Annotated in this window: 64 protein-coding genes and 1 other annotated feature (2 of these 65 cut by a window edge); of the genes, 54 read left to right on the forward strand and 10 right to left on the reverse strand. The window is 41.5% G+C overall.

The genetic code is table 11. The features are described 5' to 3' along the window. From hrcA to mtaB, 7 genes are all read left to right on the forward strand, one after another. Window positions 1-207 carry the final stretch of a heat-inducible transcriptional repressor HrcA gene (gene hrcA / locus GPA07_RS08095; protein WP_008356229.1) on the forward strand. The gene continues 825 nt to the left of window position 1, outside the view, so the window shows 207 of its 1,032 coding nt (coding positions 826-1,032); its start codon lies beyond the left edge, outside the window; it ends in the stop codon at window positions 205-207. Between the two features lie 63 nt (window positions 208-270). Next, window positions 271-828, forward strand: coding sequence for a nucleotide exchange factor GrpE (gene grpE / locus GPA07_RS08100; RefSeq protein ID WP_008356231.1), 558 nt, complete (start codon window positions 271-273; stop codon window positions 826-828). Between the two features lie 24 nt (window positions 829-852). Further along, window positions 853-2,691 (forward strand): molecular chaperone DnaK, encoded by a 1,839-nt coding sequence (gene dnaK, locus GPA07_RS08105; protein ID WP_071168906.1) that lies wholly within the window; start codon window positions 853-855, stop codon window positions 2,689-2,691. A 165-nt stretch (window positions 2,692-2,856) separates the two neighbouring features. Then, window positions 2,857-3,990, forward strand: coding sequence for a molecular chaperone DnaJ (dnaJ, locus tag GPA07_RS08110; protein WP_071168907.1), 1,134 nt, complete (start codon window positions 2,857-2,859; stop codon window positions 3,988-3,990). A 22-nt stretch (window positions 3,991-4,012) separates the two neighbouring features. Further along, a complete protein-coding gene (prmA, locus tag GPA07_RS08115) occupies window positions 4,013-4,948 on the forward strand; it encodes a 50S ribosomal protein L11 methyltransferase (protein WP_071168908.1) in 936 nt (311 codons plus the stop codon). A 23-nt stretch (window positions 4,949-4,971) separates the two neighbouring features. Continuing rightward, a complete protein-coding gene (locus GPA07_RS08120; RefSeq protein WP_008356238.1) occupies window positions 4,972-5,742 on the forward strand; it encodes a 16S rRNA (uracil(1498)-N(3))-methyltransferase in 771 nt (256 codons plus the stop codon). Further along, entirely contained in the window at window positions 5,742-7,100 is a 1,359-nt protein-coding gene (gene mtaB / locus GPA07_RS08125; RefSeq protein ID WP_008356240.1) for a tRNA (N(6)-L-threonylcarbamoyladenosine(37)-C(2))-methylthiotransferase MtaB, read from the forward strand. Before GPA07_RS08120 ends, mtaB begins: the two co-directional genes overlap by 1 nt. Before the next feature lie 42 nt (window positions 7,101-7,142). Here the strand turns inward: mtaB and GPA07_RS08130 are convergent, their stop codons facing one another. Then, window positions 7,143-8,072, reverse strand: coding sequence for a Na/Pi symporter (locus tag GPA07_RS08130; protein WP_157292318.1), 930 nt, complete (start codon window positions 8,070-8,072; stop codon window positions 7,143-7,145). A gap of 181 nt (window positions 8,073-8,253) precedes the next feature. On the opposite strand from GPA07_RS08130, the gene rpsU reads away from it, so the two are divergent. The 25 genes from rpsU to GPA07_RS08255 all read left to right on the forward strand — a co-directional run bounded on the left by rpsU (window position 8,254) and on the right by GPA07_RS08255 (window position 31,738). After that, on the forward strand, window positions 8,254-8,427 hold the full coding sequence (gene rpsU, locus GPA07_RS08135; protein WP_003152957.1) for a 30S ribosomal protein S21: 174 nt from the start codon (window positions 8,254-8,256) through the stop codon (window positions 8,425-8,427). A 14-nt stretch (window positions 8,428-8,441) separates the two neighbouring features. Continuing rightward, window positions 8,442-8,891, forward strand: a complete 450-nt coding sequence (locus GPA07_RS08140) for a GatB/YqeY domain-containing protein (protein WP_008356243.1) — start codon at window positions 8,442-8,444, stop codon at window positions 8,889-8,891. Between the two features lie 141 nt (window positions 8,892-9,032). Then, window positions 9,033-10,346, forward strand: a complete 1,314-nt coding sequence (locus GPA07_RS08145; RefSeq protein ID WP_157292319.1) for an NfeD family protein — start codon at window positions 9,033-9,035, stop codon at window positions 10,344-10,346. A gap of 27 nt (window positions 10,347-10,373) precedes the next feature. Next, window positions 10,374-11,366 carry a flotillin-like protein FloA gene (gene floA, locus GPA07_RS08150; RefSeq protein WP_007501317.1) on the forward strand — a complete coding sequence of 331 codons (993 nt, stop codon included), beginning with the start codon at window positions 10,374-10,376 and terminating at the stop codon, window positions 11,364-11,366. A gap of 31 nt (window positions 11,367-11,397) precedes the next feature. Then, window positions 11,398-11,895: a hypothetical protein gene (locus GPA07_RS08155; RefSeq protein WP_071168911.1), complete on the forward strand. Its 498-nt coding sequence runs from the start codon at window positions 11,398-11,400 to the stop codon at window positions 11,893-11,895. A 337-nt stretch (window positions 11,896-12,232) separates the two neighbouring features. Beyond that, the gene (gene yqfC / locus GPA07_RS08160; RefSeq protein WP_008356251.1) at window positions 12,233-12,514 is read left to right on the forward strand and encodes a sporulation protein YqfC; all 282 of its coding nucleotides are present in this window, start codon (window positions 12,233-12,235) and stop codon (window positions 12,512-12,514) included. A gap of 18 nt (window positions 12,515-12,532) precedes the next feature. Then, the gene (gene yqfD, locus GPA07_RS08165) at window positions 12,533-13,723 is read left to right on the forward strand and encodes a sporulation protein YqfD (RefSeq protein ID WP_157292320.1); all 1,191 of its coding nucleotides are present in this window, start codon (window positions 12,533-12,535) and stop codon (window positions 13,721-13,723) included. A gap of 3 nt (window positions 13,724-13,726) precedes the next feature. Further along, window positions 13,727-14,686: a PhoH family protein gene (locus GPA07_RS08170; protein ID WP_157292321.1), complete on the forward strand. Its 960-nt coding sequence runs from the start codon at window positions 13,727-13,729 to the stop codon at window positions 14,684-14,686. A gap of 114 nt (window positions 14,687-14,800) precedes the next feature. Beyond that, the gene (locus tag GPA07_RS08175; protein WP_406566827.1) at window positions 14,801-16,915 is read left to right on the forward strand and encodes an HD family phosphohydrolase; all 2,115 of its coding nucleotides are present in this window, start codon (window positions 14,801-14,803) and stop codon (window positions 16,913-16,915) included. Continuing rightward, window positions 16,916-17,395 carry an rRNA maturation RNase YbeY gene (gene ybeY / locus GPA07_RS08180; RefSeq protein ID WP_008356260.1) on the forward strand — a complete coding sequence of 160 codons (480 nt, stop codon included), beginning with the start codon at window positions 16,916-16,918 and terminating at the stop codon, window positions 17,393-17,395. Then, entirely contained in the window at window positions 17,373-17,759 is a 387-nt protein-coding gene (locus GPA07_RS08185) for a diacylglycerol kinase family protein (protein WP_157292322.1), read from the forward strand. The genes ybeY and GPA07_RS08185 overlap by 23 nt, the downstream gene beginning before the upstream one ends. Before the next feature lie 112 nt (window positions 17,760-17,871). Beyond that, window positions 17,872-18,270: a cytidine deaminase gene (locus tag GPA07_RS08190; RefSeq protein WP_008356263.1), complete on the forward strand. Its 399-nt coding sequence runs from the start codon at window positions 17,872-17,874 to the stop codon at window positions 18,268-18,270. Beyond that, window positions 18,263-19,168: a GTPase Era gene (gene era / locus GPA07_RS08195; RefSeq protein ID WP_007501305.1), complete on the forward strand. Its 906-nt coding sequence runs from the start codon at window positions 18,263-18,265 to the stop codon at window positions 19,166-19,168. Before GPA07_RS08190 ends, era begins: the two co-directional genes overlap by 8 nt. A 147-nt stretch (window positions 19,169-19,315) precedes the next feature. Continuing rightward, the gene (locus GPA07_RS08200) at window positions 19,316-19,462 is read left to right on the forward strand and encodes a YqzL family protein (protein ID WP_008356266.1); all 147 of its coding nucleotides are present in this window, start codon (window positions 19,316-19,318) and stop codon (window positions 19,460-19,462) included. Window positions 19,463-19,497: 35 nt separating this feature from the next. After that, complete coding sequence (recO, locus tag GPA07_RS08205) at window positions 19,498-20,268, forward strand: DNA repair protein RecO (RefSeq protein WP_157292323.1); 771 nt, start codon at window positions 19,498-19,500, stop codon at window positions 20,266-20,268. Between the two features lie 39 nt (window positions 20,269-20,307). Beyond that, window positions 20,308-20,485, forward strand: a binding site (T-box leader). A gap of 113 nt (window positions 20,486-20,598) precedes the next feature. Beyond that, window positions 20,599-21,486 (forward strand): glycine--tRNA ligase subunit alpha, encoded by an 888-nt coding sequence (gene glyQ, locus GPA07_RS08210; protein WP_142155518.1) that lies wholly within the window; start codon window positions 20,599-20,601, stop codon window positions 21,484-21,486. After that, window positions 21,479-23,524, forward strand: a complete 2,046-nt coding sequence (glyS, locus tag GPA07_RS08215; RefSeq protein ID WP_157292324.1) for a glycine--tRNA ligase subunit beta — start codon at window positions 21,479-21,481, stop codon at window positions 23,522-23,524. The genes glyQ and glyS overlap by 8 nt, the downstream gene beginning before the upstream one ends. 165 nt (window positions 23,525-23,689) lie before the next feature. Then, complete coding sequence (locus GPA07_RS08220; protein WP_024423017.1) at window positions 23,690-24,328, forward strand: transcriptional regulator CcpN; 639 nt, start codon at window positions 23,690-23,692, stop codon at window positions 24,326-24,328. A gap of 25 nt (window positions 24,329-24,353) precedes the next feature. After that, the gene (locus GPA07_RS08225; protein ID WP_008356274.1) at window positions 24,354-25,175 is read left to right on the forward strand and encodes a pyruvate, water dikinase regulatory protein; all 822 of its coding nucleotides are present in this window, start codon (window positions 24,354-24,356) and stop codon (window positions 25,173-25,175) included. Between the two features lie 261 nt (window positions 25,176-25,436). Next, window positions 25,437-25,937, forward strand: a complete 501-nt coding sequence (locus GPA07_RS08230; protein WP_008356275.1) for a YaiI/YqxD family protein — start codon at window positions 25,437-25,439, stop codon at window positions 25,935-25,937. A 33-nt stretch (window positions 25,938-25,970) separates the two neighbouring features. Then, window positions 25,971-27,800 (forward strand): DNA primase, encoded by a 1,830-nt coding sequence (gene dnaG, locus GPA07_RS08235; RefSeq protein WP_008356277.1) that lies wholly within the window; start codon window positions 25,971-25,973, stop codon window positions 27,798-27,800. Between the two features lie 202 nt (window positions 27,801-28,002). Beyond that, window positions 28,003-29,124 (forward strand): RNA polymerase sigma factor RpoD, encoded by a 1,122-nt coding sequence (gene rpoD / locus GPA07_RS08240; protein ID WP_008342392.1) that lies wholly within the window; start codon window positions 28,003-28,005, stop codon window positions 29,122-29,124. 303 nt (window positions 29,125-29,427) lie between these two features. Further along, window positions 29,428-29,787: a cytochrome c550 gene (cccA, locus tag GPA07_RS08245; RefSeq protein ID WP_008356279.1), complete on the forward strand. Its 360-nt coding sequence runs from the start codon at window positions 29,428-29,430 to the stop codon at window positions 29,785-29,787. Between the two features lie 120 nt (window positions 29,788-29,907). Beyond that, window positions 29,908-30,624 (forward strand): tRNA (adenine(22)-N(1))-methyltransferase, encoded by a 717-nt coding sequence (locus GPA07_RS08250; RefSeq protein ID WP_008356281.1) that lies wholly within the window; start codon window positions 29,908-29,910, stop codon window positions 30,622-30,624. Beyond that, on the forward strand, window positions 30,617-31,738 hold the full coding sequence (locus tag GPA07_RS08255) for a Nif3-like dinuclear metal center hexameric protein (RefSeq protein WP_157292326.1): 1,122 nt from the start codon (window positions 30,617-30,619) through the stop codon (window positions 31,736-31,738). The genes GPA07_RS08250 and GPA07_RS08255 overlap by 8 nt, the downstream gene beginning before the upstream one ends. A gap of 37 nt (window positions 31,739-31,775) precedes the next feature. Here GPA07_RS08255 and GPA07_RS08260 read toward each other — a convergent pair whose 3' ends face one another. Then, on the reverse strand, window positions 31,776-32,720 hold the full coding sequence (locus tag GPA07_RS08260; RefSeq protein WP_071168917.1) for a 4-hydroxy-3-methylbut-2-enyl diphosphate reductase: 945 nt from the start codon (window positions 32,718-32,720) through the stop codon (window positions 31,776-31,778). Between the two features lie 157 nt (window positions 32,721-32,877). Then, complete coding sequence (gene vrrA, locus GPA07_RS08265; protein WP_157292327.1) at window positions 32,878-33,594, reverse strand: VrrA/YqfQ family protein; 717 nt, start codon at window positions 33,592-33,594, stop codon at window positions 32,878-32,880. Between the two features lie 155 nt (window positions 33,595-33,749). Here vrrA and GPA07_RS08270 point away from each other — a divergent pair, with 155 nt between their 5' ends. Continuing rightward, window positions 33,750-35,069, forward strand: a complete 1,320-nt coding sequence (locus tag GPA07_RS08270) for a DEAD/DEAH box helicase (RefSeq protein WP_008356288.1) — start codon at window positions 33,750-33,752, stop codon at window positions 35,067-35,069. A gap of 9 nt (window positions 35,070-35,078) precedes the next feature. After that, complete coding sequence (locus tag GPA07_RS08275) at window positions 35,079-35,972, forward strand: deoxyribonuclease IV (protein WP_008356291.1); 894 nt, start codon at window positions 35,079-35,081, stop codon at window positions 35,970-35,972. Between the two features lie 48 nt (window positions 35,973-36,020). On the opposite strand, the gene GPA07_RS08280 is transcribed toward GPA07_RS08275, so the two are convergent. Further along, entirely contained in the window at window positions 36,021-36,275 is a 255-nt protein-coding gene (locus GPA07_RS08280) for a DUF2624 domain-containing protein (RefSeq protein WP_071168919.1), read from the reverse strand. Between the two features lie 140 nt (window positions 36,276-36,415). Between GPA07_RS08280 and GPA07_RS08285 the strand changes: the two genes are divergently transcribed. From GPA07_RS08285 to GPA07_RS08305, 5 genes are all read left to right on the forward strand, one after another. Beyond that, entirely contained in the window at window positions 36,416-37,297 is an 882-nt protein-coding gene (locus GPA07_RS08285; protein ID WP_008342375.1) for a YitT family protein, read from the forward strand. Between the two features lie 136 nt (window positions 37,298-37,433). After that, window positions 37,434-38,210 carry a metal ABC transporter ATP-binding protein gene (locus tag GPA07_RS08290; protein ID WP_008356294.1) on the forward strand — a complete coding sequence of 259 codons (777 nt, stop codon included), beginning with the start codon at window positions 37,434-37,436 and terminating at the stop codon, window positions 38,208-38,210. Next, window positions 38,210-39,070 (forward strand): metal ABC transporter permease, encoded by an 861-nt coding sequence (locus tag GPA07_RS08295; RefSeq protein ID WP_008356296.1) that lies wholly within the window; start codon window positions 38,210-38,212, stop codon window positions 39,068-39,070. The genes GPA07_RS08290 and GPA07_RS08295 overlap by 1 nt, the downstream gene beginning before the upstream one ends. Next, complete coding sequence (locus GPA07_RS08300; protein ID WP_012010595.1) at window positions 39,048-39,476, forward strand: zinc uptake transcriptional repressor Zur; 429 nt, start codon at window positions 39,048-39,050, stop codon at window positions 39,474-39,476. Before GPA07_RS08295 ends, GPA07_RS08300 begins: the two co-directional genes overlap by 23 nt. Window positions 39,477-39,812: 336 nt before the next feature. Continuing rightward, window positions 39,813-40,730: an ROK family protein gene (locus GPA07_RS08305; RefSeq protein ID WP_157292329.1), complete on the forward strand. Its 918-nt coding sequence runs from the start codon at window positions 39,813-39,815 to the stop codon at window positions 40,728-40,730. Between the two features lie 28 nt (window positions 40,731-40,758). Here GPA07_RS08305 and GPA07_RS08310 read toward each other — a convergent pair whose 3' ends face one another. Then, complete coding sequence (locus tag GPA07_RS08310) at window positions 40,759-41,337, reverse strand: 5' nucleotidase, NT5C type (protein ID WP_008360031.1); 579 nt, start codon at window positions 41,335-41,337, stop codon at window positions 40,759-40,761. A 139-nt stretch (window positions 41,338-41,476) separates the two neighbouring features. On the opposite strand from GPA07_RS08310, the gene GPA07_RS08315 reads away from it, so the two are divergent. Next, window positions 41,477-41,839 (forward strand): cell division protein CrgA, encoded by a 363-nt coding sequence (locus tag GPA07_RS08315; RefSeq protein WP_157292330.1) that lies wholly within the window; start codon window positions 41,477-41,479, stop codon window positions 41,837-41,839. 44 nt (window positions 41,840-41,883) lie between these two features. On the opposite strand, the gene ispG is transcribed toward GPA07_RS08315, so the two are convergent. From ispG to GPA07_RS08330, 3 genes are all read right to left on the reverse strand, one after another. Then, a complete protein-coding gene (ispG, locus tag GPA07_RS08320) occupies window positions 41,884-42,999 on the reverse strand; it encodes a flavodoxin-dependent (E)-4-hydroxy-3-methylbut-2-enyl-diphosphate synthase (RefSeq protein WP_008360034.1) in 1,116 nt (371 codons plus the stop codon). 106 nt (window positions 43,000-43,105) lie between these two features. Further along, window positions 43,106-43,408: a LysM peptidoglycan-binding domain-containing protein gene (locus tag GPA07_RS08325; RefSeq protein ID WP_157292332.1), complete on the reverse strand. Its 303-nt coding sequence runs from the start codon at window positions 43,406-43,408 to the stop codon at window positions 43,106-43,108. A gap of 213 nt (window positions 43,409-43,621) precedes the next feature. After that, complete coding sequence (locus tag GPA07_RS08330; protein WP_232532125.1) at window positions 43,622-44,383, reverse strand: DUF1189 domain-containing protein; 762 nt, start codon at window positions 44,381-44,383, stop codon at window positions 43,622-43,624. Window positions 44,384-44,517: 134 nt separating this feature from the next. Here GPA07_RS08330 and GPA07_RS08335 point away from each other — a divergent pair, with 134 nt between their 5' ends. The 9 genes from GPA07_RS08335 to pstB (GPA07_RS08375) all read left to right on the forward strand — a co-directional run bounded on the left by GPA07_RS08335 (window position 44,518) and on the right by pstB (GPA07_RS08375) (window position 54,115). Then, entirely contained in the window at window positions 44,518-45,003 is a 486-nt protein-coding gene (locus GPA07_RS08335) for a DUF456 domain-containing protein (RefSeq protein WP_008360040.1), read from the forward strand. Window positions 45,004-45,186: 183 nt separating this feature from the next. Then, window positions 45,187-45,795 carry a superoxide dismutase SodA gene (gene sodA, locus GPA07_RS08340; RefSeq protein WP_007501264.1) on the forward strand — a complete coding sequence of 203 codons (609 nt, stop codon included), beginning with the start codon at window positions 45,187-45,189 and terminating at the stop codon, window positions 45,793-45,795. Between the two features lie 123 nt (window positions 45,796-45,918). Continuing rightward, the gene (locus GPA07_RS08345) at window positions 45,919-47,205 is read left to right on the forward strand and encodes an MFS transporter (RefSeq protein ID WP_008360042.1); all 1,287 of its coding nucleotides are present in this window, start codon (window positions 45,919-45,921) and stop codon (window positions 47,203-47,205) included. A gap of 121 nt (window positions 47,206-47,326) precedes the next feature. Further along, on the forward strand, window positions 47,327-49,462 hold the full coding sequence (locus GPA07_RS08350) for a peptidoglycan D,D-transpeptidase FtsI family protein (protein ID WP_157292333.1): 2,136 nt from the start codon (window positions 47,327-47,329) through the stop codon (window positions 49,460-49,462). A gap of 214 nt (window positions 49,463-49,676) precedes the next feature. Next, a complete protein-coding gene (locus GPA07_RS08355) occupies window positions 49,677-50,594 on the forward strand; it encodes a phosphate ABC transporter substrate-binding protein (protein WP_157292335.1) in 918 nt (305 codons plus the stop codon). Between the two features lie 79 nt (window positions 50,595-50,673). Next, on the forward strand, window positions 50,674-51,600 hold the full coding sequence (pstC, locus tag GPA07_RS08360) for a phosphate ABC transporter permease subunit PstC (RefSeq protein WP_157292337.1): 927 nt from the start codon (window positions 50,674-50,676) through the stop codon (window positions 51,598-51,600). Then, the gene (gene pstA, locus GPA07_RS08365) at window positions 51,600-52,484 is read left to right on the forward strand and encodes a phosphate ABC transporter permease PstA (protein WP_071168925.1); all 885 of its coding nucleotides are present in this window, start codon (window positions 51,600-51,602) and stop codon (window positions 52,482-52,484) included. The genes pstC and pstA overlap by 1 nt, the downstream gene beginning before the upstream one ends. A 23-nt stretch (window positions 52,485-52,507) precedes the next feature. After that, entirely contained in the window at window positions 52,508-53,320 is an 813-nt protein-coding gene (gene pstB, locus GPA07_RS08370; RefSeq protein ID WP_008360052.1) for a phosphate ABC transporter ATP-binding protein PstB, read from the forward strand. Between the two features lie 15 nt (window positions 53,321-53,335). Continuing rightward, entirely contained in the window at window positions 53,336-54,115 is a 780-nt protein-coding gene (gene pstB / locus GPA07_RS08375; protein ID WP_008360054.1) for a phosphate ABC transporter ATP-binding protein PstB, read from the forward strand. A gap of 44 nt (window positions 54,116-54,159) precedes the next feature. Here pstB (GPA07_RS08375) and GPA07_RS08380 read toward each other — a convergent pair whose 3' ends face one another. Continuing rightward, window positions 54,160-54,660 (reverse strand): endolytic transglycosylase MltG, encoded by a 501-nt coding sequence (locus tag GPA07_RS08380; RefSeq protein ID WP_071168927.1) that lies wholly within the window; start codon window positions 54,658-54,660, stop codon window positions 54,160-54,162. After that, window positions 54,657-55,004: a hypothetical protein gene (locus GPA07_RS08385; RefSeq protein WP_008360059.1), complete on the reverse strand. Its 348-nt coding sequence runs from the start codon at window positions 55,002-55,004 to the stop codon at window positions 54,657-54,659. Before GPA07_RS08385 ends, GPA07_RS08380 begins: the two co-directional genes overlap by 4 nt. A 452-nt stretch (window positions 55,005-55,456) precedes the next feature. Here GPA07_RS08385 and rpmG point away from each other — a divergent pair, with 452 nt between their 5' ends. The 5 genes from rpmG to GPA07_RS08405 all read left to right on the forward strand — a co-directional run. Then, on the forward strand, window positions 55,457-55,606 hold the full coding sequence (rpmG, locus tag GPA07_RS08390; RefSeq protein WP_008360061.1) for a 50S ribosomal protein L33: 150 nt from the start codon (window positions 55,457-55,459) through the stop codon (window positions 55,604-55,606). A 48-nt stretch (window positions 55,607-55,654) separates the two neighbouring features. Further along, window positions 55,655-56,215, forward strand: a complete 561-nt coding sequence (locus tag GPA07_RS08395) for a 5-formyltetrahydrofolate cyclo-ligase (protein WP_157292338.1) — start codon at window positions 55,655-55,657, stop codon at window positions 56,213-56,215. Between the two features lie 186 nt (window positions 56,216-56,401). Further along, window positions 56,402-56,881 (forward strand): hypothetical protein, encoded by a 480-nt coding sequence (locus tag GPA07_RS08400; protein ID WP_008360064.1) that lies wholly within the window; start codon window positions 56,402-56,404, stop codon window positions 56,879-56,881. Window positions 56,882-56,960: 79 nt separating this feature from the next. Then, window positions 56,961-57,134, forward strand: a complete 174-nt coding sequence (locus GPA07_RS18625; RefSeq protein WP_008360066.1) for a hypothetical protein — start codon at window positions 56,961-56,963, stop codon at window positions 57,132-57,134. An 86-nt stretch (window positions 57,135-57,220) separates the two neighbouring features. After that, window positions 57,221-57,671, forward strand: the start of a protein-coding gene (locus tag GPA07_RS08405) for a rhomboid family protein (RefSeq protein WP_157292340.1). 1,088 nt of this gene lie beyond the right edge of the window; the window shows 451 of its 1,539 coding nt (coding positions 1-451); it begins with the start codon at window positions 57,221-57,223; the stop codon falls past the right edge of the window.

Below are 57,671 nucleotides of genomic sequence, written 5' to 3' on the forward strand. Positions count from 1 at the left end.
ATCACCATTAAAATCGGTTCAGAAAACAATTTGGAAGCAATGGAGAATTGCAGTTTAATCACGGCAACTTATTCAATCGATCAAAAACCACTTGGCTCCATTGCTGTCATCGGTCCTACCCGCATGGATTATGGCCGGGTCGTCAGTCTTTTGCATCATGTATCAAAAGACTTGTCAAACGCACTTTCCAATTTGTATGATGATTAGGGTGATAAAAGGCGGGGGCGCAGCCCCTTCGTATTCTTGAATCTTTTGAGGGAGGTGAACACAATGTCAGAAGAAAAACAGACACCTGAGCAAGAAGCAGAAGTTGAAGCACAAGAAGAAGCAGTTCAAGCAGATACTGAGGAAGTAAAGCATGATGAACAGTCTGCCTTCCAAGAGAAAATTGATGAATTGCAGCAGCTTCTAGATGAAAAAGAAAACAAAATTCTGCGTGTTCAAGCAGATTTCGAAAACTATAAACGCCGTACTCGAACTGAAATGGAGACCGTGCAAAAATATCGATCTCAACATGTTGTCAGTGATCTTCTCCCGGCTCTTGACAACTTTGAAAGAGCGCTTGGAATTGATCCAGACAATGAGCAAACGAAAAGTTTGTTAGAAGGGATGAAAATGGTTTACCGCCAGCTGGTAGAAGCGCTGAAAAACGAAGGCGTTGAACCAATTGAAGCTGTCGGCAAAGAGTTCGATCCAAACCTTCATCAAGCCGTCATGCAAGTTGAAGATGAAAACTACGATTCAAATATCGTTGTAGAAGAATTGCAAAAGGGCTATAAACTCAAAGACCGAGTCATTCGTCCATCAATGGTAAAAGTAAATCAATAACTACATAATGGGAGGTCATTGAATATGAGTAAAATCATTGGGATTGACTTAGGAACAACAAACTCATGTGTTGCAGTACTTGAAGGCGGCGAGCCAAAAGTGATAGCAAACGCTGAAGGAGCACGTACAACACCATCTGTTGTCGCTTTTAAAAATGGAGAGCGCCAAGTAGGTGAAGTAGCAAAACGTCAATCAATTACAAACCCGAACACGATCATGTCTATTAAAAGACATATGGGTACAGATTATAAAGTAGAAGTTGAAGGCAAGAAATATACACCGCAGGAAATCTCTGCCATCATTCTTCAACACCTTAAATCTTACGCTGAAGCCTATCTTGGCGAAGAAGTAACAAAAGCTGTTATCACAGTTCCTGCTTACTTCAACGATGCAGAACGCCAAGCAACAAAAGATGCTGGTAAAATTGCGGGTCTTGAAGTAGAACGTATCATCAACGAACCAACAGCAGCTGCACTTGCTTATGGATTAGATAAAACAGAAGAAGATCAAACGATTCTTGTATACGACCTTGGCGGCGGTACATTTGACGTGTCAATCCTTGAGCTTGGAGACGGCGTCTTTGAAGTACGCTCAACTGCTGGGGACAACCGTCTAGGTGGAGACGATTTTGACCAAGTCATCATTGATCACCTAGTCGCTGAATTCAAAAAAGAGAATGGCATTGACCTTTCTAAAGATAAAATGGCGCTTCAGCGTCTAAAAGATGCTGCTGAAAAAGCGAAAAAAGATCTTTCAGGTGTATCATCTACACAAATTTCACTGCCATTTATCACAGCAGGAGAAGCAGGGCCTCTTCACCTTGAATTAACGTTAACTCGTGCTAAATTCGAAGAGCTTTCTTCTGAACTAGTTGAACGCACAATGACACCTGTACGTCAAGCACTTAAAGATGCTGGTCTGTCTGCTAGCGAGATTGATAAAGTCATCCTTGTTGGTGGATCAACTCGTATCCCGGCAGTACAAGAAGCGATCAAAAAAGAAACAGGCAAAGAGCCTCATAAAGGCGTAAACCCTGATGAAGTGGTTGCACTTGGTGCGGCAATTCAAGGTGGAGTCATCACAGGAGATGTCAAAGACGTTGTCCTTCTTGACGTAACACCACTTTCTCTAGGAATTGAAACAATGGGCGGCGTCTTCACGAAGCTGATTGAACGGAATACAACCATTCCAACAAGTAAATCTCAGGTGTTCTCAACTGCTGCTGACAACCAAACAGCTGTAGACATTCACGTCCTGCAAGGTGAGCGTCCAATGGCAGCTGATAACAAAACATTAGGTCGTTTCCAATTGACTGATATTCCGCCAGCACCACGCGGCGTACCACAAATCGAAGTATCATTTGATATCGACAAAAACGGTATCGTAAACGTACGTGCAAAAGATATGGGTACTGGAAAAGAACAAAACATTACCATCAAATCTTCTTCAGGTCTTTCTGATGAAGAGATCGAAAAAATGATCAAAGAAGCAGAAGAAAATGCTGAAGCAGATGCAAAGAAAAAAGAAGAAATCGAAGTGCGCAATGAAGCAGATCAATTAGTGTTTACGACAGAAAAAACATTAAAAGATCTTGAAGGCAAAATCGATGAAGAGCAAGTCAAAAAAGCAAATGATGCAAAAGATGCGCTGAAAGCTGCGATTGAAAAAGGCGAGCTAGAAGACATCAAAGCGAAGAAAGATGAGCTGCAAACAATCGTTCAAGAATTAACGACAAAGCTCTATGAAGAAGCTGCAAAACAAGCACAAGCTCAGCAAGAAGGCGCTGAAGGTGCTCAAAAAGCAGATGACAATGTAGTGGATGCAGAATACGAAGAAGTAAACGACGATCAAGAGAAAAAATAATCACCTTTACTTTTGAATAAGACTGCTGAAACGTACTCGTCAGAAAGTCAAAGTCAGGATCTCTTGGCTTTGACTTTTTTCTTTTCAACGATGAAAATGAATTGAAAAAGGTCAAATCAAAATGATACAATCGTATTTATGTGAGAAAATCGGGAGTGTGAAGAGATGAGTAAGCGTGATTACTATGAAGTGCTTGGCGTGAGTAAGAGCGCCTCAAAGGACGAAATCAAAAAGGCATACCGCAAGCTTTCAAAAAAGTATCACCCTGATATTAATAAAGAAGCTGGCTCAGATGAGAAATTCAAAGAAGTAAAAGAAGCCTATGAAACCCTTTCTGACGACCAAAAACGTGCGCAATATGACCAGTTCGGTCATACCGATCCAAACCAAGGCTTTGGAGGTGGCGGCTTTGGCGGCGGTGGAGACTTTGGCGGCTTCGGTGGTTTTGATGATATCTTCTCTAGTATTTTTGGCGGCGGAGCCAGAAGAAGAGATCCGAATGCACCGCGTCAAGGAGCGGATCTTCAATATACAATGACCCTTTCATTTGAAGAAGCGGCATTTGGAAAAGAAGCAACGATCGAAATTCCTCGTGAAGAAACGTGTGAAACCTGTCATGGATCAGGTGCAAAACCTGGAACAGAGGCGAAGACATGCTCACATTGCGGCGGATCAGGTCAACTAAATGTTGAGCAATCCACTCCATTTGGTAAAGTAGTCAACCGCAGAGTATGTAACTACTGTAGCGGAACTGGAAAACAAATTGATCATAAGTGTTCAACATGCGGCGGGTCAGGTAAAGTACGTAAGCGTAAGAAGATTAACGTGACAATCCCGGCAGGTGTTGATGATGGTCAGCAGCTTAGAGTATCTGGTCAAGGTGAACCAGGTGTAAATGGAGGACCTCCAGGCGATCTATTTGTTGTGTTCCATGTACGGACGCATGAATTCTTCGAGCGTGATGGAGACGACATCTACTGCGAAATGCCGCTCACCTTTGCGCAGGCCGCACTAGGTGACGAAATTGAAGTGCCGACATTACACGGAAAAGTAAAATTAAAAGTTCCTGCTGGTACTCAAACGGGTACAAAGTTTAGACTAAAAGGAAAAGGTGTAAAAAATGTACGCGGCTATGGTCAAGGTGATCAGCATATTGTTGTACGCGTCGTTACACCGACGAATTTAACTGAAAATCAAAAAGATATCTTGAGAAAATTTGCTGAAGTGAGCGGAAATAAACCGGACGAACAAGAAATGAGCTTCTTCGATAAGGTGAAACGCGCATTTAAAGGCGAGTAAGACGGATAAGGAGTTGGTAGTATTGAAGTGGTCAGAAATTAGCGTCCATACAACAAATGAAGCGGTGGAACCAATCACCAATATTTTGCATGAAGCAGGTGCAAGTGGTGTCGTGATTGAGGACCCGCTTGATTTAGTCAAGGAACGTGAAAATGTATACGGTGAGATCTACCAGCTCGATCCGAATGATTATCCTGACGAAGGAGTCATTGTGAAAGCCTATCTTCCGATGAATAGCTTTTTGATGGAAACGGTAGATGAGATCAAAGAAGCCATCAACAACCTTCTTCTATACGATATCGACCTTGGACGAAACACGCTGTCTACTTGTGAAGTAAACGAGGAAGAATGGGCGACTGCATGGAAGAAATACTATCATCCTGTGAAAATCTCTGAAAAGTTCACCATCGTTCCAACGTGGGAAGAGTATACACCCGTTCATTCTGATGAATTGATTATTGAAATGGACCCTGGTATGGCATTTGGAACAGGTACACATCCGACAACAGTCCTTTGCATTCAGGCGCTGGAACGCTATGTAAAGGAAAACGATACCGTGATTGATGTTGGAACAGGATCGGGCATTTTAAGTGTTGCCGCAGCGATGCTTGGTGCAAAGGACATTTATGCATTTGATCTCGACACCGTTGCAGTGGAAAGTGCAAAGCAAAACATTGCATTAAATGGTGTGAGTGAGCAAGTAACGGTGAAACAAAACAACTTACTTGATGGCATTTCAGGTGAACGTGATGTGATCGTTGCCAACATTCTTGCAGAAGTCATCTTGCGCTTTACAGATCAAGCGTACGACCTATTGAAGAAAGATGGTTACTTCATTACATCAGGCATCATCGGACAAAAGAAATTACAAGTCAAGACGGCTTTAGAAGAAGCAGGTTTTGAGATTGTTGAAGTGCTGTCCATGGAAGATTGGGTCAGCATCATTGCGAAAAAATAAAGCGAGTAGGTGTCAGGACACGTATGCAACGATATTTTATCGACCTCACGAAAGAAGAAGTGATGACAAAGGGAGCCATCGTCATAAAAGGTGAAGATGTACATCACCTTGCGAACGTCATGCGGATGAAAGCAGGAGAGGATATCCTTTGTTTAACGACAGACGGCTTTGAAGCGCTCAGTAAAATTGATACAATAACAAAGGAAGAAGTCATTTGTCACCTTGAAGACTGGACGAATCAGAATAGAGAACTTCCGGTCAGGGTGACGATTGCAAGTGGTCTCCCGAAAGGAGATAAGCTTGAGCTGATTATCCAAAAAGGTACAGAGCTTGGTGCAAGTGCTTTTATTCCATTCCAAGCAGCGCGTTCGATTACAAAGCTTGATCAAAAAAAGTCGCGTAAAAAACGAGAGCGCTGGGAGAAAATTGCGAAAGAAGCAGCCGAGCAGTCCTACCGAAATCTCATTCCTCATGTTCACCCAGTATCAACGTTTAAAGAGCTGATTCAACTGGCGGGTGAATTCGATAAATGTGTCGTTGCATACGAAGAATCATCGAAAGAAGGAGAGCAAAGCCGATTTCAATCTGTGCTCCAACAGATGAAAGGCGGACAAACCTTATTAGTGGTTTTTGGTCCAGAAGGCGGTTTAGCAGAAAAGGAGATTGAAGAACTTGAAGCGATTGGTGCAGTCATTTGCGGGCTCGGACCACGCATTTTAAGAACAGAAACAGCTCCTTTATATGCGCTTTCTGCTATATCTTATCAAACAGAGTTATTAAGAGGTGAATCATGATGGGAACAGTAGCGTTCCATACACTTGGCTGTAAGGTCAATCACTATGAAACAGAAGCCATCTGGCAGCTGTTTAAAGAAGCTGGCTATGAAAGAAAAGATTATGAATCAAAGGCAGACGTATATGTCATTAATACATGTACCGTCACGAATACAGGCGATAAGAAAAGCCGCCAAGTCATTAGAAGAGCCATCCGTCATAACCCAGATGGTGTCATTTGTGTCACAGGCTGTTATGCGCAAACATCTCCAGCAGAAATCATGGCGATTCCTGGTGTTGATATTGTGGTTGGAACACAAGACAGACATAAATTATTAGGGTATATTGAAGAATACCGTAGAGAAAGACAGCCGATTAATGGGGTTGGTAATATTATGAAAGCACGAGTGTTTGAAGAACTAGATGTTCCTGCCTTTACGGACAGAACGCGTGCTTCATTAAAAATCCAAGAAGGCTGCAACAATTTCTGTACATTCTGCATCATCCCTTGGGCGCGCGGACTTCTTCGTTCTCGTGATCCTGAAGAAGTCATCAATCAAGCGCAGCAGCTTGTAGATGCCGGCTATAAAGAAATTGTGTTAACTGGCATTCATACTGGCGGATACGGAGAAGATCTAAAGGATTATAACTTTGCTAAGCTTCTAAAAGAATTAGACGAACGTGTCGCCGGTTTAAAACGAATCCGTATTTCATCCATTGAAGCAAGTCAAATTACAGACGAAGTGATTGAAGTGCTAGATCAGTCAGATAAAATTGTCAGACACCTGCACATTCCACTTCAATCTGGCTCTAATACGGTCCTGAAAAGAATGCGCCGTAAATACACGATGGAATTCTTTGCAGAGCGTTTAACCAAGCTCAAAAAAGCACTGCCAGGTCTTGCTGTCACTTCAGATGTGATCGTTGGATTCCCTGGAGAAACAGAAGAAGAATTTATGGAAACATACAATTTTGTCAAAGACCATCAATTCTCTGAACTTCACGTGTTCCCTTACAGCAAACGTACAGGTACGCCAGCTGCAAGAATGGAAGATCAAGTGGATGAAAATGTGAAAAACGAACGCGTTCACCGCTTAATCGCTCTATCTGACCAGCTTGCAAAAGAGTATGCGTCGGCTTATGAAGGAGACGTCTTAGAAATCATTCCAGAAGAATCCTTCAAAGAACAAGACGGAAAGCACAATCTTTATGTAGGTTATACTGATAACTACATGAAGGTCGTATTTGAAGGCACAGAGGATATGATCGGCCGTTTGGTGAAAGTGAAAATTACGAAAGCGGGCTATCCTTATAACGAAGGACAATTCGTCCGCATCAGTGATGACGTGCAGACAGATCAAGTCAGAATGACCTCATAATAGATGAAAAACCGGCAGCCGTTAGGCAAGCCGGTTTCTTTTTTATGTTGACCGGGCAGGCAAAAGGAACAAAATCAGGGCGTGAAAAGGACGGATGAACGGGAAGAAAAGGAGAGAACTTGCGACATTAAACAGCAGACTAAAGTGTGCAATCTGCTGTGATGGAGAGCTCGCCAGAAGGGCAACGAACTCTGTGATAAGGGCGAGAAACGGGAGACATAATAGAACCCCAAGCACATTAAACACGACGTGGGCATAGGCAGTTTGGCGTGCCGCATAGCCGCCAGATATTGCAGCCATCACAGCAGTAATACATGTCCCAATATTCGACCCTAACACAAAGCTGATGCCTTCCTTTAGAGCTACAGTCCCTTCATTCATAAACCCCATCAAAATACCAATGCAAACCGAGCTTGAATGAACAATGGCTGTGAACACCGTACCAGAAAGGAGCGCTGTCCAGTCAGAGTGCTGCATCATTTCAAGAAAACGCAATGTTTCTGGCTGGCTGGTCATCATACCTGCAATTTTTGAAAAGCCTTGAATGCAAAAGAAGATCATTCCAAGGCCAAATAGACTTTTTCCTGCATACTGAAAGGGTCTTCGGCCAAAAATAATACATACAAGACCGGCTGCAATCAAAACCCACATGAACACGTCCATCTTAATGGCAATAAACTCTGTTGTAAACGTTGATCCGATATTGGTTCCAAGAATCATTGGAATGGATTTTTTAAACGTGAGAATGCCTGTACTCACAAAGCCGATGACGATCACCATAAACGCCGAACTGCTTTGAAGAACCCCTGTAAACACAATACTAACCAAAAAAGCTTTCACAGGGTGATCTGTAAAGAGAAGAAGTGATTTCTCAATACGGGACGATGCGAGCGCCATTAACCCTTTTCTTAGCAAACCCATTGACCATAAAAAAATGAAAATAAGTGCACAAAAATAAATGATCGTCATCATAGAAAAGTCCTCCTCTTACGAATGAATATATGGACTTGTCTACCTGCTCATGACGAAAATATATTTCCAAATCACTTAGTTGACCTCACACTAGGCTTATATTATAATGTCTAGGTACATGTTTGCATGTATATCTTTTTTTAATGCAGTCGATTGGTGTATTCGGAGGGAGGGAAAGAGAATGTCAAAAACGGTCGTTAGAAAAAACGAATCGCTTGAAGATGCTCTTCGTCGCTTTAAACGCAGTGTATCCAAAACTGGAACATTGCAAGAAGCAAGAAAGCGTGAATTTTATGAAAAGCCTAGCGTAAAGCGTAAGAAAAAGTCTGAAGCTGCTAGAAAACGTAAATTCTAAAGAGGGTGGATTTTATGAGTCTTCTTGAGCAATTAAATTCTGATATGAAGCTTTTTATGAAAAACCGTGAGAAAGACAAGCTTGTTGTCATTCGTATGGTAAAGGCTTCGCTCCAAAATGAAGCAATTAAGCTTAAGAAAGACAGTTTGACCGGCGATGAGGAACTAACCGTCCTTTCCCGCGAGATTAAGCAACGTAAAGACTCCCTCCATGAATTTTCGAAAGCTAATCGCTTAGATTTAGTAGATAAAGTTCAAAAAGAGATTGACATTTTAGACGTTTATTTACCTGAACAGCTTTCTGAAGAAGAACTACAGGCGGTTGTGAAAGAAACAATTGCTGAAACAGGTGCTTCATCGAAAGCTGATATGGGTAAAGTCATGAGCGCTATTATGCCAAAGGTAAAAGGTAAAGCTGATGGTGCTGTCATTAACAGACTTGTCAGCGAGCAGCTGTCTCAATAAAAAAGTATCCTTCTAACACTAGAAGGGTACTTTTTTTATGCCCTCATCATTCTGTCATATAAAAATGAAACCTATGATACATTTGTAACGTATGTAAAGGAACGGTAAAATGGAAGAAAGAGAGGGGGGATCACCAAATAGATGAAAAAAATAAAAATTTCTATTGCTCTCTTCAGTTGTTTTATAATATGCTTGTTATTAGGGGTTCAATTGACCGCGAAATCAGCAGAACAGAAAGTTCATGTCATCCCAATTGAAGATACAGTAGAAAAAGGACTTTCTAAATTCATTGAACGATCATTTGAGCAAGCAAAGTCGGAGCGGGCGAAACATATTATTCTTGACATCAATACGCCAGGTGGTGCAGTTGATGCGGCTCTTGAGATCGCAGATACCATTCGTGCGTCCGATATCCCAGTGACAGCGTTTATCAATCATAGAGCGCTTTCAGCCGGGGCTTTCCTTGCCCTAAATGCCGATCAAATTTATATGACCCCAAACGGAAAGATGGGGGCTGCTGCGATCATTGATGGAGAAGGCAATGCTGCCGATCAAAAGTCTGAATCTCTATGGCTTGCTGAAATGAGTGATGCTGCTGAGAAGCAGGGGCGTGATCCAAAATATGCTCTTGCGATGGCAGATGTAGATATAGACGCAAAAGAAGCCGGTGCACCTAAAGGAGAATTGCTCACCTTCAATACAGATCGAGCGCTTCAGTTCGGCTATGCAGAAGGTGAAGCGAAAAATCTGGATGACTTGCTTCAGAAGCTGAACTTAGGAGATGCTTCTGTTCAATACGATGAAGTGAGCTTTGCTGAAAAGGTTGCGCGTTTTTTCACGCACCCAATCGTCATTCCCATCCTTTTATCCATCGCAAGCTTAGGGTTAATTGTTGAGCTGTATTCTCCCGGCTTTGGGGTCCCAGGTACGATGGGGATCACGGCGCTTCTTCTATTCTTTTATGGTCATCTTGTGGCAGGTTTTGCAGGATATGAGACGTTGTTCCTGTTTTTAGCTGGGATTGTGCTCATTATTTTGGAATTATTTTTGCCAGGGGGAATCGTAGGTGTCATTGGACTAATCTGTGTCGTTGTCAGCTTGTTTTTAGCAGCTGGGAGCTTTACAGAAATGACGATTTCCATCTTGATTGCCACTGCTGTTTCAATCATAGCAGTTATATTATTGACAAAGGTGTTGGGGAAACGTATGAAATTTTTCAAAAAGTTCATTTTAACCGATTCAACCAATAAAGAAAGTGGTTATGTCTCAAATGAAACAAGAGAAGATCTTGTGGGACAAATCGCAGTGACAGCTACAGCACTTCGTCCATCTGGTACGATTGTACTCGGTGATGAGCGCATTGATGTTGTGTCAGAAGGTGCATTTATCGACAAGGATGAACAAGTAAAAATTATCAAAGCGGAAGGCTCACGCATTGTCGTGAGGAAAGTATAGATATACTGATTTTATAGGAGGAATAAAATGGATCCATCTACTTTACTATTATTTGTGATTATCGCAGCAGGTTTGATCGTTCTATCGATCTTCTTCACCTTTGTACCGGTGATGCTGTGGATTTCTGCCCTAGCGGCTGGCGTAAGAGTAAGCATTTTTACACTTGTAGGAATGAGACTTCGCCGCGTTATACCAAACCGAGTGGTGAACCCGCTGATCAAGGCACATAAAGCAGGTCTTGATGCGACGATTAACCAGTTAGAGAGCCACTATCTTGCAGGTGGTAACGTTGACCGTGTTGTAAATGCTTTGATCGCAGCTCAACGTGCGAATATCGAGTTGAACTTTGCACGCTGTGCAGCAATCGACCTAGCAGGCCGTGATGTTCTTGAAGCGGTACAAATGAGTGTAAACCCTAAGGTCATTGAAACACCATTTATCTCTGGTGTTGCGATGGACGGGATTGAAGTAAAAGCAAAAGCACGTATTACAGTTCGTGCAAACATTGACAGGCTTGTCGGTGGTGCAGGGGAAGAAACCATTATTGCACGTGTAGGTGAAGGGATTGTCTCTACAATCGGTTCATCAGATAATCATAAAAAGGTTCTCGAAAACCCTGATATGATTTCTCAAACTGTTCTTGGTAAAGGACTAGATTCAGGTACTGCATTTGAAATCCTCTCGATTGATATCGCAGATGTGGATATCGGCAAGAACATCGGGGCAATTCTGCAGACAGACCAAGCAGAAGCCGACAAAAACATTGCCCAGGCGAAAGCAGAAGAACGCCGCGCAATGGCTGTTGCACAAGAACAAGAAATGCGTGCGAGAGTTGAAGAAATGCGCGCGAAAGTAGTAGAAGCAGAGGCTGAAGTACCACTTGCAATGGCTGAAGCACTACGTGAAGGCAATATCGGTGTCATGGACTACATGAACATTAAAAATATCGATGCTGATACAGATATGAGAGATTCATTTGGCAAAATGACAAAAGGTCCATCTGATAATGAAAACAAATAAGCATCCTCTCACGCCTTAAGGAGGGAGCCCATTGGACATTCTATTTGAAAATCCGCTACTAATCGCGATTATTATCGGTATCATCTCTGCGGTCTTTGGAAAAATCGGCAAACAAGAGGAGAATGAGGAAAAAAGCAGGCAAAACAAGCCTGCTCCTCAGCGTAAGCCGATGCCCGAAAGACAAGCAGAACAAACAAGTCCAGATCCAGTCGTGACGGACCAGCTAGACGATTTTGGCGATGTACATGATCATGGCGGGATGAAGAAAAAAACATCACAGTCCTTACAAGACCGCTATACGGATACACTTGCCAAAATGGAAGAAAGAAAAAGCGAGCTGAATCGAGAATTCCAATCGCTTGAAAGGCAGCTTAAAAGGCCAAAGGCAGCATCTGCTGAAGTGAAGCCGAAAATCATTGAGAAGCTCAACCAAGATACAGTAGTTCAAGGGATGATCCTTGGTGAAGTATTTGGAGAGCCGCGTGCGAAAAAGCCGCATCGAACGATGAAACGGCCTTATCAAAGATAAAGAAAGAAAAGCCCTTGCTTTCTTTGTCAGGCTCGCGCTCAGGTGCTCGTCCTTCCTAGACTGCAAAGGTTCTCTATCACGCTGAAAAGACGACAAAGGGCTAAAATCAAGTTCATTTTAGCCCTCTGTCAACAGTCTAACCCCCCTTTCACTAAAGGGGGGTTTTTTGTGTCCTGATGGTCATTTTTCACAAGCGATATGATGAACTGGCTGTTTTACGGATTCATTAGCATGATATGAACCGCTGGGGAATAGGATGATATAGAGGCTTTCTCATCAGTCTCACCATCTTTCAGTTTGATCTCATACACATGAGGTGGGAAGGGGTTCTTATTGAATGGGAAAAAGAAAAAATCGACTTAAAGCATGGCTGACAAGAACACTCGAAATCCCTCCGGACGTCATGATGGATCTACCCCGTATTACGATGGTTGGCAGACTTCACATTTACATAGAGAACCATAAAGGGCTTTTACTTTTCAGTGATCAAGAGGTAAGGCTTATGCTCAAGCAAGGTCAATGCATGATTTCAGGAAAAGACTTTGTGATAAAAACGATTTTGCCAGAAGAGATCTTATTGGAAGGGAAAATCGATGAGGTCCGTTATATTGATTCTTAACTGACGGAGGGGAGAAGCGTGAAGAATAAATGGTTTGCCTATTTTATTGGCAGAGTGGAAGTGGAGATGAAAGGAAGCGGCATTGAGCGCCTCATAAATGAGTGCACGAGACAGGGGATCACAATTTTTCAAGTGAGCCGCCGTCAAGACAGCGTGCGCTTATTTATTCGCCTGTCAGATGTACATGCCTTTAGAAAAGTGCGCAGACACCATGAAGTGAAATGTTCATTTCATCAAAAGAAGGGGTTTCCGTTTCTTCTCCTATGGTCGAGAAGAAATATCGGATTTACCCTTGGGATGGTTTTTTTCCTAGTGACGATATTGGCTCTTTCAAATATGGTGTGGAAAATTGAGATTAAAGGTGCGAATCCAGAGACAGAACATCAAATGAGAAAGCACCTAGACGAAATTGGGGTACAAAAAGGACGTTTTCAGTTTCTTATGGGGACACCTGAAAAAATACAAAAATCACTGACGACCAACATTCAAAGTATTACATGGGTCGGGGTTGAATTGAACGGAACGACGTTTCAAATGAAAGTGGTCGAAAAAAATGAGCCGGAAAAGGAGAAATATACGAGTCCTCAGCACATCGTCGCCAAGAAAAAAGCAGTCATCACGAGGATGTATGTAGAAAAAGGCGAGCCGCTTGCCCAGGTCGATGAGCATGTGAAAAAAGGGCAGATGCTCGTCTCTGGTTTGATTGGAAGTGAAGATCAGAAAAAAAAGGTAGGAGCTAAAGCGAAAATCTATGGTGAAACATGGTACCGTTCTGAAGTTTCTGTCCCTCTTCAAACATCTTTTGACGTCTTTACGGGTAAAATGAAGACAAAGCACAAGCTCTCCTTATTCGGAGGTTCCATCCCATTTTGGGGATTCTCCTTTAAAAAAGATGATTTTCAGCAGCCAAAAACAGAAACGGAAGTTCATCCGATTCATTTCTTAAATGTTCAGCTGCCGTTCTCCTATGAAAAGGAAATCACACGTGAAAGTGAAAAAATAAATCGAACATACACAAATAAAGAAGCGGTTCAAGCAGGGATTAAAATGGGTAAAAAAGAATTAGAAGAGAAGCTAGGTCAAACAGGTGAGGTAAAAAGTGAAAAAGTTTTGCACGAGACAACAGGGAATGGTAAAGTTAAGTTAATCATCCTTTACCAAGTAATAGAAGATATTGTTCAACCAACACCTATTGTTCAGGGAGACTAGAGAATGACAGAACATTTACTTGAGATTCAACAAAAATTGGATAGCCCAAACGAAGCCATTGCTTTATTTGGCAATCAAGATGCTTATCTGAAACTGATGGAAAACGAGCTGAATGTCTCCATTATTACTCGTGGAGAAAAGGTGTATGTTTCTGGTCAGGAAGCATCAAGAGATACAGCGAGTCGTTTGATTACATCTCTCTTACATCTCATCCGTAAAGGCATTGAGATTTCTGAACGGGATGTCGTCTATGCCATTAAAATGGCGCAAAAAGACAAGCTCAATTATTTTGAAAATATGTATGAAGATGAAATTACGAAAAATGCCAAAGGAAAGTCGATCAGAGTTAAAACGATCGGCCAGCGTGAATATGCTGCGGCAATGAAAAAAGATGATCTCGTCTTTGGGATTGGGCCCGCTGGTACAGGTAAAACGTATTTGGCAGTGGTCAACGCAGTACATGCGCTGAAAAATGGTCATGTGAAACGGATTATCCTGACAAGACCAGCTGTTGAAGCGGGAGAAAGTCTTGGCTTTTTGCCAGGCGATTTAAAGGAAAAAGTCGATCCTTATTTAAGACCGTTATACGATGCTTTGCATGATGTACTTGGCAGTGATCATACGGAACGATTAATCGAGCGCGGTGTCATTGAAGTAGCACCTCTCGCCTATATGAGGGGCCGGACGCTCGATGATGCATTTGTCATTTTAGATGAAGCCCAAAATACAACGCCAGCCCAAATGAAAATGTTTTTGACGAGATTAGGGTTTGGCTCTAAAATGGTCATTACAGGAGATATTACACAAATTGATCTGCCAAAGGGCGTCCAGTCAGGCCTTGCGGCTGCAAGGGACATGCTTGCAGAGATCAAGGGCATCTCATTCATTGAATTAGACCAAACAGATGTGGTCAGACACCCGCTTGTGGCGAAGATCATTGGCGCATATGAAAAGCAAAAATGAACTGAGTGACCCGATCGCCTTAATCGGGTCATTTTGTTTCGATCGTGTTTTAAAGTAAAAAAGGAGGTACTTTCCTTGAGAAAGAAACAGAAAGACAGTAAGCGCAAAAGACTTCTGTCTAAAAAAGAACCTCAGAAAATGGAGCGCTCACGTTATTTAAACGTGCTGCTATACGCTGGTTTAGCAGCCATTCTGTTTGTGGTGCTCTTCTTCCATGTAAAGCCTGAATCGCTCGACTTAGATTTGTTTTCAGTGAGCGAACAGACCATCTATTCTCCGTCTACCGTTGATGATCAAGAAGCAACAGAAGAAAAGAAACAAGAAGCAACGGATCAAGTAGAAGATCAATATACACTCAAAAAAGCGTATTCTGATAATCGTGTTGACCTCATTTCATCCCTCTTTGAAGCGATTAAAGAAGAGAAGAAAGCAGCAGCTGCTGATAAAGAGAACCCGCCGACAGATCAAGAAATGGTGAAGCGTGTAAAAGAAAAGCTTACAACCGATATGCAGGAAGCTGTTTCAGATCAATCTATTAAAGCGCTGCTCCAAGCAAGTGACGAAAACCTTTCATTTACGAAGGATTCTATCATCACAGTGGTCAATTCATTGATGAGTAAAGAGATCACGGCAGCTAAGTTACAAGAAGAGAAAAAACAAGTGAAAACAGAGCTTGAAAATAATTCGATTCCGTCAAAATATTTAAATGCGGCGAAAGAAATCGGTGAATTTGCGATCATTCCTAACTATGTATTTGACCCAGTAGCAACAGAGAAGAAAAGACAAGAGGCAGCTGATAGCATTCAGCCGGTTCAAATCAAACAAGGGCAAATTTTAGTGGAAGAAGGAGAACTCATTGACCGTGAAGTTTATCGCAAATTAGAACTGACTGGTCTGTTAAACAGCTCCAATTTGGTTAAGCCTATTAGCGGTCTTATCATATTAATCGGTCTCTTCTTAGCAGCGATTGCTCACTCACTTGAAACGAGGAAAAAGTCGCTTGTCCATAAGAATAAATCGTTACTGCTTTTTTCGCTTATTTTCACCATCATTTTAATCATCATGGAAGTATTCAGCCTCTTCCAGGAAACGAAGTATACGACGATAGGCTATGTCGTGCCAGTGGCGCTAGGTACGATGCTGATCAAACTGCTCATTAATGAGCGGCTAGCGATCTTCTCCGGTCTCGTATTTGCTCTTTGCGGCAGTATGATGTTTAATCAAGGAGTAACCGGCGTCTTTAACTATGTCATCTGCGCCTATTATCTCATGAGCGGGATGGCGGGAATTTTATTTTTGAGAAAACATAATGCGAGATCGAAAATTTTACAGGCAGGGCTTTTGGTAGCATTGGTGAATGTGCTGGTGGTTCTATCCATTATGCTGATCCAAAATTCTTCTCCATCAGGGCTTGAAATTAGTGTGAATCTTGTGATGGCAACTGTGTCAGGGTTTGCATCGGCTATTTTGGTCATTGGCTTAATGCCGGTTTTTGAGAGCATGTTTGGCATTCTTTCGACAATGAAACTCATTGAATTATCGAATCCGAATCATCCGCTGCTCAAAAAGATTTTAACAGAGACGCCAGGTACATATCATCATAGTGTCATGGTGGCGAATTTAGCGGATGCCGCTTGTGAAGCAGTCGGAGCAAACGGTCTTTTAGCAAGAGTCGGCGCTTATTATCATGACATTGGAAAAACGAAAAGACCGCAATACTTTATTGAAAATCAAATGAACATTGATAATCCGCACGATAAACTTTCTCCTCAGCTGAGTAAAAATATTATTATTGCCCATACGACAGATGGTGCTGAGATGCTGAGGGAAAAGAAGTTTCCAGAGGAACTGATTGATATTGCAGAACAGCATCACGGGAAGTCGCTGCTGAAGTTCTTCTACTATAAGGCAAAAGAACGGGATGATCAGGTGACAGAAGAAGAATTTCGCTACCCTGGTCCAAAACCGCAATCAAAAGAAGCGGCCATTATTTCTGTGGCTGACAGCGTGGAAGCGGCGGTTCGCTCGATGCATAATCCAAACCCAGAGCGGATTGAAAAGCTGGTCAAAGGCATTATTTCAGATAAAATGCAGGATGGACAATTCAGTGAATGTGATCTGACATTTAAAGAATTAAATATTATCAGCCAAACGATTTGTACAACATTAAAGGGGATTTTCCACTCTCGGATTGAATATCCAGATGCCCCGAAGCAGAAGGTGAAGTAAATGACATTGTTAATCGATTTAATAGATGAAACAGGACAAGTAACGAAAGAGCAGCTTGAAGAGGTGGAAAAACTTCTTCAATTTGCTGCGGATGCCCTTGGGGTAAAAGATCAAGCGGAAGTATCAGTTTCAATCGTTTCGAATGAAGAGATTCATCAAATCAACAAAGAATACCGAGGGAAGGATGCGCCAACGGATGTGATTTCCTTTGCACTTGAGGAAGAAGGCGAAGGGGAAATTGAAATCATTGGTGCAGATGACATCCCGCCGGTACTTGGTGACATTATCATTAGTGTGGATCGAACGAAAGAGCAGGCAGAGGAATATGGACATTCCTTTATGAGAGAGCTTGGATTTTTAACGATTCATGGTTTTCTTCATTTGCTTGGTTATGATCATATGACAGAGGAAGAAGAAAAAGAAATGTTCGCCAAACAGACAAAAATATTGGATGATTATGGGCTTTCGAGATCATCGTAAGAAGCGAACGCTGCTTGTCCGTTTTTTTCGGAGTTTTTATTATGCATTTAAAGGAATATGGCGAACTTTCTTGAATGAACGGAATTTTCGATTTCACACAGTCGCAGCCACCATCGTGGTGATTTGCGGCTTTTGGTTTCACATTGAACCGAACGAATGGATGATCGTTCTGCTATTATGCGGAGGGATGCTTGCGCTAGAACTTGTGAATACAGCGATTGAACATGCAGTGGATCTTTGCACAGAAGAAAAGCATCCGCTTGCGGAGAGAGCAAAGGACGCAGCAGCAGGCGCTGTTTGCGTTTACGCCGCAATTTCGGTTATGATTGGGTTAATCATCTTCTTACCGAAGATCATGCAATAGAACAATATTACTATTTATTAACATTTTTAGAAATGGGCGTGAAAATGTCACGTGAATTATGTAAAATATAAATGTGACAGTGGTACCATTTCTTCTGAAAGTGGGAACTAGAATGAACAAACAAGAGTTGATTTCAGAAGCCATCAAAGCAAGAGATTTTGCATATGTACCCTATTCTAAATTCAAAGTCGGTGCAGCATTATTGTCAAATGACGGAAAAGTGTATGGCGGTTGCAACATTGAAAATGCGGCATATGGTATGTGTAATTGTGCGGAAAGAACAGCACTTTTTAAAGCCTACTCAGAAGGCATCACATCTTTTCAAATGCTTGCAGTAGTGGCTGATACAGATCGGCCAGTTTCACCATGCGGCGCATGCAGACAGGTCATTTCAGAGCTATGTGCACCTGATATGCCAGTGATTCTAACGAACTTAAAAGGACATATATACGAAACAACAGTAAACGAACTATTGCCAGGCGCATTTTCACCGGAGGATTTAAATGACTAACGAAAGCTTCAAATCAGGATTTGTATCAATTATTGGCAGACCAAATGTAGGGAAATCAACCTTTCTTAATCGTGTGATTGGACAAAAGATTGCGATTATGAGTGATAAGCCCCAAACGACACGAAACAAAGTGCAAGGTGTCCTGACAACCAACACGTCACAAACGATTTTTATTGATACACCAGGAATTCATAAACCTAAGCATAAGCTAGGTGATTTTATGATGAGGGTGGCTCAAAATACACTGAAGGAAGTCGACCTGATCTTGTTTATGATCAACGCGCAGGAAGGCTATGGCAAAGGCGATGAATTCATCATTGAACGACTAAAACAAACATCTACACCGGTGTTTCTAGTCGTTAATAAAATTGATCAAATTCACCCAGATGAACTGTTCCTTTTAATTGATGAATACCGCACACGCTACCCGTTTAAGGAAATCGTGCCAATTTCAGCTCTTGAAGGCAACAACATTGACACGCTCCTTCAGCAGATTGAAGGTTATCTTCCAGAGGGCCCTCAATTTTATCCGGCAGATCAAGTAACAGATCACCCAGAGCGGTTTATTATTTCAGAATTAATTCGTGAAAAAGTGCTGCATTTAACAAGAGAAGAAATTCCTCACAGTATTGCGGTTGCGATTGAATCGATCAAGCCAGATGAAAATGGCAAGATTCATGTTGCGGCGACCATTGTCGTAGAACGTGATTCGCAAAAAGGGATCGTCATTGGAAAACGCGGCAGTTTATTAAAAGAAGTGGGACAAAAAGCGCGCAGAGACATTGAGGCACTTCTAGGTTCAAAAGTGTACTTGGAGCTTTGGGTAAAGGTTCAGAAGGACTGGCGTAATAAATCCACTCACCTTCGTGATTTTGGTTTTAGAGAAGATGAATATTAAACATCACTGTATTTGTTGGGAAATCTGACAATGGTGCAGTTCGATTAGTAAAAATTGTTTATCATGAAATGGAGGTAGCCGGGTCAAGATAAAATTAATATGTTGGATGTAGCGTTGCTGCTTCTAATAAAGAAAGGTGGGGTTTTTATGTTGAATTTTACATGGAACGTATTTTCACAAACAGGAAGCGTTGACACGTATCTGCTTTTCAAAGAGTTAGAAAAGGAGAACCTGGAAAGACCCGATGTACTTGAAGAAGAAATAGTAGCACGACTTGATTTTCCAATCTTATAATTTTTGACCCCCTCCAACGCTCGGAGTGTAGACAAATGCTCATTAAAACTGAAGGAATCGTCCTTAGAACAACAGATTATGGCGAAACAAACAAAATTGTCACGCTGCTCACTAGAGAACATGGGAAAATTGGTGTGATGGCAAGGGGGGCTAAAAAAGCTAACAGCCGCCTGTCAGCCATAAGCCAGCCGTTTTTATACGGAACCTTCCTGATCCAATCATCAACAGGACTTGGAACGCTCCAGCAAGGTGAAATGATCGAAAGCATGCGGGCCATCCGGGAGGATTTATTTCTGACCGCATATGCCGCATATATGACAGAATTACTCGATAAAGGAACAGATGAAAAGAAGTCCAACCCTTACTTGTTTGAGCTCCTTCTTCAATCATTGCGCCATCTCAATGAAGGCACAGATGCTGATATTATTTTATTTATCGTAGAGGTCAAAATGTTATCAGTGATAGGGCTGAAGCCTGAGCTTGATCAATGTGTACACTGCGGTCAAAAAGAAGGACAGTTCCATTTCTCGATTAGAGATAACGGATTCATCTGTGAGCATTGCTTTTCTAAAGATCCCTATAAACTGCCCTTATCTCCAGCAGCTGCAAGGCTCCTCCGTTTGTTTCATTATTTTGATTTATCAAGGCTTGGTCAGGTTGATGTGAAACCGCAGACGAAACAAGAAATACGTCAAGTGCTCGATCACTACTATGACGAGTATTCAGGCCTTTATTTAAAATCAAAAAAATTCATGAATCAGATGGAATCCATGAGAAAGCTAATGGATGGCGAAAACAAAAGTTGACATCTCCCATGACTTTTTGTAAGATCATCTAAGATCAAATATGTTGCATTGACAGAAAGAAGTACTTACGTATAATCCATAAAAGCGACCTTAGGACGGTGTAAGCTAAGGATGGACACGTAACGAAAGGCATTCTTGAGCAACGTAAAACAAAGCGGCTGGATGCTACGACACCAGCAAATAGGGTGGAACCGCGGGAAAAACTCTCGTCCCTATGTTTGCAAGGAACCTTGTGAGCATAGAGACGGGAGTTTTTGTGTTCTCTTAAGAGGTTCTAATCCCCACCCGCCATACATAGCGGATGGTGTAAAAAAGATGGAGGTGCGATCATTGAATATTCAAGACATGATTTTGACGCTGCAAAAGCATTGGTCAAATGAAGGCTGCGTATTAATGCAGGCGTATGACACAGAAAAAGGTGCTGGAACGATGAGTCCATACACGTTCCTCAGAAGCATCGGACCAGAGCCTTGGAAGGTGGCATATGTAGAGCCTTCAAGACGCCCGGCTGATGGCAGATATGGAGAAAATCCAAACAGGCTTTATCAGCATCATCAATTTCAAGTGATCATTAAGCCGTCACCTGACAATATTCAAGAACTGTATCTTGAATCATTGAAGGCACTTGGCATAGACCCATTGAAACATGATATTCGTTTTGTTGAAGACAACTGGGAAAACCCATCTCTCGGCTGCGCAGGACTTGGCTGGGAAGTTTGGCTGGATGGCATGGAGATTACACAGTTTACGTATTTTCAGCAAGTAGGTGGTTTAGAATGTAAGCCGGTTTCCGTTGAAATCACATACGGTATTGAGCGTCTTGCTTCTTACATCCAGGACAAAGAAAATGTGTTTGACCTTGAATGGACAGAGGGTTTTACTGTAAGAGATTTATTCTTAATGGCTGAATACGAGCATTCTGTTTATACATTTGAAACCTCTAATACGGATATGCTGTTCGATTTATTTACAACGTATGAAAAAGAAGCGCATAGCCAAATGGACAAAGGGCTTGTGCATCCAGCATACGATTATGTGCTCAAATGCTCCCATACGTTCAACCTACTTGATGCAAAAGGTGCTATTTCAGTAACAGAGAGAACAGGCTATATCGGAAGAGTACGTCAGTTAGCGAGAAAAGTAGCCAAAACATATTACGAAGAACGAGAAAAACTTGGATTCCCTATGTTAAAAGAGGAGGCGGCTTCTCATGAATAAACAAGATGTATTACTCGAAATCGGCTTAGAAGAGATGCCGGCTCGTTTCATGCCAGAAAGCACAAAGCAGCTAGGTGAAAAAGTAAAAGCATGGTTTGAAACGCAGCGTATTTCATTCGAAGATGTGGCGTTATTTAATTCACCAAGACGTCTTGCTGTTCTTGTCAAAGGTGTCGCAGAAAAACAAGAGGACATCAAAGAAGAAGCGAAGGGGCCAGCTAAAAAGATTGCGCAAGACGCTGAAGGCAATTGGACGAAAGCGGCCGAAGGGTTTGCCCGCGGACAAGGTGCATCTACAGCTGATCTTTATTTCAAAGAAATCAAAGGTGTGGATTATGTCCATGTCCAAAAGTTTCAAGAAGGTAAGCAAGTCAAAGACCTTCTACCAGCGTTAGGTGATATTGCTGCTTCATTGAGCTTCCCTAAGAACATGAGATGGGGAAGCAATGATTTACGCTATATCCGTCCCATTAAATGGCTCGTTTGTTTATTCGGGCAAGAGGTCATTCCTGTCGAAATTGCAGGCGTGAAAAGCGGCCGCAAGACAAGAGGACATCGCTTCCTTGGTACGACAGCCAGCATCGACTCTCCTTCTTCTTATGAGCAAACGTTACTTGACCAGTTTGTGATTGCTGATTCAGATAAAAGAAAACAAAAAATTATGGAGCAGCTAAATGCCCTTTCTTCAGAGAAAGGCTGGGTCATTCCAGTTGATCCTGAGCTTTTAGAAGAAGTCAACGACCTTGTTGAATACCCGACCGTTCTATCTGGCTCTTTTGAAGAAGAGTTTCTGGCATTGCCAGAAGAAGTGCTGGTCACGACAATGAAGGAGCATCAGCGCTATTTCCCTGTGAAAAATGAACAAGGGGAATTACTGCCGCACTTCATTACAGTGAGAAACGGAAACAGTGAGGCCCTTGAAAATGTTGCAAGAGGAAACGAAAAGGTCCTGCGTGCCCGTTTATCAGATGCTGCATTTTTCTATAAAGAAGACGAAAAGCTCGTCATTGAAGACAATATTAAAAAGCTTGATAAAGTGGTATTCCATGAGAAGCTTGGCACGATTGGCGACAAGCTGAAGAGAGTGACAGACATTGCCGTTCGCCTGGCAGAACATGTCGGTGCAGATGAAGAAACGTCTAAGCGCGTAAAAAGAGCAGCAAGTATTTCTAAGTTTGACCTTGTGACTCAAATGGTCTATGAATTCCCAGAACTGCAAGGAATCATGGGTGAGAAATATGCAAGAGCACTTGGCGAACATGAAGAAGTGGCAAAGAGTATCAACGAACACTATATGCCGCGTTTTGCGGGCGACGACGCGCCGTCAACTCTCATTGGTGCAATTGTCGCAGTAGCGGATAAACTAGATTCTATTTGTTCATTCTTCTCAATAGATGTCATTCCAACGGGTTCTCAAGATCCTTATGGACTAAGAAGACAAGCGAGCGGTATCGTCCAAATTCTGCTTGATCGCCATTGGAATATTTCATTCAAAGAACTTTTAGCACTGGCTCAAGTAGAGACAGAACATGAAGCTGCCCTTATTGAATTTTTAACGCAGCGTTTGAAATATGTTCTCCAAGCAGAGCATATCCGTCATGATGTGGTCGATGCAGTTCTTGATGTTGAAAATATTGAGCCTTATGCGGTTGTGAAAAAAGCAGCTGTACTTGAAGAGCGTGTGAAACAAGAAAGCTTCAAAGAAACGGCTGAGGCATTAGGCCGCGTCATTTCAATCAGTAAAAAAGGGGAAGACGCAGAGATTCAGCCTGAGCTGTTTGAAAATGAACAAGAACAAAAGCTATTTGAGGCGTATCAGCAAGTGGAGAAAGCTGTCAAGGAGCATATGGCAAAAGGACAGTACAACTTAGCACTAGAGGCATTAGATACATTAAAAGCACCAATCGTTGATTATTTCGATCATACAATGGTTCACGCCGATGATGAAAAACTGAAGCGAAATCGTTTGGCGCAAATGGTCAAACTAGCAAAAGTCATTCAATCATTTGCGAACATGAACAATTTAATTGTAAAATAAATACCTAAGAGCGGTTGCCTTTTTCGAAGGGCAATCGTTTTTTACTCATTTAATTCACGGTTTTGAGTGGATTTTTGTTTCATTCGGACGAAGATGCGCTATAATATGATGAGTTATGAATTTGATATACATAAAGTCAAGATTCGCTCTCTCTATTTAAAGGTGGTGAGTACAATCGAGTTAAATAAACGGCAAGAGCAGATTTTACAGATTGTCAAAGAGAATGGTCCGATCACTGGAGAGCATATCGCCGATCGGCTGAACTTAACAAGGGCTACCCTTAGACCGGATTTGGCCATTTTAACAATGTCTGGCTTTCTAGAAGCAAGACCAAGGGTCGGCTACTTTTTTACAGGAAAAACTGGCACGCAGCTTCTAGCAGATAAGCTGAAAAAACTCCAAGTGAAAGATTTTCAATCCATTCCAGTTGTGATACATGAGAATGTTTCAGTTTATGATGCGATTTGTACGATGTTTTTAGAGGATGTGGGCACATTATTCGTTGTGGACGATCACTCTATTTTAACAGGCGTATTATCAAGGAAAGACCTTCTTCGAGCAAGTATTGGGAAACAAGAGCTTCCATCTATACCGGTCCACATTATTATGACAAGAATGCCGAACATCACCGTTTGCCGCAAGGAAGATTTCATTATGGATGTGGCCAAGCACTTGATTGAAAAGCAAATAGATGCACTTCCTGTCATAAAGGATACGGATAAGGGCTTTGAAGTTGTCGGCAGGATTACGAAAACAAACATGACGAAAATACTTGTTAGCTTATCGGAGAACGAAATTATCTAACTACAGAAGACTGCGAGGGGATGTTATGAGTAATCGCGTAATTTTTGTTGTATCAGATTCAGTAGGAGAAACGGCAGAGCTCGTGGTCAAAGCGGCACTTAGCCAATTTGATGGCGGCTCATCAGATCATTCAAATATTAGAAGAATCCCATATGTAGAGGATGTCGGTACGATTAAAGAAGTCATTTCACTGGCAAAAGCAGATAATGGGATCGTCTGTTTTACGCTTGTTGTGCCAGAAATGCGCCAATTTTTAATAGAAGAGGCCGAAGCAAATGGCGTCGTTTACTATGACATTATCGGTCCACTCATTGATAAAATGGAGACGGCATATGGAAATGAAGCGAAACATGAGCCGGGTCGTGTACGTCAATTAGATGAGGACTATTTTAAAAAGGTAGAAGCCATTGAGTTCGCTGTAAAGTATGACGATGGCAGGGACCCAAGAGGAATCCTAAAGGCTGATATTGTCCTTATTGGTGTATCGCGCACGTCCAAGACACCGCTTTCTCAATATTTGGCGCATAAGCGGCTGAAGGTAGCGAACGTTCCGATTGTTCCTGAAGTAGATCCGCCGGAGGAGTTATTCTCAGTTGATCCAAAAAAATGCATTGGCTTGAAAATTAGTCCAGACAAACTCAATCACATTCGGAAAGAGCGTTTAAAATCTTTAGGTTTAAATGATCGGGCCATTTATGCGAACATTGAGCGGATTAAAGAAGAACTAGAGTATTTTGAAAAAGTGGTTAACCGAATTAACTGTCAAGTTGTCGATGTATCAAATAAAGCAGTTGAGGAAACAGCAAATGTCATTCATCAAATGCTGACCAAAAGAGGTTCCGAATAAACTCAGGATGCTCCTCCTGGGTTTTTCCTATGGTGGGAAACGGGTAAGCAAAAACAATAGCATATTTGCTGCATTTGTATTATAATAAAAAATTGTGATAAAATGATTGATTTTAGGTTTAAGTTAAGTCAAGAACGAATAAACTAATATTGGCAGAAGTCAAGTGATTCTGAACATAACTTTTCGACAAAATGAGTTTTACTGTTGATTCCTTTATGGGGGAAAAGTAGGGTCTTTTTACTTCTCTAAAGCAGGAATAAGGTGGAGGGATGGAGAATTAGTCACCTGAATGAACGTAAAAAAGAGAGGACGATTTATGTCGATGCAGATGCTTGCCCTGTAAAAGACGAAATTCTTGCTGTCGCATCTTTATTTCAAGTACATGTGACTTTCATTGCTTCATATGAGCATTTTCAAACCAAAAGATCACCACTTGAAGATTGGCGGTTTGTTGATACACATAAGGAAGCGGCGGATTTAGTCATTGCGAACGCAGCAGTCGCGCATGATATTGTCGTCACCCAGGATATTGGTCTTGCCTCCTTACTGCTTCCAAGACGTGTCATTGTTCTCTCTGAAAGAGGACGAATGTACACAAACGAAACAATTGATTTTGATTTGGAACGCAGGCATGTTTCAAGCAAACAGCGAAGAAATGGTGTATACGGAAAAGGTCCCAAAAAGCTTTTAGAAGAGGATAAAAAGCGATTTATTGCGCAACTACAAAAAATCCTGTCGAATCATGAAGGATTTTTGAATTAAAAGGCGAATAATGTACGACGGAGTGTTATTAGGATGAGCAAACGTATACCAGATGAACTTTTGGAGCAAATCCAAAAAAACGCAGACATTGTCGAAGTGATTGGAGAATACGTACAGCTTAGAAAGCAAGGTCGGAATTACTTTGGTCTTTGTCCATTCCATGGTGAAAATACTCCATCATTCTCTGTTTCAGCAGATAAGCAAATCTTCCATTGTTTTGGCTGCGGTGCAGGAGGTAATGTATTTTCGTTCCTCAGACAAATGGAAGGCTACTCATTTATTGAAGCCGTTTCACATGTTGCTGATAAGTACCATATTGATTTGCCTGATCATGTAGCAAACGCCCAGATCAGTTCCTCTCAGCAAGAGGATACAGCAGATCATAAAATGATTGAGGCCCATGCGCTTCTTAAGAAATTTTACCACCATTTGCTGGTAAATACAAAGGAAGGTCAAAACGCACTCGATTATTTACGGTCCAGAGGCTTTACCGATGAAACAATTGCCAAGTTTGAGATCGGGTATGCTCTCGACTCATGGGATTTCATGACCAAGTTTTTAGAAAAACGAGGGTTTGATCCGGTGATGATGGAGAAGGCTGGTCTTTTGATTCAACGTGAAAACGGCACAGGATTTTTTGACCGCTTTAGAGACCGTGTCATGTTTCCCATTCATGATCATCATGGAACGGTCGTCGCTTTTTCCGGAAGATCGCTTGGTCATCAACAGCCTAAATATATGAATAGTCCTGAAACGCCACTTTTTCATAAAAGTAAGCTGCTTTATCACTTTCATGACGCGCGTATGCATATTAGAAAACGCGAGCGGGTCGTCCTTTTCGAAGGATTTGCTGACGTCATCTCGGCCGTCACATCTGGTGTTGGCGAAAGTGTTGCAACAATGGGTACGTCTTTAACAGAAGAGCACGTAAAGCTTCTGAGGCGGAACGTAGAAGAGATCATCCTATGCTATGACTCTGACACAGCCGGATATGAAGCGACCATGAAAGCATCAGATTTGCTTGGGAAAAGAGGATGTAAAGTTCGCGTTGCCATGGTGCCAGATGGACTCGATCCAGATGATTATATTCGTAAATATGGCGGCGAAAAATTTAGGAATGACATCATAGATGCAAGTGTGACACTCATGACATTTAAGATGAATTTTTTCCGAAGAGGAAAGAATTTATCGGATGAAGGAGACCGCCTTGCTTATATGAAGCAGGTTCTCCGAGAAATCAGCCGGTTAAACGGCTCCTTGGAACAAGAGATTTACATGAAACAGCTTGCTGGAGAGTTCTCCATCTCACTTGACTCATTAAGGGAACAATTGGAGCTGTTTGAAAAGCAGCAGCGGCAAGAAGCCAAGAGCTCGCAAGCAGAAAACGGGCTTGAGAAAAGGCGCGCACACCTTTCAACACAGGTGAGAAGAAAGCGTCTAAGGCCGGCATATGAAAACGCAGAGAGAATGCTGCTAGCACATATGTTAAAAAGCGATGATGTGATTCGCAAAGTGCTTGATCGGGTAGGGATTGAATTTAATATAGATTCCCACAGGGCGCTGGCAACGTACATTTATGCGTTGTATGAAGAAGGCAAAGAACCGACTCCGCAGCACCTGATGAACCGTATTGAAGATGATGTGATGAATCAGCTTCTGACGGATATATTGATGATTCAAGTTGGAGACGAACTAAGTGAAGCTGAATTAAGTGATTATGTTAAAAAAGTGTTGAATCATCGGAATTTGTCAATGATAAAGGAAAAAGAACTAGAACGTGCAGAGGCGGAGAGGCAAAAAGATTTCTTCAAAGCGGCAACACTTGCAAAAGAAATTATTCAGTTGAACCGTTCGCTGAAGTAATACGTCTACTATTTATGACAAGACTTACGGCTGGCAATGAATCCTTTATGGGAGGAGCATAAGACCGCAAGCATCTTGCCTTCATCATTATTTATTTTATTCCTATTTGCTCATTCTGTTTGATAGAGAGAGAAAAGCAGAGCGGAAGCAAATCGCAAGTTACTTTAGAATTCGTTGCAAGCTTTGGAAGGAGGGATCCATAATGGCTGATAAACAAGCCCACGAAACCGAAACTGAATTAACCTTTGAACAGGTGAGAGATAAGCTCACTGAAACGGGTAAAAAACGGGGCGTTTTAACATACGAAGAAATTGCAGAGCGTATGTCTAGCTTTGAAATTGAATCAGACCAAATGGATGAATACTATGAATACTTAGGCGAACAGGGTGTCGAGCTCATCAGTGAAAACGAAGAGACGGAAGACCCAAATGTTCAGCAGCTGGCTAAAGCAGAAGAAGAATTTGACCTGAACGATTTAAGCGTACCACCAGGTGTCAAAATTAATGATCCTGTTCGTATGTACTTAAAAGAGATCGGTCGCGTCAATTTGTTATCTGCTAAAGAAGAGATTACGTATGCTCAAAAGATCGAAGAAGGCGATGAGGAATCAAAAAGAAGATTAGCGGAAGCGAACCTTCGTCTCGTTGTCAGCATTGCAAAACGCTACGTTGGTCGTGGTATGTTGTTCCTTGACTTGATTCAAGAAGGAAACATGGGTCTCATGAAGGCAGTTGAGAAGTTTGATTACCGCAAAGGATACAAATTCTCAACATATGCGACTTGGTGGATTAGACAGGCGATCACACGTGCTATTGCCGATCAGGCGAGAACGATTCGGATTCCAGTTCATATGGTGGAAACCATTAATAAATTGATCCGTGTTCAAAGACAGCTTCTGCAAGATCTAGGCAGAGAACCAACGCCAGAAGAAATTGCTGAAGACATGGATTTAACACCAGAGAAAGTAAGAGAAATTCTTAAAATTGCGCAAGAGCCTGTATCTTTAGAAACACCTATTGGTGAAGAAGATGACTCGCATCTTGGTGATTTTATTGAAGACCAAGAGGCGACTTCTCCATCTGACCATGCTGCATATGAGCTCTTAAAAGAGCAGCTGGAAGATGTATTAGATACGCTAACGGACCGTGAAGAAAATGTGCTGAGACTACGTTTCGGATTAGATGACGGAAGAACACGCACGTTAGAAGAGGTTGGAAAGGTGTTTGGCGTAACAAGAGAGCGTATTCGACAAATTGAAGCGAAAGCTCTTCGTAAATTAAGACACCCTAGCAGAAGTAAACGATTAAAAGACTTCTTAGAATAGAAACCGGACGGATCTTGAAAGAGATCCGTTCTTTCTTCATCAAAATGAAAACGCTTTTTTCAATCTGATTATATTTTACTGAATAACAAATGAATTTGCAACGTTCTTAGAGAAAAGATGTATTAAAAATACATCAAAATGTGCTGAAGGCTTCATTTCTCATCTTGATTTATTTTTGTCTAATCTGTGAACTTGGCCAAAGTTTTATATCATAATTCGTTTACTTTTTGTAAAATTAAAGTAGAATTAGAATTGTTTGCATAGTCTCAAAAGGGGTTTTTCACAAAGGGGAGGATGAAAGAAATGAAACGGAATCCACTTATACCATTCTTATTGATTGCCATTTTAGGAATTGGACTCACTTTTTTCTTATCAATGAAGGGGCTGAAAGATGAAGAAAAAATTGCCTCAGGGGGTAAAGAGCAACAGCAAGAAGAGACAGCAAATGCGACGCCGGAAGAATTGTATAAGCAGAACTGTATTAGCTGTCACGGGGAAAACTATGAAGGCGGCGCCGGTCCTGCATTAACAGGTGTTGGCGACAAGCTTGAAGTGGCAGACATTAAGAAGAAAATTCAAGAAGGCGGAAACGGAATGCCAGGCGGACTAATTCCGAATGAAAAGCTGGATGAAATGGCGGAATGGGTATCCAAAATTAAATAATAAAGCGCAAAAAGCTCTTTTTCATAAGAAGAGCTTTTTTCATTTGAAAACAACTTTTAAAAAGTCCATAATTTATATAAGATAGACAAGTATGAACATTAAAGAAAAGTAGTGATATGTATGAATGAAATGAATTTGTCAAAACGATTAAAAAGAGTCGCAGACTTTTTACCAAAAGAGGCTGTCTTTGCTGATATCGGCTCAGATCATGCTTATTTGCCATGCTATGCGATCTTGCATCATAAAGCCGTGAAAGCCATTGCTGGTGAGATTACAGATGGACCGCTTCAATCTGCGAAGCAGCAAGTACATAGACTTGAATTAGATGGACAGATTTCGGTCAGAAAAGGAAATGGCCTTGAAGTGATTGAAAAGGGCGAGGTGAATGCTGTAACGATTGCAGGGATGGGCGGGGCACTCATTGCAAGCATTCTAAACGAGGGCAAGCATAAGCTCACAGGGGAGGAGCGGCTCATTCTACAGCCTAATATCCACGCTCACCATATTCGTTTATGGCTCTATCAAGAGGAGTATGAACTGATGGATGAAGTGATCTTAGAAGAGGATGGCAAAATATACGAAATCATCATTGCAGAAAAAGGCGACAAAGATAAAGCCTATGAAGGCATGTCCATTGAAACAGGTATGCTAGTTGGTCCATTTCTTGCCAAAAAGCAAAATGACGTCTTCTGTCGCAAGTGGAGGCAAGAGCTTCAGCACATGGAGAATATAGAAAAGCAAATTCAAAAGGCCGCGCCAACGGAAGAGAACAAAGAGCGCCTGAAAGAGCTGAATGCGAAAATAAAGATATTAAAGGAGGTTTTGACTGTTGGCTAAAACAGTGAACGGACATGAAATCATCCAATTATTTGAGCAATTTTCACCAAAGGAATATGCGATGGAAGGGGATAAAATTGGGCTTCAGATTGGGACGTTGAATAAAAAAGTGACCAATGTCATGATCACCTTGGATGTATTAGAAAATGTGGTAGATGAGGCGATTGAACGGAATGTGGATCTCATCATTGCCCACCATCCGCCGATTTTCCGTCCATTAAAGCATGTGGTGACAGATCAGCCGGCTGGACGGATCATTGAAAAATGCATCAAACATGATATTGCGGTGTATGTGGCACATACAAATTTAGACGTGGCTGATGGAGGGGTCAATGACTTGCTTGCTGAAGCTTTAGAGCTTGGGGACACACGAGTGCTCGTTCCAACATATGAAGACCCAATCAAGCAGCTAGCCTTGTATGTCCCAGTGGAATTTGAAGAGGCCGTCAGAACGGCTTTAGGAAATGCGGGAGCTGGCCATATTGGCAACTACAGTCATTGCGCTTTTTCAAATGAAGGGACAGGCAGTTTTCTGCCATCAGAAGAAGCTGCGCCATTTATTGGTGAGACGGGTAAACTGGAATTTGTGAAAGAAGTACGAATCGAAACCATTTTCCCTGCAAGTATTGAGAAACAAGTGATTCGTGAAATGATCAAAGCGCATCCTTATGAAGAAGTGGCTTACAGTGTACACACGACGGATCTTCCTCCTATTCAAAAAGGTCTTGGCCGCATTGGAGAATTAAGAGAACCGATGACACTTAGAGACTTCACACAATTTGTGAAAACGAAGCTAGATGTGAATGGAGCTCGTTTTGTAGGAGATCAAGAAGCCGTCGTAAAAAAAGTAGCTGTGCTTGGAGGAGACGGAAATAAATACATCCATCAAGCGAAAAGAATGGGTGCTGATGTGTATGTGACAGGAGATCTTTATTTCCATGTCGCTCACGATGCTATGATGCTTGGGCTAAATGTAGTGGACCCAGGTCATTACGCAGAAAAGATCATGAAAGAGGGCGTGAAGGCAAAGCTGCAATCTCTATGTGCAGATCAAAAGTATGATGTGCAGCTCTTTGTGTCTGAATCGAACACGAACCCATTTCAATTTGTATAAACAAAAAACGTCAGAGCATAGCAGCTCTGACGTTTTCTTATTTTTTCGTTTTCACGCGAGGTAATATTTTAGAAAGAGGAACAGCATGTTCGATCTTCCAAGTCGATTCATCATCCGGTTCATAGTTTTCTAAAAAGCGGATGACTTCTTTTGTAATAGGTGTCGGTGTGGAAGCACCAGCCGTAACGGCAACGGTTTTTACGCCTTTTAGCCATTCAAGCTTTAGTTCACTTAGGTCACCAATACGGTAAGCCTGCGTTCCTGCAATCTCCATTGACACTTGAGCCAGACGATTTGAGTTGTTACTTTTCGGGTCGCCTACCACAATGGTGAGATCGGCTTGACCGGCTTGCTGTGAAACAGCTTCCTGACGTACCTGTGTTGCAAGGCAAATTTCTTGATGGTACTCGACATGAGGATATTTTTCCTTAATCAGCTCCATCAAATCATGGACGTCCCACTGAGACATTGTTGTCTGATTGGTGATAAGCAGTTTATCTGACGTTAAATCGAGCGCTTCGATGTCGGCTTCTGTTTCAACAAGGTGGACTCGGTCAGGGGCGACACCGACAGCTCCTTCAGGCTCGGGGTGACCCTTTTTCCCGATATAAATAATGTCATAACCATCAGCTGTTTTTTCTGAAATAAGTTCGTGTGTTTTCGTAACATCTGGACAGGTCGCATCAATGGTAACAAGGCCTTTTTCTTCTGCGATTTGACGAACCTCAGGGGATACGCCATGAGCGGTGAAAATGACTGTTCCGCTTTCAACCTGCTTTAAAATGTCCAGACGGTTTGGTCCGTCTAATGTGTAGATCCCATCTTGTTCGAAGGCATCTGTGACATGTTTGTTGTGCACAATCATACCTAATATATAAATTGGGCGTGGCAAGTTTTTATCAAGTGCGGCATTTTTAGCAATGACCATTGCATCTACAACGCCATAGCAATAGCCACGCGGCGATATTTTAATTACATTCATCTATTCGTCCTCCTGTAGGGAAGTGCTGCTAGAGAAGAACAATATAAAAAGCCGTAAAAAACGGCTTTTGATCATTCTCTTTCTTCCATTATAGCCAAAGTAAGCGCATATATCAAAGATTGTTATACACGTTCAACACTTCACCTTTAAAAGACCGCTAGACATATAGTTTTGGTACTGAACTGCCCACTCTTTTTTTCGGTTTGATGACAGGAGCAGGTGAGTGTGAAGCTGTCTTTTTGACAAGAATGTCCTCTGGATCTTCTTCTTCTTCTTTTATATCATCTATTTCATTGACCTCTGCTGTTTCTTTATGCTGCACGTCTAGTTCTTCTCCAATTTCTTTTGGTTCTGCATTTGAATCATTGTCATTCGTCTCATCATCATCCGCGCTGCCGAGCTGGCTGTAGAGCTTAATCATGGCAGGCAGATTTCTAACTAAAGGGCCGTATTGCTGAATCATTGGCGTGAACTGCTGCGCCATACCGAGTACTTTTTGTACATTTCCTAACATACTTGAGAGGGTCGCAGGATTTGTGAAGCTCTGGATTCCTTGTAATCCCGCACCACCTCCAGAGATCCCTGCACCTCCAGCTCCAGGCAGAAATTTTGCGAGCATGCCCTTAATTCCCGCTCCGCCGCCAAGTGCGCGGCTTTCGCCTCCTGGAATCCCGCCCATCCCGCGCAAACCGCCGCCCTGTACAGACGGAGAGCGAGGCATCATTTGTTGAAATTGATTTCCCTGCCCTTGAAAAGGCTGTTCGATAGGAGCCTGCTGTCTCCTTTGAAATATCCCGGGCTGTCCGCCATTTCCAAGGTGCCGGCGTGAGGGACGATGCGGCTGAAAATCGCCCATAGGCCTTTGCCCTAACATACTTGTACCTCCCTTACTGCATTCTCTTTCTCTTCATAGGTTATGCAAGGAAGCATCAATTGGTTTCCTGTAAGAAAAGCGGACATGGTTTTTTTGCTGAAAATCAGCTATAATGAGGAGATGAGCAAAAAGGCATTGCCTTAAGGAGTGAAAACATGAAAGAAACGAAATTTACGACATATGAATTAAAGCCTTTTATTATAGATGCTATTCATGAACTGGGCTTTTATGAGCCGACTGATATTCAAAAAAGAATCATCCCTGCTGTTTTAAAAGGAGAAAGCGTGATTGGGCAGTCACAAACAGGAACGGGAAAAACCCATGCATACTTATTGCCCCTGATTCATTCAATTGATCCAAGCAAAGAGCAAGTGCAGGTGGTCATTACTGCACCTACACGAGAATTAGCGAATCAAATTTTTAAAGAAGCCCAAACCATCTTAAAAAATACATCTCCAGAAGAAGAAATCAAGGCAAAGCTTTACATTGGTGGAACGGACAAGCAGAAATCTATTCAAAAGCTAAAGAACCAGCCGCATTTAGTGGTCGGCACTCCTGGTCGGATTGCTGATCTTATTCATGAGCAAGCGCTGAATGTGTACAAAGCGACATCTCTTGTCATTGATGAAGCAGACCTCATGCTGGATATGGGCTTTTTAGAAGATGTAGACCGTATTGGTGCGCAAATGCCAGAACAGCTGCAAATGCTTGTGTTCTCAGCAACTATTCCAGAAAAGCTAAAGCCTTTCCTCAAAAAATATATGGATAATCCGAAATATGCTCACGTTGAACCGAGACGGATTACGGCTGAAAACATTCAGCATATTTTAGTCCCATCTAAACAGCGTGACAAATTAAAGCTGCTCCATGAAATGGTGACGAATGTACAGCCTTATTTAGGGATTATCTTTGCCAATACGAAAGCAACTGTTGATGAAATCGCCTCATTCCTACAGGAAAAAGGAATGAAAATTGGCGTGCTTCATGGCGGATTAACACCGCGTGAACGTAAAAAAGTGATGAAACAAATTGAAGATTTGGAGTTCACTTATATTGTAGCATCTGATCTTGCTGCCCGCGGAATTGATATTAAGGGTGTCAGCCACGTGATCAACTATGAGCTTCCATCTGATCTTGATTTTTATGTTCACCGTGTGGGAAGAACGGCTCGCGCTGGTTCATCTGGCATTGCGATGACCATCTATGATCTCGCTGATGAGGATGCACTCGTTCAAATTGAAAAAATGGGTGTTGTCTTTGAAAACAAAACAATTGTTCATGGCGAATGGCGAGATGCAGATGATCGTTTGAAGCGTCAAAGACGTAAAAAAGCACCAAATGAAATTGAAGAAAAAGCAAAGCGTCTTGTCAGAAAACCGAAAGCCGTCAAACCTGGATATAAAAAGAAAATGACACGTGAGATGGATAAGATCAAAAGACAAGAGCGTAGAAAGTCAAAGCGTAACGGAAAGTAGGGGGAAACATTGTTGAAGATTGGATCACACGTATCCATGAGTGGAAAACATATGCTTCTTGCAGCGAGTGAGGAAGCTGCCTCTTATGGTTCAAATACTTTTATGATTTATACGGGTGCACCGCAAAATACACGCCGTAAAAAAATTGAAGATCTCAATATTGAAGCTGGACAAGCTCATATGAAGGAGCATGGCATGACAGATATCGTCGTTCATGCCCCTTATATCATCAATATCGGCAATACCGTTAATCCCGCTACATTCGAGCTTGGAGTGGATTTCCTCCGTTCAGAAATTGAGCGTACGGAAGCACTTGGTTCGAAACAAATTGTTCTTCATCCGGGTGCACATGTGGGTGCAGGTGCAGAAGCTGGCATTCAAAAAATCATTGAAGGCTTAAATGAAGTCATTGTGAAAGGGCAGGAGGTTCAAATTGCACTTGAAACAATGGCAGGTAAAGGCTCAGAGTGCGGAAGAAGCTTTGAAGAGCTTGCCCAAATTATCGACGGTGTGACACATAACGAAGCACTTTCTGTCTGCTTTGATACGTGTCACACGCATGATGCGGGTTATTCCATTGTGAGTGACTTTGATGGTGTGCTAGAAGAATTTGATCGAATTGTCGGGATTGACCGAATCAAAGTTCTTCATATCAATGATAGTAAAAATGTACAAGGCGCAAGAAAAGACCGACATGAAAATATCGGTTTTGGCGAAATTGGTTTTGATGCCCTGAGCTATATTGTTCATCATCCACAGCTTCAAGATGTGCCGAAGATTCTAGAAACGCCTTATGTAGGTGAAGATAAAAAGAACAAAAAACCACCTTACAAATTCGAAATTGCGATGCTGAAAGAAAAGCAATTTGATGAAGGTCTACTAGATAAAATTACGGGTCAATAAAAAAGAATGCAACGTGATGAGGTGCCGCTAAATGCGGCCCTTTTTTGTCTAACTTGTAAACTGGTTAAACAGATCATTGACGGTCTGTGCTGTCTGTTTAGAAGTAATCGCTTCCACTTGCTTAAGCAGCCGGCTGCGCTCTGCATCATTAAAAATATTGACGTTTTTCCCATTCATCAGTTTGGCAACCTCAGCGGCCTGACTGGATGTTAAGCTGACTCCGTACTGTTTTGCATACCTTAACAAATCATTTGCCGTGATCTGATTGAGCCGCTGCAGTACAATTTTCTGAATTAAAATCAATTCCATTCCTCCCCTCTGTAACAATGTATGGGCGAAAACGGAAAATGTGCAAAAAATTTTATTTTACTCTGTGAAATGATAAAATAGTAAAGTGAATAACATGTTCATTGAAAATTTAACAAGTGTAGAAGGGAGAACGTATGGCAAATAGTAAACAACATAGAAAGGAATCAGTGCCTCATTTTATTTTGAGAATTTTTCTGATTCTAGTAGGAGCTGCGTGTGCAGCAGTCAGTATTGAATTATTTTTAGTGCCAAACAATATTATTGATGGAGGCATCATCGGCATCTCGCTTATTTTGGATTACCTCTTTACAGATAACCCATTCATTAACTTTGCGACGATTGTTGTCATTTTGAATATTCCATTTATGATATCAGGATACAAACATATTGGGAAAACCTTTTTGATTTCCACTGTGATTGGAATTGTCAGCTTGGCCGTGATTGAATCTTCACTTCATCATGTAGAGGCATTTACAACACAGCCGATTTTAGCCACTGTATTTGGGGGGCTGTTACTTGGATTTGGTGTTGGACTTGTGATACGTAATGGGGGCTCAATGGACGGAACAGAGATCCTTGGAATTCTTTTAACGAAAAAAATTCCTTTTTCCGTCGGTGAGTTTGTCATGATCGTCAATGTGTTCATTTTTATTTGGGCGGGCTTTGTCTTCGGACCAGAGCAAGCTATGTATTCTGTCATGACATATTATTTGGCAATGAAAACAATTGATGCTGTTATTCAAGGGCTTGATGAAACAAAAGCTGTCATTATCGTATCGGATTATTATGATGAAATTTCAGATGCAATCCTTCATCGTCTTGGCAGGGGAACAACCAAGCTTAGAGGAAAAGGCGGCTATACAGATGAAGAAAAAGATGTCATCTACGCCGTTGTGACGAGACTTGAAATTACAAAGTTGAAATCTATCGTATTTGAAATAGATGGTCAAGCATTTATTACGATTATGGATACGCATGAAACAAAAGGCGGTAAATTCAAAACAGCCATTCATTAGCTTTTATTTTACTTTTTTATCTTTCTTTTATATAATGAAATGTATGTATGGACAAAGAAAATGGCTTTTGCCATTTTCTTTTTGTTGTATAAATCGTAATCATTCTTTTTATATTGGATTAAAGGTGGAAAGATTCATGGCAAAGCCAATTATTGAAATGAAGGACATCTCGTATTCTTATGGTCAGCGAAATGTCATAGATCACATTCATTTAACAGTAGAGGAAGGAAACTTTCTAGCACTTGTTGGACCGAATGGATCTGGTAAAACAACCTTATTAAAATGCCTGCTTGGGCTGATCAAACCACAGCAAGGTGAATTGAAGCTGTTTGGCACGCCTGCTCAAAAATTTAGAGACTGGGATCAAATTGGATTTGTTTCTCAAAAAGCGAATAGCTTTAATACAGGGTTTCCTGCTTCTGTATACGAGGTCGTTGCAAGTGGTTTAACGGCGAAGATTGGTTTATTTAAACGAATGAGTAAGCAGGATAAACTTCAAGTGGAAGAGGCCATTCGCTCAGTTGGTATACAAGATTTAAAGCATCAAAACATTGGGGAGCTTTCAGGCGGTCAGCAGCAGCGTGCATTTATTGCCCGTGCGCTCGTCAGTCAGCCGAAGCTGCTCATATTAGATGAACCGACAGTTGGAGTAGACCAAAAAACAGTAGAGGGCTTTTATCAGCTATTGGAAACATTGAATAAAGAAAAAGGCATGTCTTTAATTCTCGTCACACATGACGTGGGAACCGTTTCTGACAAAGTTACCCATGTGGCTTGTTTAAATCAGACACTTCATTTTCATGGAGATGCGAAAACGTTTGATTCAATGGATGATCAAGCGCTATCTCAATTTTACGGACATGACATTCAAGTGATTCATCACGATCATCACCATCATGGGGGACATGAATAATGCTATTTCCATTTTTTCATTACGAATTTTTACAAAATGCATTTATTGCAGGGATGCTGATTGGTTTTATTGCGCCCTTACTTGGTGTATTTATTGTTGTCAGGAGGCTCTCGCTTATTGCCGATGCCCTTAGTCACGTGTCACTTGCGGGGATTGCAGCGAGTTTATTTCTTGATAAAAAGTTTGGACTGCTGACAGGGGTGAGCCCGCTTTACTTAGGGATGGCGTTTTCTGTTGCCGGCTCATTGTTTATTGAACGTCTGCGCTCTGTGTATAAGCATTATCAGGAGCTGGCCATTCCAATTATCCTATCGGGTGGTATCGGAATTTCCGTCATTTTTATTTCACTTGCTAATGGCTTTAATACCGACCTGTTCAGTTATTTGTTCGGAAGCGTTAGTGCGGTTTCGAGACTGGATCTTTGGATCATTGTTGGGATCTCACTTGTTGTGGTGCTAGTGGTTGTGCTTTTATATAAAGAATTGTTTTTGCTTTCTTTTGATGAAGAACACGCAAAGGCTTCTGGTATTTCAGCAAAATGGATTCATTTCATTTTTATTTTAGTTGTCGCACTCGTCATTGCGGCATCGATGCGTATTGTAGGTACACTCCTTGTGTCTGCCCTCATGACGCTGCCTGTTGCGGCAAGTATTCGGATTGCTAAAGGGTTTAAACAGGCGATTTTTCTTTCGATCTTGTTTGGTGAATTGTCTGTCATGACCGGATTGATCTTAAGCTATTATCTTGATTTAGCGCCGGGCGGAACCATTGTGATGCTGTCCATTTTGATTTTAATCGGGTGTATCAGTATTGGAAAATTCAGAAGGGGGAATCATCTTGAACGTACAAGAAGCGCTTGATTTATTAAAGGAAAAAGGCTACAAATATACAAGCAAACGTGAGGATATGCTTCAATTGTTTTCTGATTCTGACAAATACTTGACCGCTAAAAATGTGTTAACGGCATTAAGTGAAGATTACCCAGGTCTTAGCTTTGATACCATTTATCGAAACCTGTCTTTATATGAAGATCTTGGGATATTAGAGACAACCGAATTATCAGGTGAGAAATTGTTCCGTTTTAAATGTTCGTTCTCTCATCACCATCATCACTTTATTTGCCTTGCATGCGGTAAAACAAAGGAAATTGATGCCTGTCCAATGGACAAGCTTGACGCTGATCTAGAGGATTATCACATCAGCGGACATAAATTTGAAATATACGGAACGTGCCCTTCTTGTGAACCGAAGGAAGTTCACTCGTAGGAAAGCCAGCCAATGCGCTGGCTTTAGCGTGTAGACAAACCCTCGCATTCTTTGTCAGTCCTGCGTGCCGGTGCTCACGAATCTTAAATTCGCTCCGCGCCGGTACTCGTCCTTCCTAGACTGCAAAGGTTTTCATGTCACGCTGAAAAGAAGACAAAGGACTAAAATAAAGATCATTTTAGCCCTTTGTCAACCATCTGAAGCCAGCCAATGCGCTGGCTTTTTGTTTTGTCGTTTTGAAAACGTTTTACAACGAGTGGCTGTTTCATTAAAATGAGATCAAAGGTCATAGTTCAAGCAAACTTGAGTCTTTTGGAATAGAGGGAGGGGTCAAACGTGGGGTATTATGCTGTGTTCGATGTAGGCGGCACAAAAACAAAACATGGATTAATGAATCAGAAAGGGGAGCTGATGACGAGCGGTGACTATGAAACGAACTGCCGGCAACTTGAACCATTTTTAGAGGCAATGGAGGACGTGGTTCAGGAGTATCAAGCGTCTTGGGATGTAGAAGGGATCGCCATTAGTCTTCCAGGTTTTGTAGACAGTCAAACCGGCTATACGGAATTTGCAGGAGCGATTATTGCCTTGCATGGACAAAATGTGAAAACGCTCTTGGAAGAAAGGACTTCTCTTCGTGTGGAAGTAGAAAATGATGCGAACTGTGCAGCCCTGGCTGAAAAATATAGCGGTCATGCAAAAGAGTGTGACAGCTTTATTTGTATGACGCTCGGCACTGGTGTTGGCGGCGGTATTTTTGCTGGCGGCCAGCTCGTTCGCGGAGCCTCATTTCGCGGCGGTGAATTTGGCATGATGCTGACAGAAACAGAAAACGGTCAGTTTACGACACTCAACAGCAGCGCTTCAACGGCTGGTTTAATACGAAGCTATAAGGACCTGCAAGGAATTCCGCAAAGTCAACAAATAGTCGGTCAAGAGATTTTTGAAAAAGCCAAACATGATCCGGCCATTGAGAAGCTGGTAGATCAGTGGTACAAACGAATCGCCATCGGCATTTACAATGTTGCAACTGTCCTCAATCCAGAGAAAATTCTCATTGGCGGCGGCGTGAGTGCAAGGGAGGACTTGATTCCAAATATTCAGAAGCACTTACATACACTGCATGCCTGGAAAAACATTCAGGTGAAGCTTGGCACATGCCATCACCTCAATCAGGCGGGCATGATCGGGGCACTCCATCATTTCTTAATGAAAGAAGAGCATTTCAACCCATCAAACAAGCCGATACATTAAACGTACCGGCTTGTTTCTATTCCATACATTAGTATGCAGTTTGCAGACGTTGTTCGTATTGTTTGATCCATTGAGACGCTTCTTGCCAGCTGCTCACACGAATGATTCTGTCATCAGTTGGCATTTGATTATAGGGTGAGTTAAAAAGAATGACTGGAATGTCAGCCTCTTTCGCAATCATTGTCGCGTTACCATGATGATCCTCGAAAAACACATCAATCTTGTGTTTTTGAACAGCTTCCAGCTTATGATGACCGCCAACAAGCTCAATGTCATCATAGTGCACGTGATTTTCTTGAAACCATGTATAAGTCACATCTTTGTGATGCTGCCTTCTGGCTGTGATATAAATTAATTTATGATGATGTTTCATTTGATCGAGGATTTCCTTTGCACCCTCGGCAGGCTTCGCCTGTTTATAGATAAGAGGCTCATACTGATCCATCCAGCCCCAAAATTCTTCATTTGAAATCTTCAAAAGCTTCGTCAAATCATATTCCGTCATATCATCTAGTGTGATGGCGCATTGGAACGACTCATTTAAGTAAGGAACAAAGGTGTCCTGCGCCGTCACTGTGCCATCAATATCAATTCCTAAACGTAACATGCCCACACTCCTCATATTTATACTCTTAAAGTGTAACATAATCAATTCACAATTCCAGCAAGTTTTAGCAAACATGAAACAGACATTTTTGCTCATACTAAAAAAGCTCCTTTCTATTAACCAAAAGGGGGAATTGATCATGGAAAGAGACAAGGATTTCAGAAGAAATGATCGTGAAATCGACACACACTTTAGTAATGATGATGGCTATTTAGAGGAAACAGCTGCTGAAATTGCAGAGCCATATCAAGCATCAAGAGATCGAGAAGACAGACGCAAACGTGACCATGCAGGTGACGATTCAGGCAGTAAGGGGATAGGCTATACAGCACTCGCGATTGCGATTATCTCACTATTTGTCTTGCCGGTGCTATTAGGAGTAGCGGCAATCGTTGTTGGTTATATGGCAAGAAGAAAAGGAGCACATGCGCTTGGCGCGTGGTCAATCGGGATCGGAATTGTTTCCGTTATCCTTGGGATATTTATTACCCCGTTCTTTTAACAGGAAACAGAAAAACGCCTGACAGTGACGTCAGGCGTTTTTTGTTATGCGTTCGCATGTTTTGCTTTTTCAGCTTCCATTTTCGCATAATGTTCTTCAGCAATTTTATCTATTTCTTTTTTCAGTTCTTCGACCATTGTTTCTTCTGGCACTTTCCGAACAATTTCACCTTTGCGGAATAAGAGGCCTTCACCTCTAGCGCCAGCGATGCCGATATCAGCCTCACGCGCTTCACCCGGACCGTTTACAGCACAGCCGAGAACAGCTACTTTGATCGGTGCTTTGATTTTAGAAATATATTCTTCGACTTCATTTGCAATGCTAATGAGGTCAATTTCAATTCGTCCACAAGTTGGACAAGAGATCAGTGTGGCTGCATTTGCTGCAAGACCAAATGATTTTAATAATTCACGTGCTACTTTGACCTCTTCGACTGGGTCAGCACTTAATGAAATGCGGAGTGTGTTCCCAATACCCATATTCAAGATAGCGCCAAGACCCGCTGCACTTTTGACTGTACCTGCAAATAAAGTGCCTGACTCTGTAATCCCAAGGTGAAGCGGATAGTCAAACGCTTTTGCTGCTTTTTCGTACGCTTCAATGGCAAGGTTTACATCAGACGCTTTCATACTGACGATGATGTCATGAAAGTCTAGGTCTTCTAAAATTTTAATGTGATGCAGTGCACTTTCTACCATACCATCTGCTGTTGGGTAGCCGTATTTATCAAGAATTTTTTTCTCTAATGAACCTGCATTTACCCCAATGCGAATCGGAATGCCTTTTTCTTTTGCTGCTTTGACAACGGCTTCGACTTTTTCTCGTCTTCCGATGTTTCCAGGGTTGATTCGGATTTTGTCTGCACCTGCTTCAATGGCTTTCAGTGCAAGCTTGTAGTCAAAATGAATATCGACAACAAGCGGAATGTTGATTTGTTTTTTAATATCTGCAATCGCATTTGCTGCACGCTCATCTGGGCATGCGACACGCACGATTTGACAGCCGGCTTCTTCTAGACGCTTAATTTCAGCTACTGTCGCTTCGACATCATGTGTTTTGGTTGTAGCCATACTTTGAATGACGACTTCATTGTTTCCACCTATAGTTAAAGGTCCCACTTTGACGGGACGCGTTTTTGTACGATGTGTGACTTCACTCACTTGTCAATCGCTCCTTAGTGTACATGCAATTCATTTGCAGTGTACGACGTGTTTTACATTTCATATTGTAACAGTCTCTTTATATGAATGACAAGGAATTAACGTTTTATCTCTTATAGACGGGAAACTTGTATGTGCTGCCCGCCCGAATTTCATTCGCTTTGACGCCTTTATTCAGTGCTTCAAAATCTTCAATGACTTCATCGAGTGGCTTACTCGTTTGTACGATTGATACGACGGTTTGACCCTGCTTGACAGTGACTGTCTTATACGCTTTTTTTTCAGATGCTTGAAAGGCGCTGGCGGGAACAGCAGGATTTTCCCGAACAGGAATGGTTCCATTTTTCAAATCAAAAAAGATGATAAAGAGGACAAACAAACTGATTAGTAAAAAAATCATTCGCCGCATTTCGCTCACCGCTTTTAAGAGTTTACTTCAGTGTATGCATGTCCAGAAATGATAGAACCAAAAGAGTGCAAAAGCGACAAAGGGGGGTGCTAGTGAGTTCTAGTCAGCCTTTCATAAAAATCACTTGGATCAGTGGAATGCAGCTTATAGACTTTGTTTACAAACTGAAAGCTCCCCGGCTTGGAGAGCTTTCAGTTGCTTTTGACAAGTGATTTATTTTTTCGCAGGTATTTCTTTTAAGACAAGGTATAAGAAGATAGAGTTAATCACCCAATTTAACAAAAATGAGTTGGCAACAGGGGTATTCAACGCACTCATAATGGCGAAAAAGACGGTTGTTAATGTGAGTGAGTAGGCAGAGAGCTTCCAAAGCATTTGAAAGGACAGCTCTTTTTGCTGCATCCGTTTCATAAATGTACCAAGCATCGCTAGAAATGTTGCGCTGATGAACATGAGTGCGGCCGTTGATAGATACAGCAGTACACAAATGACAGGGATAATGATCGCTTGGTTCTGGTTTGTGACGCGGGCGAGTTCATCTTTTGTGAGTGTTCCGCCAAGAAGCTGGTATGGGATATCTGTCATTTGTCCATCAATGGCAATCACTGCTTTTTCTTTTAATAAGGCAATGGCTGTTTGTTTTGATTCAAGCTCACTTGATGTTATTTTTTCAGCTGGGTCAAAGATAATCGTGATGCCGTTCTCTTCTTTTTCTATCGGAGCGCTTTGATCCGCTTGTAGTGTTCCTTTTTCAATTGAAAAGTCAGGTAACTCTTTTTTGATCACATGCTGAAATCCTGACATCGCATTCGAAATCTCTTGGCTGATATGATAGCCCTGAGGAACAGCTGCGATGATGGAAAGGATAAAGAGAAATAAGATGGCCTTTCCAATCCCAGTAAAACGTGCTCTGGCAATATCTTTTGGTGAATAAATTCCTTTTAACAATAGACTAAATACGTTCAACCGTTTCACTTCCTACATTCTTTTCTATTTCTCATATTGTATCAATGTCTATCCATTCAGTACAAGTACGGCCTTCATGGCTGGTTAAGATAAAAGGAATGAGGCATAATGTATACAGCATATTAAAAGGAGGCGGCCGCAGTTTGGACGTGCTGTATTGGATTCTGATTGGCTGTGCATTTATTATTGCGTTTGTGGGACTTGTCTATCCAATTATCCCTAGTGTGGTTTTCATGGTTCTTGGGTTTCTTCTATATGGGTTCTTGTTTAGCTTTGAGCAGCTGACGCTCACCTTTTGGCTCATTCAAGCCATGTTTACAGCTGTCTTATTTGCAGCGGATTATGTTTCAAACCTGATTGGGGTCAGGCGCTTTGGCGGAAGCAGGGCGGCCATTTGGGGAAGCACCATTGGGTTATTAGTCGGTCCTTTTGTCATTCCGATTGCAGGAATTATCATTGGACCATTTATCGGCAGTGTCATCGCAGAGCTGCTTGTTCATCAAAAAGATGTGAAGACAAGTGTGAAAGTTGGGCTGGGCTCATTAATTGGTTTTGTGTCAGGCGTATTTGCCAAAGGATTGATTCAAGCACTCATGCTGGGAATCTTTTTGTTTTATGTGCTTCGTTAAATGAAAAATAGGTGTTTAAACCTCTTTCTGATGGGTTAAATACAAAATAAACACTGAAATGTTTCAGATCGTGAGCAATAACGTTGAAACAAGCCGTTTCTTTTGATACTCTTTGATTAGGGTGAATTGCTTGCTTATTAAGGAAGCATTTCAGTACATACATTTCTAAGGAGGAATTTAACCATGGCTTTTAAACTTCCAGAATTACCATATGCTTACGATGCATTAGAACCACATATCGACAAGGAAACAATGACGATTCACCACACAAAACACCATAACACATATGTAACAAACTTAAACAAAGCAATCGAAGGTGTATCAGCTCTTGAAGATCAATCAATTGAAGAGCTAGTGGCTAACTTAAACTCTGTGCCTGAAAACATTCGTACAGCTGTACGTAACAACGGCGGAGGACATGCGAACCACTCATTATTCTGGACGCTTCTTTCACCAAACGGTGGCGGTGCACCAACTGGTGAACTTGCAGATGCAATCGAAAAAGAATTAGGCGGATTTGAAAAATTCAAATCTGATTTCGCTGCAGCAGCTGCAGGACGCTTTGGTTCTGGTTGGGCATGGCTTGTTGTAAACAACGGAAAACTTGAAATCACAAGCACACCAAACCAAGATTCTCCTTTAACTGAAGGAAAAACACCAATTCTAGGACTAGACGTTTGGGAGCATGCTTACTACCTAAACTACCAAAACCGTCGTCCTGATTACATTTCAGCATTCTGGAATGTTGTGAACTGGGATGAAGTCGCTCGCCTTTACAGCGAAGCTAAATAAATGATTTTTTTCAAAAAGACCTGCTTCTCTCCGGGAGCGGGTCTTTTTATATTTTCCCTCCTTTTTTTACATATCTGCCTTTTGATGAGACAGACTATTGTGTAGAAAAGGAGAATGAAATATATGAGCAGATTAAAGAAAATGTTCGGGGACATGGATGTCACAAGAGATTTATTGCTCCTCCTCACGATTGGTGGATTATACGCACTTGCCATTGCGCTTTCGAATACGTTTGTGAATGTGTATTTATGGAAACAGTCTGGACGATTTACGGATCTTGCGATTTATAATTTGGCGATTGTTGTGCTTCAGCCCATTACCTTTTTATTTGCTGGACGTCTTGCTAAAAAGATAGATCGGGCGTTTGTTCTTCGTTTCGGTGTCATCTTCTTAGCCGCTTTTTATTTAATTGTCTTAATGGCAGGAGAACAAGCGGCCGCACGGCTTGTTTTATTAGGGAGTGTACTTGGAATCGGCTATGGGTTTTACTGGCTTGCTTTTAACGTACTCACCTTTGAGATTACCGAACCTGAAACAAGAGATTTTTTCAATGGATTTCTAGGGGTGCTCACTTCTACAGCTGGCATGATCGGACCACTGATTGCAGGGATTGTCATTTCTCAATTAACGGATGATACGGGTTATACTGTGATTTTCACCTTATCGCTTTTTTTGTTTTCACTAGCGGTTGTGATGAGCTTTTTCCTTAAGAGAAGGCAGTCAAAAGGGAAATTTATGATCAAGCAAATTTGGAAAGAGCGGCATGCAGACGAGAATTGGCGTAAGATCACAACGGCTCACTTTTTTCAGGGGCTGCGTGAAGGCGTATTTGTCTTTTTAATCAGTGTCTTTGTGTTTATTGCGACAAACAGTGAGCTTGCTTTAGGAACATTTGGTTTAGTCAATTCAGGTGTTGCCTTTTTTGCTTATTTTTTCGCTACACGTTTGATGAAGAAAAAATGGCGCAAAAAAGCGATTATGCTTGGCGGACTTATTTTATACGGGGCTTTATTTTTAATCGTCTTTCATTTGTCCTATGTATCACTACTTATGTATGCGGTAGCCATTGCGATCGGGTATCCGCTTCTGCTTGTTCCGTATGTCTCTTTAACATACGATGTCATCGGACATGCCAGATATGCAAGGAAAGCCCGAATTGAATATATTGTCGTCAGAGAACTTTTTTTAAATGCTGGACGTATTTGCTCCATTGTGTTGTTTCTTTTATCTGTCACTTTACTCGGTGATGAGCTCGGCATTCCTGCTTCACTTGTTGTGCTAGGGGCGGGACACACCCTCATTTATTATTTTGTCAAAGATATTCATTTAAAAGGAAAAACAGCGGATATAAAAGAAGCTGACGGTCAAAAGGCAGTATCTCAAACGAACCTTATGAAGGGAGAAAGGTAAAATTCCTTACCACTGGAACATCAAATTTCTAGATAAATGATAGAAAAACCGCTAAAATGATGATGGCACCTTTTATACACAAAAGGGGTGCCATTTCTTTCTTGATAGAAAAGGTGATGTGATGAGAAACAAGAAAAACAAAAAAGACGCGAAGGAAGGGCGCAAAACACTTCCAATCCGGCTAAATCTATTATTTTTAGCTGCGTTTATTATTTTTACCGGTGTTGTGGTCAGGCTCGGTTTTGTGCAGATTGTCAATGGAGAAGATTATAAAAAGCAAGCAGAAAAACAGGAAGATGTGAATGTCAGTTCATCTGCTCCGCGCGGAAAAATTTATGATCGAAACTATAATACGATCGTCAGCAATAAAGCGCTAAATGCCATTACATATACGAGAACCTCGACGACTTCACAAGAAGAGCGGCTCAAAGTGGCAACAAAATTAGCGGACATGATTCATGTGAGCACGAAGAAAATCACAGATCGTGACAAAAAAGATTTTTGGATCTTAACCCATCCAAATGAAGCGAAAAAGCTTGTTCAAAAGGAATCCGAATTAAAGGGTGACGATAAGGTCTCTGATGATAAACTGTATGAGCTTCAGCTGAAACGCATCACAGACAAGGAATTAAAGCAACTGACGAAAAAAGATTTACAAGTGCTTGCGATTAAAAGGCAGATGGATGCAGGTTATGCGCTCACGCCTCAATTCATTAAAAATGAAAATGTCAAGGCAAGCGAAATTGCTTACGTCTCTGAGCATTTGGACGAGCTGCCAGGCGTTGATGTCACAACAGACTGGTCGCGCAGCTATCCTTATAAAGGACTGCTTCGCAGTATGCTCGGAAGTGTGTCTTCAAGTGATGAAGGTCTACCGCAGTCACTTCTTGAACATTACCTATCCCTTGGTTACAGCCGAAATGACCGTGTAGGGAAAAGCTATCTTGAATATCAATATGAAGATGTGCTGCAGGGCCAAAAAGAAAAAGAACAGAATACAACCGATAAAGATGGCAATATCACAAGTTCTAAAGTCTTAACAGAAGGTAAAAGCGGAAAAGACCTTGTGCTGACGATTGATATTCAGCTGCAAAAAGCGGTTGAAAAAATCATTGAAAAGAACTTGAAAAGTGCGAAGCAAAGAAGCGGAACAGAGCTTCTTGATCGTGCGTTTGTTGTGATGATGGACCCGAGAAATGGAGAGGTTCTCTCGATTGCGGGTAAACAGATTACAAACAAAAACGGAAAATATAAATTCGATGACTACGCACTAGGAACGATGACATCATCGTATGCGATGGGATCAGCTGTCAAAGGGGCAACTGTACTAACAGGTTATAAAACAGGCGTTCTTCACATTGGCAGCACTCAGTATGATGAACCGCTCTATATCGCTCAGTCACCGCCAAAGAAATCCTATCAAAATATGGGACTCATTAATGATTTAACGGCCCTAGAACGTTCGTCAAACGTGTATATGTTTAAAACAGCGATTGCGATTGGGAAAGGGAAATACAGTAAGAATCAGCCGCTCCCAATTGATACGAAAGCATTTGATACATTCCGTTACAATTTCAGTAAATTTGGTCTTGGGGTGAAAACGGGGATCGACTTACCAAATGAAGCAACGGGCTATAGAGGAACGTCTACACAATCTGGTCTTTTACTTGACTATGCGATTGGACAGTATGATACGTTTACACCGCTGCAAATGGCGCAATACGTGTCAACCATTGCAAATGGCGGGTATCGTTTACGTCCGCAGCTTGTAAAAGAAGTGAGAGAGCCAGATCCGCAGCGCGGCATTGGAGCTGTGACAGAATCCGTTAAACCGGATGTATTGAATAAGCTCGATATGACAAGTGCTGAGATCAAGCGTGTACAGCAAGGCTTCAAGCTTGTGATGCAGAACCCAAGAGGGACAGCGTATTCGAACTTTGGCAATAAAAAATACAATCCAGCTGGCAAAACGGGTACTGCGCAATCCTTCTATGATGGCCCAATTAAAAGCAAACGCGGCACAGCGACGTATAACACAACACTTGTTGCGTATGCGCCTGCTGATAATCCAAAAGTGGCCATTTCAGTCGTTGTACCGTGGGTGTATCAAGACTACAATCAGCGCTATCCAATTACAAATGATATCGGTGAACAAGTATTGGACAAGTACTTTGAACTGAAATCGAAACAGGAAAGCAATGATACCCAAACGAAGAATAAAAATAAAATTGAAAACGAAGCAGAAACAAATAACTAGATCTTTCCTAGGTAAAAACGCTCACTTTTTGTGGGCGTTTTTTTATATTTTCTTCAAACTTTTCGATATAAATTGACAAAAATCATAAAAAACTCCGCAATACCTCTACAAATCTTCGACATTTACAAAACCTTTACATTGCATTTAAACGAAATTAATAAAGAACCTTTAATGTATTACTCGTAGGACAAATTATTCAGGGGGTATTCTTGAAATGAAAAAGAACAGACTATGGCTGCTTACTTTCCTTACTATCGCATTGTTAGCATTCGTCACAGCATGCGGAAACAGCAGCTCAAGCGGAGATTCAAAGGACAGTAAAGGAAATGCTTCAAACAAAGATGAGGCATCTGGTTCCATTACCATCTCAGGATCATCTGCGATGCAGCCTTTAGTTCTTGCGGCAGCAGAAAAATTCATGGATAAACATCCAAAAGCCGATATTCAAGTACAAGCCGGCGGTTCAGGAACAGGACTTTCTCAAGTATCAGAAGGATCTGTACAAATTGGTAACTCAGATGTATTCGCAGAAGAGAAAGACGGAATCGACGCAAAAGCTTTAAAAGACCACAAAGTGGCAGTTGTTGGAATGGCAGCAGCTGTAAACCCTGAAGTCGGTGTCAAAGACATCACAAAGGAAGAATTGAAAAAAATCTTCACTGGTAAAATCAAAAACTGGAAAGAACTTGGCGGGAAAGACCAAAAAATCACACTTGTCAACAGACCTGATTCTTCAGGAACACGTGCAACATTTGTGAAATATGCACTTGACGGCGCGACACCTGCTGAAGGAATCACAGAGGATTCTTCAAACACAGTGAAAAAGCTGATTGCAGAAACACCTGGTGCGATTGGATACCTAGCATTCTCTTATTTAACAGATAACAAAATTACACCGCTTAGCATTGATGGTGTGAAACCAGAAGAAAGCAATGTAGAAAGCGGTAAATATACAATTTGGGCTTATGAGCACTCTTATACAAAAGGTGAGCCAGAAGGTCTAGCAAAACAATTTTTAGATTACTTGATGAGTGACGAAGTACAAAAAGAAATCGTTAAAGACCAAGGTTACATCTCAGTCTCTAATATGAAAGTAGAAAGAGACGCAACAGGTAAGCAAACAGATAAGTAAGAGGTCTTGAATTGCTGATGAAGGAAAAGTGGAGCTTTTCACTTTTCCTTTTATGACATTCATAGGAGTGTAGAAAAAGATGAAACAAATAGAACATACAGAAGCGAGCGATCGACTGATCAGCTCGAAAAAAAATAGGCAAATGGATGAAGTAAGAGGAAGTATTTTGGTGAGATTTTGTGCATTCTTTATGATTGCTGTATCAATCGCCATTACGATCTTCCTTGGCATTAAGGGTTTACAATCTTTCATCGTTAATGGTGTAAGCCCAATTGAGTTCTTAACCAGTATCAATTGGAACCCAACAGCAGAAAACCCGGAGTACGGTGCATTTCCATTTATCTTTGGGTCCATTGCTGTCACGCTCCTATCGGCACTCATTGCAGCGCCGCTAGGCATCGCAGGAGCGATCTTTATGACAGAAATTGCACCTGCCTGGGGCCGGAAAATTCTCCAGCCGGTGATTGAATTGCTTGTAGGGATTCCATCCGTTGTTTACGGATTCATAGGTCTTACAGTATTGGTGCCGTTTATTGGACATTTCAAGTCAAGCGGCTCAGGGCACAGTGTATTAGCAGGAACGATTGTCCTGTCTATTATGATTCTGCCAACCGTTACATCCATTGCTACTGACGCAATGGCTTCACTTCCAAAAAGTTTACGTGAGGGATCGTATGCATTAGGCGCAACAAGATGGCAAACGATCAGACGAGTTCTTGTACCGGCAGCACTTCCGACGTTAATGACAGCGGTCGTGCTTGGAATGGCAAGAGCATTTGGAGAAGCCCTTGCCGTTCAGATGGTCATTGGGAACACACGTAATCTACCAGAGAGTATTATGGACACAGCTGGTACATTAACAACCATTATTACGTTAAACATGGGACACACAACGTATGGAAGTGTTGAAAACAATACACTTTGGTCAATGGGACTGGTCCTTCTAGTTGTATCCTTTATGTTCATACTCATTATCAGATACTTGTCGTCTAGGAGGAAGATTTAATGAATAGCAAAATGACCGATCGTTTTGCCACATTTGTTTTTGGATTATGTGCCGCCATTATTACGGCGATCCTAGTTGGTTTGTTTTCTTATATCATTTTCAACGGTGCAAAAGAATTAAACTTTGATTTTTTGACAACTCGCTCAAGTGCGATTGGCTCTGGCGGCGGTATTAGGGATCAGCTGTTTAACTCGTTTTACATTTTGTTTATTACAATGCTGATTACAGTCCCGCTTGGCGTTGGCGGCGGAGTGTACATGGCAGAATATGCGTCTCAAAACAAAATCACAGATTTTATTCGTACATGTATTGAAGTGTTATCATCACTGCCTTCGATTGTCATTGGTATGTTTGGTTTACTCATGTTTGTTAATTTAACAGGATGGGGTTATACGATCATCGGAGGAGCCCTTGCGCTGACTGTCTTTAACTTACCAGTGATGGTCAGGGTGACAGAAGATGCGCTTCGATCTGTACCGAAGGATCAAAAGGAAGCTTCACTTGCGCTCGGTGTGACAAAGTGGCATACAGTGAAGACGGTGCTGATTCCAGGTGCGCTTCCATCCATTATTACCGGAGCGATTTTAGCATCAGGAAGAGTTTTTGGTGAGGCGGCTGCACTTCTTTTCACAGCAGGTCTCTCCACACCGCGTCTTGATTTTACGAATTGGAGTCCTTTTTCCGATACGTCACCACTGAATATTTTTAGACCGGCAGAAACATTAGCCGTTCATATATGGAATGTGAATACACAAGGGATCATTCCAGATGCAGAGGCGATTGCAAATGGTGCATCTGCCGTACTTGTGCTCTCTGTCCTAGTGTTCAACTTAGCAGCTAGATGGCTTGGTTCATTTATTCATAAGAAACTTACGTCTAAATAAAATGAGAGAGGTGTGAAGGGGATATGGTTCAAATGCTAGCAGAAAAAAAAGAGATTGCAGCAAAAAAGGCTCCACTTCAAGCGGAACAGATTTTACAGGTGCAGGATTTAAGTATTTATTATGGGGAAAAAAGAGCGGTCAATCACATTTCATTTGAAATTGAAAAAAATGCGATCACTGCATTAATCGGCCCATCAGGCTGCGGAAAATCGACTTTTTTACGCAGCATCAACCGAATGAACGACCTGATTCCAGGTGCACGAAATGAAGGGGCGATCATGTATGAAGGGTTAAATATTTTGGATGACCGCATTAATGTGGTGAATTTAAGAAGAGAAATCGGCATGGTCTTCCAAAAGCCAAATCCATTTCCTAAATCCATCTACAACAATATTACGCATGCACTCAAATATGCGGGTGAAAAAAGGAAATCAGTGCTTGATGATGCGGTAGAAGAAAGCTTAACAAAGGCAGCGCTATGGGATGAGGTCAAAGATCGTTTGCACCGATCTGCCTTGTCATTATCAGGCGGTCAGCAGCAGCGCCTCTGTATTGCACGTACCCTTGCGATGAAACCTAGCGTGCTTTTATTAGATGAACCTGCATCTGCCCTAGACCCGATCTCCAATGCAAAAATTGAAGAGCTGTTAACAGAATTAAAACATGATTATTCAATTGTCATAGTGACACACAACATGCAGCAGGCATTACGTGTATCTGATCGTACAGCCTTTTTCCTGAACGGTGATTTAGTGGAATATGATGCCACTGAACGTATCTTTACACGCCCAACGCAGCAAAAAACAGAAGACTATATCAATGGTCGATTTGGATAAGGCAGGTGGATTTGAATGGTAGCAGCAACTGAAATAGCAGCAAAAGAAGTCTTTCGTGTGAACGATATGAACCTTTGGTATGGCCAGCATCACGCACTAAAAGATATTGATTTAGCCATTAGAGAGAATGAAGTCACAGCAATTATCGGTCCATCAGGCTGCGGGAAGTCAACGTTTATTAAAACATTAAACCTTATGGTCAAAACAGTACCAGGTGTGAAAATCACAGGGGATATGATATATAACGGTGATAACATCTTAAAAGGCCGTGTCGATTTAGTTGAACTTCGTAAAAATGTCGGAATGGTGTTTCAAAAAGGGAATCCGTTTCCTCAATCTATTTTTGATAATGTCGTTTATGGTCCAAGAATTCATGGAGTGAAGAGCAAGCAGGAGTTGAAAGAAATCGCAGAAAAAGCCCTTCGTGATGTCGCCCTTTGGGATGAAGTGAAAGATCGTTTAAGTGCGCCTGCATTAGGTCTTTCTGGCGGTCAGCAGCAGCGGCTTTGTATCGCAAGAGCAATTGCCACAAGCCCAGATATTCTATTAATGGATGAACCAACATCTGCGCTTGATCCCGTTTCTACATTAAAGATCGAGGAATTAATTATGAAACTGAAAGAGAAATATACGATTGCCATAGTGACGCACAATATGCAGCAAGCGGCAAGGGTATCGGATCGAACAGCCTTTTTCTTAATGGGCGAGCTTGTTGAGGTCAATGATACGAATGTGATGTTCTCAGAGCCAAACGATCAAAGAACAAATGATTATATATCTGGACGATTTGGATAATCAAAAATCCCCTGGAGGTCAGAGCCGTCAGGGGATTTTTTGTCTTATTTTGTTAAGGCTTTGACGATTTGTTTGAATGTCATACCTGTTTTTAAAGTGAATTTGCCGGCACGAATTTCTTTATGGTAGCCTGCGTCAATCACATAATCATTAAAATCTTTAGACGAGTTGATGATTCCGTCTTTTTCTAGCATGTCTGAAACATCACTTGTGCTCATACCATTTTTAATCACGACTTTGATCGTTTTACCTTTTTGCTTGGATGATGTTTGTTCCTCACTATTAGAATCACCGTCTTCATTTGCTTTCAGCGCTTTTTCTTTATAATCAAGAAGCTGCTGATATGTTTCGCGGCTGACGGATACTTCTTTTTTTGAATCTAAGTAGTTTTTCACATCAGTGTCTGTCACTTTCGCTGCGAGTGTTTCTTTTGTCGTTGAATCAGCTGCTGCTTCATCTTTTCCAGTGAGGAAAAATACGATGGCCAGAACACCAGTTGCAAGAATCATACCTGCTGCGAACGTTTGGATGCTTTTTTTCGTCATACAAGCACCCTCTCGTTGTCTTTAATGATCATATTGACATCTTCTACAGATACACGTTCAGCACGCGCAATCGCCTCTGGAGACATGCCATTTTGATGCTTTGAAATGATTTGTCTTGCGATAGATGGATCAATTTCTGAATGCTTGCGGACCACAATGTTTGTTTCAAGCAATTCTTCTTCAAGAACCTTCATTTTCTTTTTCAGTTTATAGATTTCTTGCATTGCAGATAGTTGAAGTGTTTCAAGTTCCTGTTCTACTTCCTTAATCGGTTCTCTTTGAAAATATGAGAATGCGATCAGTACAATACTGACAACAAGCAATCCGATAATTGCAATTTCCATGTTTCATCACCTTTTATTCATATTTTAATGCTGAAAGCCGAAAAAGGCTTTCAGGGTTGTTTCAGACAGTTTTCGACCCTTCTTTTTTATACCATAAAAAAGCTAGTTTCAAAAGGAATTGCTGAAGAAAATCACCTTTTTTTCATCTTTTTTCTTTTTATATGTAAAACGAGTATGAAAACCTGGCCCGCTGTCAAAATAAAAGAAGGCAGACAAAATCAAAAAAGGCTGCGGGTGAAAGAGGGATTCTCATCTATAACAGTACGTCAAAGGACGAGGTTTTATAGGGGAGCAGGCAATTTTTCATTTCATCAATATGCCATTGTGATAAGGATACGGATGGAATGCACTGAAAAATGAAATTGGTGAAAAAACATTCTAGCATTCCTAAGCTAGAAGTGGTATTATAGTTAGGTCTGAATGTGAATTGATTTTAGTTTGGAGGGAAAAACATGCGCGTAAATATTACTCTAGCTTGCACTGAATGCGGTGAGCGTAACTATATTACTAAAAAGAATAAGCGAAACAATCCAGATCGCGTTGAATTCAAAAAGTATTGCTCACGTGATAAAAAACAAACTTTACATCGTGAAACAAAGTAAGCAGCAGGGAATTTTCCTGCTGTTTTTTTATGATGGGAGATGATTCGTGTGAAAAAAGAGCTTCGGCTGCAAACACTAGATAAGCTTGATCAGATGAGCTCTGAGGAATTCAAGCGCAGCACGTCTTTACTTCACGATCACTTGTTTCAATTGCCAGAATGGAAACAGGCAAATACGGTGGCTCTGACCATGTCTAGAGGAAAAGAGGTACCTACCATGCCTCTGATTGAAAAGGCGTGGCAGCAAGGGAAAACAGTATGTGTGCCCACCTGTTTCCCGAAGACAAAAGAGATGACGTTTTATGAATATACATCGAAAACAAAGATGATATCCCGCTACTTTGGTCTATCTGAACCAGACCCTGCGTCATCGGCAGCTGTACATAAAGAGGCGATTGATTTGATGATTGTTCCTGGGGTATGCTTCGATCAGCATGGCTACCGTATTGGATACGGAGGCGGCTATTATGACCGTTATTTAGCTGATTATCATGGCGTTACGCTTGCTCTTTGCCTGTCTGTTCAGCAAGTAGCCCATCTTCCAGCTGAACCGCACGACATACCAGTATCTATCATGGTCAGTGAGAAAGGCGCGTTTTATCAACAGTAAACGTCCGCTGCTTATGCGTAAGAACGGGCTTTTTTGTGTTGAGACCGTTTGGTTTGATTGATGCGCTGGTCGAAGTGAATGTTGAGTTGATACCTCCTTAAATTTAAGTTGTGGCTTCACTTTTCTGTAAGTGAACCGATTTTAATAATCGTTTACGTTGACTTTTTAGCTATTAGGAGGCATATGTTGAAAAAATTTCGAGGAAAGAAAAGATACTTCCGTAATTTGTGGGAGGAAGTGAATACTTTTGACTTACAACTTGATCCTGATGATTGGTTCGATTTTTTTCATACCCACCTTGATTTTTGGGGTGTTGGGAAAAATAACTTAAAAATAAGAAGAGAGCATATAAAAGCTCATGTCGCCTTGTACAATAGAACACTCAAGCTGCTTGAAGGCTTTGAAAAGCCATATCAAACATGGATTTGTATTTACGAACAAGATCCTGCACTAGACGCAGTATATATCCATACACCAAATCCAAACGATCACAACTTCCCGCATAAGATTGAAGCGTTAGAGTGGAATGGTAAGTTGCCTCATACGTTCAAGGATTTGATTGACCTTCAACAATTTGATGTATCTTATCTTCAAACAGAGTATGGAGAAGAATTTTATATTCAATCAAAAGAACAACCGATTAAATTGGGAACAAGGAACCAATGAACGAGCTCTGATAAAAAAAGAATGTTCATGCATAAACAAATCCTATTTAAGCCACGATACGAACATAGGAGGGAATATGATGAATAAAATGATTTGGAGCATTGTGTTCACACTGTTTGCATTCGTTCTTGTGCAAAATCGTTATCGGCTCATGAATTTGATTTTAGGCCAAAATCAAGTGCGTCACTTGTTGATTAAATGGCTGATGAAAATCCCATATTTTCGGACGAAATTTATTCGTCAAGCATTCTAATCCCGCAAAAGCCGGGATTTTTTTGTTCAGAAATGCGTATAAGACAGATTCTTGCTATAATAATGTAAAAAATGGAGCGCGAATGAATGAATGTCATAGATAGTCTATTTTGGCGAGTTGTTGATGAACTAAGGCAAAAAGGGTATGAGATGATTCAGAGTCCGTACCCAGAAGATGAAATATTCTTTGAAGCACCACGAAACTCAGGGTATGATCTTATCCGTCTATATAGAAAAGATGTGAATTTTAGACAGGAGATCGTTCGAGATATGGAAGAGCAGGCCTTTCGGATGAATCAACTGAGAGAAGCCATGCGTAAACGTTCTCTTCATCTTCTGCAGCTGCAATTTACTGCTGATCATCCAGTAGATGATTGGGAAGACATAAACGGTCAGCCGCAAAAACAGCAAAAGGTGACGGTGACACCTGTTTTACTTAATGAAGAAACCCTTCAAAACGGTGTACACGAGCTGCAAAAATGGCTGAATACATCACTTTTGGTTGATGTAGAAGCGGCGAAGGCAGATACAGCCGAAG

The organism is Bacillus sp. ms-22, assembly GCF_009759805.1.
GTDB lineage: Bacteria > Bacillota > Bacilli > Bacillales > Bacillaceae > Bacillus > Bacillus xiamenensis.

Coding starts and splice junctions, on each gene's coding strand:
- grpE (WP_008356231.1), top strand. CDS start 271: ATGTCAGAAGAAAAACAGACACCTGAGCAAGAAGCAGAAGTTGAAGCA.
- dnaK (WP_071168906.1), top strand. CDS start 853: ATGAGTAAAATCATTGGGATTGACTTAGGAACAACAAACTCATGTGTT.
- dnaJ (WP_071168907.1), top strand. CDS start 2,857: ATGAGTAAGCGTGATTACTATGAAGTGCTTGGCGTGAGTAAGAGCGCC.
- GPA07_RS08120 (WP_008356238.1), top strand. CDS start 4,972: ATGCAACGATATTTTATCGACCTCACGAAAGAAGAAGTGATGACAAAG.
- mtaB (WP_008356240.1), top strand. CDS start 5,742: ATGGGAACAGTAGCGTTCCATACACTTGGCTGTAAGGTCAATCACTAT.
- GPA07_RS08130 (WP_157292318.1), bottom strand. CDS start 8,072: ATGATGACGATCATTTATTTTTGTGCACTTATTTTCATTTTTTTATGG.
- rpsU (WP_003152957.1), top strand. CDS start 8,254: ATGTCAAAAACGGTCGTTAGAAAAAACGAATCGCTTGAAGATGCTCTT.
- GPA07_RS08140 (WP_008356243.1), top strand. CDS start 8,442: ATGAGTCTTCTTGAGCAATTAAATTCTGATATGAAGCTTTTTATGAAA.
- GPA07_RS08145 (WP_157292319.1), top strand. CDS start 9,033: ATGAAAAAAATAAAAATTTCTATTGCTCTCTTCAGTTGTTTTATAATA.
- floA (WP_007501317.1), top strand. CDS start 10,374: ATGGATCCATCTACTTTACTATTATTTGTGATTATCGCAGCAGGTTTG.
- yqfC (WP_008356251.1), top strand. CDS start 12,233: ATGGGAAAAAGAAAAAATCGACTTAAAGCATGGCTGACAAGAACACTC.
- GPA07_RS08170 (WP_157292321.1), top strand. CDS start 13,727: ATGACAGAACATTTACTTGAGATTCAACAAAAATTGGATAGCCCAAAC.
- ybeY (WP_008356260.1), top strand. CDS start 16,916: ATGACATTGTTAATCGATTTAATAGATGAAACAGGACAAGTAACGAAA.
- GPA07_RS08185 (WP_157292322.1), top strand. CDS start 17,373: ATGGGCTTTCGAGATCATCGTAAGAAGCGAACGCTGCTTGTCCGTTTT.
- GPA07_RS08190 (WP_008356263.1), top strand. CDS start 17,872: ATGAACAAACAAGAGTTGATTTCAGAAGCCATCAAAGCAAGAGATTTT.
- era (WP_007501305.1), top strand. CDS start 18,263: ATGACTAACGAAAGCTTCAAATCAGGATTTGTATCAATTATTGGCAGA.
- GPA07_RS08200 (WP_008356266.1), top strand. CDS start 19,316: ATGTTGAATTTTACATGGAACGTATTTTCACAAACAGGAAGCGTTGAC.
- recO (WP_157292323.1), top strand. CDS start 19,498: ATGCTCATTAAAACTGAAGGAATCGTCCTTAGAACAACAGATTATGGC.
- glyS (WP_157292324.1), top strand. CDS start 21,479: ATGAATAAACAAGATGTATTACTCGAAATCGGCTTAGAAGAGATGCCG.
- GPA07_RS08225 (WP_008356274.1), top strand. CDS start 24,354: ATGAGTAATCGCGTAATTTTTGTTGTATCAGATTCAGTAGGAGAAACG.
- dnaG (WP_008356277.1), top strand. CDS start 25,971: ATGAGCAAACGTATACCAGATGAACTTTTGGAGCAAATCCAAAAAAAC.
- rpoD (WP_008342392.1), top strand. CDS start 28,003: ATGGCTGATAAACAAGCCCACGAAACCGAAACTGAATTAACCTTTGAA.
- cccA (WP_008356279.1), top strand. CDS start 29,428: ATGAAACGGAATCCACTTATACCATTCTTATTGATTGCCATTTTAGGA.
- GPA07_RS08250 (WP_008356281.1), top strand. CDS start 29,908: ATGAATGAAATGAATTTGTCAAAACGATTAAAAAGAGTCGCAGACTTT.
- GPA07_RS08260 (WP_071168917.1), bottom strand. CDS start 32,720: ATGAATGTAATTAAAATATCGCCGCGTGGCTATTGCTATGGCGTTGTA.
- vrrA (WP_157292327.1), bottom strand. CDS start 33,594: ATGTTAGGGCAAAGGCCTATGGGCGATTTTCAGCCGCATCGTCCCTCA.
- GPA07_RS08270 (WP_008356288.1), top strand. CDS start 33,750: ATGAAAGAAACGAAATTTACGACATATGAATTAAAGCCTTTTATTATA.
- GPA07_RS08285 (WP_008342375.1), top strand. CDS start 36,416: ATGGCAAATAGTAAACAACATAGAAAGGAATCAGTGCCTCATTTTATT.
- GPA07_RS08290 (WP_008356294.1), top strand. CDS start 37,434: ATGGCAAAGCCAATTATTGAAATGAAGGACATCTCGTATTCTTATGGT.
- GPA07_RS08295 (WP_008356296.1), top strand. CDS start 38,210: ATGCTATTTCCATTTTTTCATTACGAATTTTTACAAAATGCATTTATT.
- GPA07_RS08310 (WP_008360031.1), bottom strand. CDS start 41,337: ATGTTACGTTTAGGAATTGATATTGATGGCACAGTGACGGCGCAGGAC.
- GPA07_RS08315 (WP_157292330.1), top strand. CDS start 41,477: ATGGAAAGAGACAAGGATTTCAGAAGAAATGATCGTGAAATCGACACA.
- GPA07_RS08325 (WP_157292332.1), bottom strand. CDS start 43,408: ATGCGGCGAATGATTTTTTTACTAATCAGTTTGTTTGTCCTCTTTATC.
- sodA (WP_007501264.1), top strand. CDS start 45,187: ATGGCTTTTAAACTTCCAGAATTACCATATGCTTACGATGCATTAGAA.
- GPA07_RS08345 (WP_008360042.1), top strand. CDS start 45,919: ATGAGCAGATTAAAGAAAATGTTCGGGGACATGGATGTCACAAGAGAT.
- GPA07_RS08350 (WP_157292333.1), top strand. CDS start 47,327: ATGAGAAACAAGAAAAACAAAAAAGACGCGAAGGAAGGGCGCAAAACA.
- GPA07_RS08355 (WP_157292335.1), top strand. CDS start 49,677: ATGAAAAAGAACAGACTATGGCTGCTTACTTTCCTTACTATCGCATTG.
- pstC (WP_157292337.1), top strand. CDS start 50,674: ATGAAACAAATAGAACATACAGAAGCGAGCGATCGACTGATCAGCTCG.
- pstA (WP_071168925.1), top strand. CDS start 51,600: ATGAATAGCAAAATGACCGATCGTTTTGCCACATTTGTTTTTGGATTA.
- pstB (WP_008360052.1), top strand. CDS start 52,508: ATGGTTCAAATGCTAGCAGAAAAAAAAGAGATTGCAGCAAAAAAGGCT.
- pstB (WP_008360054.1), top strand. CDS start 53,336: ATGGTAGCAGCAACTGAAATAGCAGCAAAAGAAGTCTTTCGTGTGAAC.
- GPA07_RS08380 (WP_071168927.1), bottom strand. CDS start 54,660: ATGACGAAAAAAAGCATCCAAACGTTCGCAGCAGGTATGATTCTTGCA.
- GPA07_RS08385 (WP_008360059.1), bottom strand. CDS start 55,004: ATGGAAATTGCAATTATCGGATTGCTTGTTGTCAGTATTGTACTGATC.
- rpmG (WP_008360061.1), top strand. CDS start 55,457: ATGCGCGTAAATATTACTCTAGCTTGCACTGAATGCGGTGAGCGTAAC.
- GPA07_RS18625 (WP_008360066.1), top strand. CDS start 56,961: ATGAATAAAATGATTTGGAGCATTGTGTTCACACTGTTTGCATTCGTT.